At 62.7% G+C, this 56,784-nt stretch carries 50 protein-coding genes and 6 tRNA genes (2 of these 56 only partly in view); 27 read left to right on the top strand and 29 right to left on the bottom strand.

What is annotated here, in order from left to right:
• On the top strand, nucleotides 1-420 hold the 3' portion of the coding sequence (locus tag G8E10_RS06625) for an HAD family hydrolase (protein ID WP_281517431.1). 309 nt of this gene lie to the left of the window's left edge; only the last 420 of its 729 coding nucleotides appear in the window; its start codon lies off the left edge, out of view; the stop codon is at nucleotides 418-420.
• Between the two features lie 61 nt (nucleotides 421-481).
• On the opposite strand, the gene G8E10_RS06620 is transcribed toward G8E10_RS06625, so the two are convergent.
• Nucleotides 482-1,234: a competence/damage-inducible protein A gene (locus G8E10_RS06620; protein ID WP_110730949.1), complete on the bottom strand. Its 753-nt coding sequence runs from the start codon at nucleotides 1,232-1,234 to the stop codon at nucleotides 482-484.
• A gap of 153 nt (nucleotides 1,235-1,387) precedes the next feature.
• Here G8E10_RS06620 and wrbA point away from each other — a divergent pair, with 153 nt between their 5' ends.
• The 3 genes from wrbA (at nucleotide 1,388) to G8E10_RS06605 (ending at nucleotide 3,060) form a co-directional block, all read left to right on the top strand.
• Nucleotides 1,388-1,987 carry an NAD(P)H:quinone oxidoreductase gene (gene wrbA, locus G8E10_RS06615; protein WP_167127947.1) on the top strand — a complete coding sequence of 200 codons (600 nt, stop codon included), beginning with the start codon at nucleotides 1,388-1,390 and terminating at the stop codon, nucleotides 1,985-1,987.
• A 159-nt stretch (nucleotides 1,988-2,146) separates the two neighbouring features.
• Nucleotides 2,147-2,635: a DMT family transporter gene (locus tag G8E10_RS06610; protein ID WP_167127944.1), complete on the top strand. Its 489-nt coding sequence runs from the start codon at nucleotides 2,147-2,149 to the stop codon at nucleotides 2,633-2,635.
• Complete coding sequence (locus tag G8E10_RS06605) at nucleotides 2,632-3,060, top strand: DMT family transporter (protein ID WP_132663309.1); 429 nt, start codon at nucleotides 2,632-2,634, stop codon at nucleotides 3,058-3,060. The genes G8E10_RS06610 and G8E10_RS06605 overlap by 4 nt, the downstream gene beginning before the upstream one ends.
• A 12-nt stretch (nucleotides 3,061-3,072) precedes the next feature.
• On the opposite strand, the gene G8E10_RS06600 is transcribed toward G8E10_RS06605, so the two are convergent.
• The gene (locus G8E10_RS06600) at nucleotides 3,073-4,128 is read right to left on the bottom strand and encodes a metallophosphoesterase (RefSeq protein WP_281517461.1); all 1,056 of its coding nucleotides are present in this window, start codon (nucleotides 4,126-4,128) and stop codon (nucleotides 3,073-3,075) included.
• 228 nt (nucleotides 4,129-4,356) lie between these two features.
• Here G8E10_RS06600 and G8E10_RS06595 point away from each other — a divergent pair, with 228 nt between their 5' ends.
• From G8E10_RS06595 to G8E10_RS06575, 5 genes are all read left to right on the top strand, one after another.
• Entirely contained in the window at nucleotides 4,357-4,602 is a 246-nt protein-coding gene (locus G8E10_RS06595; RefSeq protein WP_110730947.1) for a DUF2188 domain-containing protein, read from the top strand.
• A 211-nt stretch (nucleotides 4,603-4,813) separates the two neighbouring features.
• Nucleotides 4,814-4,898 (top strand) — tRNA-Leu (locus G8E10_RS06590).
• A 103-nt stretch (nucleotides 4,899-5,001) separates the two neighbouring features.
• Nucleotides 5,002-5,499, top strand: a complete 498-nt coding sequence (gene gpt, locus G8E10_RS06585) for a xanthine phosphoribosyltransferase (RefSeq protein WP_092933679.1) — start codon at nucleotides 5,002-5,004, stop codon at nucleotides 5,497-5,499.
• Nucleotides 5,500-6,152: 653 nt separating this feature from the next.
• Nucleotides 6,153-9,977 (top strand): vitamin B12-dependent ribonucleotide reductase, encoded by a 3,825-nt coding sequence (locus G8E10_RS06580; protein ID WP_167127938.1) that lies wholly within the window; start codon nucleotides 6,153-6,155, stop codon nucleotides 9,975-9,977.
• A gap of 701 nt (nucleotides 9,978-10,678) precedes the next feature.
• Entirely contained in the window at nucleotides 10,679-12,499 is a 1,821-nt protein-coding gene (locus G8E10_RS06575; protein WP_167127935.1) for a methyl-accepting chemotaxis protein, read from the top strand.
• Between the two features lie 7 nt (nucleotides 12,500-12,506).
• On the opposite strand, the gene G8E10_RS06570 is transcribed toward G8E10_RS06575, so the two are convergent.
• Entirely contained in the window at nucleotides 12,507-13,370 is an 864-nt protein-coding gene (locus tag G8E10_RS06570) for a DMT family transporter (RefSeq protein WP_281517430.1), read from the bottom strand.
• Between the two features lie 142 nt (nucleotides 13,371-13,512).
• Between G8E10_RS06570 and G8E10_RS06565 the strand changes: the two genes are divergently transcribed.
• A complete protein-coding gene (locus G8E10_RS06565) occupies nucleotides 13,513-14,940 on the top strand; it encodes an aminotransferase-like domain-containing protein (RefSeq protein WP_281517429.1) in 1,428 nt (475 codons plus the stop codon).
• Between the two features lie 30 nt (nucleotides 14,941-14,970).
• On the opposite strand, the gene G8E10_RS06560 is transcribed toward G8E10_RS06565, so the two are convergent.
• The gene (locus G8E10_RS06560; RefSeq protein WP_167127926.1) at nucleotides 14,971-16,065 is read right to left on the bottom strand and encodes a hypothetical protein; all 1,095 of its coding nucleotides are present in this window, start codon (nucleotides 16,063-16,065) and stop codon (nucleotides 14,971-14,973) included.
• 224 nt (nucleotides 16,066-16,289) lie between these two features.
• Here G8E10_RS06560 and G8E10_RS06555 point away from each other — a divergent pair, with 224 nt between their 5' ends.
• The 5 genes from G8E10_RS06555 (at nucleotide 16,290) to G8E10_RS06535 (ending at nucleotide 18,983) form a co-directional block, all read left to right on the top strand.
• Nucleotides 16,290-17,750: a sensor histidine kinase gene (locus G8E10_RS06555; RefSeq protein ID WP_167127923.1), complete on the top strand. Its 1,461-nt coding sequence runs from the start codon at nucleotides 16,290-16,292 to the stop codon at nucleotides 17,748-17,750.
• Nucleotides 17,750-18,139: a response regulator gene (locus G8E10_RS06550; RefSeq protein WP_167127920.1), complete on the top strand. Its 390-nt coding sequence runs from the start codon at nucleotides 17,750-17,752 to the stop codon at nucleotides 18,137-18,139. The genes G8E10_RS06555 and G8E10_RS06550 overlap by 1 nt, the downstream gene beginning before the upstream one ends.
• Nucleotides 18,140-18,294: 155 nt before the next feature.
• A tRNA-Pro gene (locus tag G8E10_RS06545) sits at nucleotides 18,295-18,371 on the top strand.
• A gap of 198 nt (nucleotides 18,372-18,569) precedes the next feature.
• On the top strand, nucleotides 18,570-18,875 hold the full coding sequence (locus G8E10_RS06540) for an ETC complex I subunit (protein WP_062468020.1): 306 nt from the start codon (nucleotides 18,570-18,572) through the stop codon (nucleotides 18,873-18,875).
• 31 nt (nucleotides 18,876-18,906) lie between these two features.
• Nucleotides 18,907-18,983, top strand: a tRNA-Arg gene (locus G8E10_RS06535).
• A gap of 156 nt (nucleotides 18,984-19,139) precedes the next feature.
• Here G8E10_RS06535 and G8E10_RS06530 read toward each other — a convergent pair.
• Entirely contained in the window at nucleotides 19,140-19,628 is a 489-nt protein-coding gene (locus G8E10_RS06530) for a DUF192 domain-containing protein (RefSeq protein WP_167127917.1), read from the bottom strand.
• Nucleotides 19,629-19,638: 10 nt separating this feature from the next.
• Entirely contained in the window at nucleotides 19,639-20,217 is a 579-nt protein-coding gene (locus tag G8E10_RS06525) for a cold-shock protein (RefSeq protein ID WP_110729730.1), read from the bottom strand.
• 196 nt (nucleotides 20,218-20,413) lie between these two features.
• Between G8E10_RS06525 and G8E10_RS06520 the strand changes: the two genes are divergently transcribed.
• The 4 genes from G8E10_RS06520 (at nucleotide 20,414) to G8E10_RS06505 (ending at nucleotide 22,692) form a co-directional block, all read left to right on the top strand.
• A complete protein-coding gene (locus tag G8E10_RS06520; RefSeq protein WP_167127914.1) occupies nucleotides 20,414-20,854 on the top strand; it encodes a VOC family protein in 441 nt (146 codons plus the stop codon).
• 274 nt (nucleotides 20,855-21,128) lie between these two features.
• Nucleotides 21,129-22,232 (top strand): D-Ala-D-Ala carboxypeptidase family metallohydrolase, encoded by a 1,104-nt coding sequence (locus G8E10_RS06515; protein WP_281517428.1) that lies wholly within the window; start codon nucleotides 21,129-21,131, stop codon nucleotides 22,230-22,232.
• 134 nt (nucleotides 22,233-22,366) lie between these two features.
• Nucleotides 22,367-22,441, top strand: a tRNA-Glu gene (locus G8E10_RS06510).
• A 176-nt stretch (nucleotides 22,442-22,617) separates the two neighbouring features.
• A tRNA-Glu gene (locus G8E10_RS06505) sits at nucleotides 22,618-22,692 on the top strand.
• A 164-nt stretch (nucleotides 22,693-22,856) separates the two neighbouring features.
• Here the strand turns inward: G8E10_RS06505 and recJ are convergent.
• The 4 genes from recJ to G8E10_RS06485 form a co-directional block, all read right to left on the bottom strand.
• Nucleotides 22,857-24,659 (bottom strand): single-stranded-DNA-specific exonuclease RecJ, encoded by a 1,803-nt coding sequence (recJ, locus tag G8E10_RS06500; protein WP_167127911.1) that lies wholly within the window; start codon nucleotides 24,657-24,659, stop codon nucleotides 22,857-22,859.
• A gap of 63 nt (nucleotides 24,660-24,722) precedes the next feature.
• Complete coding sequence (locus G8E10_RS06495) at nucleotides 24,723-26,048, bottom strand: homoserine dehydrogenase (RefSeq protein ID WP_167127908.1); 1,326 nt, start codon at nucleotides 26,046-26,048, stop codon at nucleotides 24,723-24,725.
• 86 nt (nucleotides 26,049-26,134) lie between these two features.
• Nucleotides 26,135-27,352 carry an LL-diaminopimelate aminotransferase gene (locus G8E10_RS06490; protein ID WP_110733286.1) on the bottom strand — a complete coding sequence of 406 codons (1,218 nt, stop codon included), beginning with the start codon at nucleotides 27,350-27,352 and terminating at the stop codon, nucleotides 26,135-26,137.
• Nucleotides 27,353-27,663: 311 nt separating this feature from the next.
• Nucleotides 27,664-28,014 (bottom strand): SHOCT domain-containing protein, encoded by a 351-nt coding sequence (locus tag G8E10_RS06485; protein WP_245507516.1) that lies wholly within the window; start codon nucleotides 28,012-28,014, stop codon nucleotides 27,664-27,666.
• 146 nt (nucleotides 28,015-28,160) lie between these two features.
• On the opposite strand from G8E10_RS06485, the gene G8E10_RS06480 reads away from it, so the two are divergent.
• From G8E10_RS06480 to sthA, 4 genes are all read left to right on the top strand, one after another.
• Nucleotides 28,161-30,011, top strand: a complete 1,851-nt coding sequence (locus tag G8E10_RS06480) for a PHA/PHB synthase family protein (protein WP_343289706.1) — start codon at nucleotides 28,161-28,163, stop codon at nucleotides 30,009-30,011.
• Nucleotides 30,012-30,205: 194 nt separating this feature from the next.
• A complete protein-coding gene (map, locus tag G8E10_RS06475) occupies nucleotides 30,206-31,036 on the top strand; it encodes a type I methionyl aminopeptidase (RefSeq protein WP_110732415.1) in 831 nt (276 codons plus the stop codon).
• Nucleotides 31,036-31,854: a RadC family protein gene (gene radC, locus G8E10_RS06470; protein ID WP_167127905.1), complete on the top strand. Its 819-nt coding sequence runs from the start codon at nucleotides 31,036-31,038 to the stop codon at nucleotides 31,852-31,854. Before map ends, radC begins: the two co-directional genes overlap by 1 nt.
• 165 nt (nucleotides 31,855-32,019) lie before the next feature.
• Nucleotides 32,020-33,429 carry a Si-specific NAD(P)(+) transhydrogenase gene (gene sthA / locus G8E10_RS06465; RefSeq protein WP_167127902.1) on the top strand — a complete coding sequence of 470 codons (1,410 nt, stop codon included), beginning with the start codon at nucleotides 32,020-32,022 and terminating at the stop codon, nucleotides 33,427-33,429.
• Nucleotides 33,430-33,736: 307 nt separating this feature from the next.
• Here sthA and tig read toward each other — a convergent pair whose 3' ends face one another.
• Entirely contained in the window at nucleotides 33,737-35,224 is a 1,488-nt protein-coding gene (gene tig, locus G8E10_RS06460) for a trigger factor (protein ID WP_167127899.1), read from the bottom strand.
• A 152-nt stretch (nucleotides 35,225-35,376) separates the two neighbouring features.
• Nucleotides 35,377-35,461 (bottom strand) — tRNA-Leu (locus G8E10_RS06455).
• A 338-nt stretch (nucleotides 35,462-35,799) separates the two neighbouring features.
• Between G8E10_RS06455 and G8E10_RS06450 the strand changes: the two genes are divergently transcribed.
• From G8E10_RS06450 to trmFO, 3 genes are all read left to right on the top strand, one after another.
• A complete protein-coding gene (locus tag G8E10_RS06450; RefSeq protein ID WP_110729720.1) occupies nucleotides 35,800-35,943 on the top strand; it encodes a DUF1127 domain-containing protein in 144 nt (47 codons plus the stop codon).
• Between the two features lie 299 nt (nucleotides 35,944-36,242).
• Complete coding sequence (locus G8E10_RS06445) at nucleotides 36,243-36,386, top strand: DUF1127 domain-containing protein (protein ID WP_082477357.1); 144 nt, start codon at nucleotides 36,243-36,245, stop codon at nucleotides 36,384-36,386.
• Nucleotides 36,387-36,522: 136 nt separating this feature from the next.
• Nucleotides 36,523-37,956, top strand: coding sequence for a methylenetetrahydrofolate--tRNA-(uracil(54)-C(5))-methyltransferase (FADH(2)-oxidizing) TrmFO (trmFO, locus tag G8E10_RS06440; protein ID WP_167127896.1), 1,434 nt, complete (start codon nucleotides 36,523-36,525; stop codon nucleotides 37,954-37,956).
• Nucleotides 37,957-37,976: 20 nt separating this feature from the next.
• Here trmFO and G8E10_RS06435 read toward each other — a convergent pair whose 3' ends face one another.
• From G8E10_RS06435 to yajC, 5 genes are all read right to left on the bottom strand, one after another.
• Nucleotides 37,977-38,387 carry a hypothetical protein gene (locus tag G8E10_RS06435; RefSeq protein WP_422038052.1) on the bottom strand — a complete coding sequence of 137 codons (411 nt, stop codon included), beginning with the start codon at nucleotides 38,385-38,387 and terminating at the stop codon, nucleotides 37,977-37,979.
• 144 nt (nucleotides 38,388-38,531) lie between these two features.
• A complete protein-coding gene (locus tag G8E10_RS06430; RefSeq protein WP_167128089.1) occupies nucleotides 38,532-39,374 on the bottom strand; it encodes a phytoene/squalene synthase family protein in 843 nt (280 codons plus the stop codon).
• 50 nt (nucleotides 39,375-39,424) lie between these two features.
• Complete coding sequence (locus tag G8E10_RS06425; RefSeq protein ID WP_167127893.1) at nucleotides 39,425-39,811, bottom strand: Mth938-like domain-containing protein; 387 nt, start codon at nucleotides 39,809-39,811, stop codon at nucleotides 39,425-39,427.
• Nucleotides 39,811-42,339 carry a protein translocase subunit SecD gene (gene secD / locus G8E10_RS06420; RefSeq protein ID WP_167127890.1) on the bottom strand — a complete coding sequence of 843 codons (2,529 nt, stop codon included), beginning with the start codon at nucleotides 42,337-42,339 and terminating at the stop codon, nucleotides 39,811-39,813. The genes G8E10_RS06425 and secD overlap by 1 nt, the downstream gene beginning before the upstream one ends.
• Nucleotides 42,340-42,398: 59 nt before the next feature.
• Nucleotides 42,399-42,734: a preprotein translocase subunit YajC gene (gene yajC / locus G8E10_RS06415; RefSeq protein ID WP_092987599.1), complete on the bottom strand. Its 336-nt coding sequence runs from the start codon at nucleotides 42,732-42,734 to the stop codon at nucleotides 42,399-42,401.
• Between the two features lie 244 nt (nucleotides 42,735-42,978).
• Between yajC and G8E10_RS06410 the strand changes: the two genes are divergently transcribed.
• Nucleotides 42,979-43,872, top strand: coding sequence for an ATP-binding protein (locus tag G8E10_RS06410; RefSeq protein WP_167127887.1), 894 nt, complete (start codon nucleotides 42,979-42,981; stop codon nucleotides 43,870-43,872).
• Between the two features lie 75 nt (nucleotides 43,873-43,947).
• Here the strand turns inward: G8E10_RS06410 and G8E10_RS06405 are convergent, their stop codons facing one another.
• From G8E10_RS06405 to argS, 12 genes are all read right to left on the bottom strand, one after another.
• Entirely contained in the window at nucleotides 43,948-45,510 is a 1,563-nt protein-coding gene (locus tag G8E10_RS06405; RefSeq protein ID WP_167127884.1) for a peptidoglycan DD-metalloendopeptidase family protein, read from the bottom strand.
• A gap of 139 nt (nucleotides 45,511-45,649) precedes the next feature.
• The gene (locus G8E10_RS06400; RefSeq protein WP_281517426.1) at nucleotides 45,650-46,306 is read right to left on the bottom strand and encodes a biotin biosynthesis protein BioC; all 657 of its coding nucleotides are present in this window, start codon (nucleotides 46,304-46,306) and stop codon (nucleotides 45,650-45,652) included.
• A gap of 208 nt (nucleotides 46,307-46,514) precedes the next feature.
• Nucleotides 46,515-47,168: a protein-L-isoaspartate(D-aspartate) O-methyltransferase gene (locus G8E10_RS06395; protein ID WP_167127881.1), complete on the bottom strand. Its 654-nt coding sequence runs from the start codon at nucleotides 47,166-47,168 to the stop codon at nucleotides 46,515-46,517.
• A gap of 61 nt (nucleotides 47,169-47,229) precedes the next feature.
• Nucleotides 47,230-48,513 (bottom strand): serine--tRNA ligase, encoded by a 1,284-nt coding sequence (gene serS, locus G8E10_RS06390; protein WP_167127878.1) that lies wholly within the window; start codon nucleotides 48,511-48,513, stop codon nucleotides 47,230-47,232.
• A 107-nt stretch (nucleotides 48,514-48,620) separates the two neighbouring features.
• Nucleotides 48,621-49,439: a twin-arginine translocase subunit TatC gene (gene tatC / locus G8E10_RS06385; protein WP_110729711.1), complete on the bottom strand. Its 819-nt coding sequence runs from the start codon at nucleotides 49,437-49,439 to the stop codon at nucleotides 48,621-48,623.
• A complete protein-coding gene (gene tatB / locus G8E10_RS06380) occupies nucleotides 49,436-50,206 on the bottom strand; it encodes a Sec-independent protein translocase protein TatB (protein WP_281517425.1) in 771 nt (256 codons plus the stop codon). The genes tatC and tatB overlap by 4 nt, the downstream gene beginning before the upstream one ends.
• Before the next feature lie 63 nt (nucleotides 50,207-50,269).
• Nucleotides 50,270-50,527, bottom strand: coding sequence for a twin-arginine translocase TatA/TatE family subunit (locus tag G8E10_RS06375; protein ID WP_110729710.1), 258 nt, complete (start codon nucleotides 50,525-50,527; stop codon nucleotides 50,270-50,272).
• Between the two features lie 249 nt (nucleotides 50,528-50,776).
• The gene (scpB, locus tag G8E10_RS06370; RefSeq protein ID WP_110807505.1) at nucleotides 50,777-51,481 is read right to left on the bottom strand and encodes an SMC-Scp complex subunit ScpB; all 705 of its coding nucleotides are present in this window, start codon (nucleotides 51,479-51,481) and stop codon (nucleotides 50,777-50,779) included.
• Complete coding sequence (locus tag G8E10_RS06365) at nucleotides 51,474-52,331, bottom strand: segregation and condensation protein A (RefSeq protein WP_167127875.1); 858 nt, start codon at nucleotides 52,329-52,331, stop codon at nucleotides 51,474-51,476. Before G8E10_RS06365 ends, scpB begins: the two co-directional genes overlap by 8 nt.
• A 39-nt stretch (nucleotides 52,332-52,370) precedes the next feature.
• Nucleotides 52,371-53,387, bottom strand: a complete 1,017-nt coding sequence (nagZ, locus tag G8E10_RS06360; protein WP_167127872.1) for a beta-N-acetylhexosaminidase — start codon at nucleotides 53,385-53,387, stop codon at nucleotides 52,371-52,373.
• A gap of 163 nt (nucleotides 53,388-53,550) precedes the next feature.
• A complete protein-coding gene (locus G8E10_RS06355) occupies nucleotides 53,551-55,902 on the bottom strand; it encodes an SPOR domain-containing protein (protein ID WP_425530820.1) in 2,352 nt (783 codons plus the stop codon).
• Nucleotides 55,903-56,029: 127 nt separating this feature from the next.
• Nucleotides 56,030-56,784: the final stretch of an arginine--tRNA ligase gene (gene argS / locus G8E10_RS06350; RefSeq protein WP_167127866.1), read on the bottom strand. Its footprint extends 1,006 nt past the window's final position; 755 of the gene's 1,761 nt are visible here — the last part of the coding sequence; the start codon falls outside the window, past its right edge — the gene reads right to left on this strand; it ends in the stop codon at nucleotides 56,030-56,032.

Raw genomic sequence — 56,784 nt, 5'->3', positions numbered from 1 at the left:
GAGATGCTGCGCCACCCGGTGGACCTGCTGCCATCGGCGCGCGAGACGCTGGATGCGCTCTCCGGCCGGTACAGGCTGGTCCTGATCACGAAGGGCGACCTGTTTGATCAGGAACGCAAGCTGGCTGCATCCGGCCTCGGGCCGTTCTTCGACGGCATAGAAATCGTCAGCCACAAGACGGAAGGCATCTACAGAGGCATCTTCGCCCGGCACGGCATGGAGCCGGGCCGCTGCGTCATGATCGGAAACTCGCTGAAATCCGATATCCTGCCGGTTCTCGGCGCGGGCGCATCCGCCATCTTCATTCCGCACGACCTAACATGGATCCACGAACATGCAGAGACGCCGGAAGGCGATTCGCGATTCTTCCAGGCAGCGGATCTCTCCGCCGTGCCCGGAATTCTCGCGACGATGGGCTAGGCATTTCCAGGCGAAGCGTCCTCGCTTCGCCGTCGGGACAATACTGTCGTAAAGGAAAGCTCTACGTCCGCCGGCTCGCGGCGATGCCGTCCAGCATGGCCCTCACATCGGCTTCCGCTGCGACCAGAATAGCCGCGTCTCGGGCGCGGATGACGAGTTCCGTCGAGAAGGACGTTCCGTCGAACTTCGGATAGGAGCCGATACTCGTTTCCGGATGCGCCTTCTGGACCTCGCCGAGCGGACCGCCGATATCGCCCTCGCCGAACGGCGACTGGACGGAGCGGGAGAGCACTGTGGCACCCGTCTTCAGGGTTGGCAGGACGGCTTCGAGCATCGCCTGGAACACCTGCGGCACCCCAGCCATGACATGGACATTGCCGATGACGAAGCCCGGAGCCGTGGAGACGGCATTCGGGATGTGGGTTGAGCCGTTCGGCATCCGCGCCATGCGACGGCGCGCTTCGGTGAACTCCATGTTGCGGCGAGCATACATGTCGCCGAGCAACGTCATAGCTTCGGGATCGTGGATGCACTCGACGCCGAAGGCGCGAGACACGGCATCGGCCGTGATATCGTCGTGGGTCGGGCCGATGCCGCCGGATGTGAAGACGTAATCGTAATGGCCGCGAAGGCCGTTCAGCGCGGCAACGATCGCCTCCTCGTCATCGGCGACGATTCGCACCTCCTTCAGGTCTATGCCGGAGATTGTCAGAAGGTCGGCGAGATGGCCGATGTTCTTGTCCTTGGTCCGGCCGGAAAGAAGCTCGTCGCCGATGGCCAGCATGGCGGCCGTTACGATCGTGTCCGTGGTCATCGTGCATGTCCTTGTCAAAACGCGCATCGTTCATCCCGAACGATGCATTGTCAATATTAGTGAACAGTCTGTTATCCCAAGCATTTCTGACAGCGCCCGCTCGACGTGGTAAAGCGGCGCTAAGCAATGACGCCCATCCTTGAGGAGATCACGATGGCAAAAGTTCTGGTTCTCTACTACTCGGCCTATGGTCACATCGAAGCCATGGCCTATGCGGTCGCGGAAGGCGCGAAGGCAGAAGGCGCCGACGTCGTCGTAAAGCGCGTGCCGGAGCTCGTTCCCGATGATGTCGCCAAGGCATCGCACTACAAGATGGATCAGGCCGCACCGATTGCAACGGCGGCGGAACTGGCCGATTACGACGCGATCATCTTCGGATGCGGCACCCGCTACGGCGGCTTCGCCTCGCAGATGCGCAACTTCATCGATCAGACCGGCAGCCTGTGGTTCTCCGGCGCACTGGTCGGCAAGATCGGCTCGGCCTTCACCTCCTCCGCCACCCAGCATGGCGGCCAGGAATCGACGCTTCTCTCCTTCATCCCCACCCTTCTGCATCATGGCATGGTCGTCGTCGGCCTGCCCTATGCCTTCCAAGGCCAGATGGGCCTTGAGGAAATCAAGGGCGGCACGCCTTACGGCGCGTCCACGATCACCGGCGGCGACGGCTCGCGCATGCCCTCCGAGGTCGAACTCGAAGGTGCGCGCTTCCAAGGCGCTCACGTCGCCAAGATCGCGGCCAAGCTGACCTCCTGATCGAAAACAGCCTCCCAAGGCCATGCGAAGGCCGTCCGCAGTGTCCTGCGGACGGCCTTTTGTGTTTTCGTCCGAAACCGGAATAGCGATGATCGGGCTTGCGCGACTCTGAGGGATCGCAGACGTATGGCGCATCCGCATCGCCTTTCCGGGACCGTCATGACCTCCACCGCGCCCATCGACAATCCGCGTCCTCTCGTCTTCCTTGCCGCCTTTGCGACCGGCGGATTGTTGACGTTGATGGTGCATTTCAACGGCGAACTCGCCCGCTACGGCAACCCGCTCTTTTCCTCTTGGACGGCGCACGGCACCGGCACGGTCGCCGCCCTCGTCTTTCTCGGCCTTCTCTACCGGCGCGACCGCGTGAAACCGGTGGGGCAGCCTCCAGCGCCGCTCTGGGCCTATCTCGGCGGCATCTCCGGTGCTGCAACGGTCATGCTGACCTCCACCGCCGTGAACTCGCCGCTGGCCCTTGCCGGTACGCTGGCGCTCGGCCTGTCGGGACAGGCGATCTTCAGCCTCGCGGCGGATCACTGGGGTCTGTTCGGGATGGCGAAGCGGCGGTTGACGATCCGCAATCTTGGCGCCCTCGCGCTTATTCTGGCCGGAAGCGCGCTCATCATCCTCCAAGGACGGAGTGCCGCATGATCGTCGCGATCCTTCTTGCCTGCTCGGCCGGCGTCCTCATCGGCATCAGCCGCCAGATCAACGGGCGGCTGAGCCTGTCGACCTCTCCGCTGATCGCTTCCTTTTGGAACCACATCGTCGGCTTCGCCTTCCTGACGGTTCTCGGCCTCATCCTCGGCGACCTGCTGCCGGCCGGTGCCGCACAGGTGCCGTGGTACGACTATCTCGGCGGGCCGATCGGCGTTGTCTTCGTCGCTGCGGGAAGCTGGGTCATCGCCCGGATCGGCGCTGTCAACACGGCGCTGATGATGATCGGCGGGCAGATGGTGTCGGGCGTCGTCCTCGACCTCGCTCTGTCGGTCCCGACGGCTCTCGGGCCGACGGCGCTCGGCGTCGTCCTGGTGCTGGCCGGTATCGCGCTGTCGCAGGGCAAGCGACGGGCGTGAGAGGTGCGCCTGCTACTTATCCGCAAGGCTTTTCGAGAAGGCGGTCGTGAACGTTACCCCGCCCTGATCGTCTGAAGCTTCCCCGAGGACCACGTCCATGGCCGTATCGGTCACTCGGACGACTGCGAAGCCGCCCTTGAAGGCTGCTTTCGGCTTGAAAACGTCGATGCCGCCAGCCTTGTAGGCCATCGGCGTATCGTGCTCGTGCCCGTGGAAGATGCCGATGACGTTGTATCCCTTGAGCGTTTCCAGAAGTACGGCACGTTCGGCCTCGCTCCACCAGTGCGGGTCGCCCGTTCCCTGATCGTCGAAGGTCTCGTGACCGGCATCCCAGCGCTCGATGGAAAACGTGTCCCATCCGTAATGCTGGAACAGCACCACGGGGCGGCCGTCCGCCGCGGCTGTCGCCAGATCCTTCTTCAGCCAGTCCAGCCCGCTGACGGCCCCCTTCCGGTCGTCGCCGCCGAAGCGCTGGAGCTGCACGAGATGCAACCGGCCCCAGTTCCAAGAGTAGTTGTCCGAATCCACATCGTAGTTGTCGGCGGGAATGGACGGCGTGAAGAAGACGCTCGGGCGATGGTTGACCTCGACGTAGTCGCGAAGCTCCCGCCGGTACCAGTCCGGATGGCTCGGCGGGCCATCCTGATCGAGATCGTGATTTCCGAGCCCCACATAGACCGGCATATGCACATGCTGCGCGTCCGTACCCTGCGCATAGCGCTGGCTGAACTGGCGCAGCTGCCACCCCTCGCCCGGCACCGCGACCTGCCCGCCGCCATCGTCGGTAATGTCGCCGCCCATGACGAGACCGGCGGGTTCGCCGAGCAGCCGGCCAGCGCCGACAAGCCCGCTCGACGTTCCCGCGACCGTCGCAGGCCAGACCTGCATGGGAAGAGCGTTCAACGCCCGGATATGCCGCAGCAGAGCCGCATCCGTCTTGCCCTCTTGCTCGCAATCCGGCGACAGGCCTTCCGCCATGCGGCAAGCATGGACATCGGTGGCGAAGACGAAGGTCACATCCGTGGGTGCCTGCTGCGCCAGCGCCGGAGAGGAAACCAGCAGGATCATCACCAAGGTGATACAAGGCAAACTGACTTGTCCGCCAAAACCATCTCCGCCGGAATACCGCATCGTCATCTCCTCCCCTGCCTTTCGCCACGCGTTGTGGAGCCACTGCTAGCACGAACCTTTGCCGGCGCAAAAGCTGGAGGTCTCGCCTCACGGGAACGATCGCCGCCCGTTGCCCGTTACCCCGGCAGGCAAGAACCGCCTCAACAGCAAGTTAGGGAGACAAGCATGGTTAAGGTCGTTTACGAGATCGTCGAGCACGACGGCGGATGGGCCTACAAGGTCGGAGACGTCTTCTCGGAAAGTTTTCCGACGCATGAGCATGCCTTGCGCGCTGCAAAGGCTGCGGCTGCCGAGCAGCAGGTCGGCGGATCGGATGAAGAGATCAGCTTTCAGGACGCCTCTGGCCAGTGGCATGATGAACATGCCAGCGGAGGAGATCGCCCGGAAGCCGTCGTCGAGGACAAAGGATAAAGGTCGAAAGGAATGGCGCCTCTCTCTTTGAGGGAGAGAGGCTAAAGGACTGGGTCATGAAAATCGTCGATATGCGGATCGACAGTCTCTCTATCGCCCCCGGGTTGCGTTCTTGCAACGAGAAGCTGTTATTAAGCTTTACGGGAACGGTTAATCCCGGTCCGCTCCGGCTTGACGAACTCTTCCGGTTATCGGAAAGACTGTAGCCATTGCGGACGTGGCGAAATTGGTAGACGCAAGAGACTTAAAATCTCTCGAGGAGACTTGTACGGGTTCGACCCCCGTCGTCCGCACCAGTCTTTGCCGTGGGTGAACGTTATCCCCTTCTTGAAAATGTCCGGGCTTTGCCGCAAAACCACTTTTTGCGTCAGATACGCCCAGACACGCTCGGAGCCCGCCATGTCCCTTCCTGAAAAAGCCTTTCCCGTTTCCTGGGACCAGTTCCACCGCGATGCGCGTGCGCTTGCCTGGCGTCTGGCGGATCAGGGGGTGGAATGGAAGGCGATCGTCTGCATCACGCGCGGCGGACTGGTGCCGGCAGCGATCATTTCGCGGGAACTGAACATCCGGATGATCGAGACGGTCTGCGTCGCGTCCTATCATGACTATTCGTCTCAGGGTCAGATGGAGGTCATCAAGGCGATCTCCGAGGAGATCCGTGCCGATGGCGGCGAGCGCGTGCTGATCGTCGACGATCTCACGGACACCGGCAAGACCGCCGCGATCGTGCGGGCCATGCTGCCGAAGGCGCATTTTGCAGCCGTCTATGCCAAGCCGAAGGGTCGTCCGCAGGTCGATACGTTCGTGACCGAGGTCAGCCAGGATACATGGATCTATTTTCCTTGGGACATGGGCTTTTCCTATCAGGAGCCGATCGCCAAGGGATCGCGCGGGTAAACCGACGCCGGTAACAGGCTGTGAAGCTTGCGCGTATCGACGGGGCTCGGGGGCGGTGCGTCCACCCTCGACGCCCCGTTCTTCGTAAACGCTGCGCCCGGCAATGCGTGGCTTTTATGACACCACGTTGACCGAGACGGATGATCTCAACAAGTTTTTGTCCACAAGTTTTCATGGAACGAACGGCCCAATCGGTAAGTGCCGACCACAAGTGACTGATTTCCTTAGGTCACTCAGTTTCTTCCTATTTCCACAAGATATAGTCGGCAGTGGACGACAAAACGCAAGCCCTTGACGGTGCCACCGGACTCGCGGTTAATCATAATCGAGACTGGCATGAGGCCAGACGACGGCCCAGGCGGCGGCTTGCCCCGGACTGCGCCATCATCCTGAACTTGTTGGAGATCCTGCCTTCACGGCGGGAACGCGTGTTGAAAAATGAGCTGTCAGAATAAAATCACGCTTGCGGGACCAGCAAACAGCTCGATAATTTTATCTACATCTGGTAGATTGAGAGCTTAGAGAACACCATATATCGGATTCCATGATTGGCATCCATCGAAACGCACCACCGACCGGCAATGTCGCGGCTCGGAAGGACTTTTTGCGTGCCTGAGAAGCGCATGCCACGGACAGAATAAGGATCGGGACAGATGCAGATCGAACGTCGCTTTACCAAGGCGGGCCAATCGGCCTATGCAGACATCGCATTCCGCAAGGCGGTGAGCGAGATCAAGAACCCGGACGGTTCCATCGTCTTCCGGCTTGCCGATATCGACGTGCCCACCCAGTTCAGCCAGGTCGCAGCCGACATTCTGGCTCAGAAGTATTTCCGCAAGGCCGGCGTTCCCGCGCGCCTGAAGAAGGTCGAGGAGAACTCGGTTCCCTCGTGGCTGTGGCGTTCGGTCGCCGACGAGGCTGCCCTGAAGGACCTCCCGAAGGACGAGCAATACGGCTCTGAAACCGATGCCCGGCAGGTCTTCGATCGCCTTGCCGGAACCTGGACCTATTGGGGCTGGAAGGGCAACTACTTCGCCTCCGAAGACGCTGCCCTCGCCTTCCGCGACGAGCTTGCCTACATGCTGGCGACCCAGCGCGTGGCACCGAACTCGCCACAGTGGTTCAACACCGGCCTGCATTGGGCCTATGGCATCGACGGCCCCGGCCAGGGTCATTTCTACGTCGATCCCTTCACGGGCAAGCTCGTCAAGTCGAAGTCGTCCTACGAGCATCCGCAGCCGCATGCCTGCTTCATCCAGTCGGTCGGTGACGATCTCGTCAACGAAGGCGGCATCATGGACCTGTGGGTGCGCGAAGCGCGCCTCTTCAAGTACGGTTCCGGCACCGGCTCCAACTTCTCCTACCTGCGCGGCGAAGGCGAAAAGCTTTCGGGCGGCGGCAAGTCCTCCGGCCTGATGAGCTTCCTCAAGATCGGTGACCGCGCGGCCGGCGCCATCAAGTCGGGCGGCACCACGCGCCGCGCCGCCAAGATGGTCGTCGTCGACATCGACCATCCCGATATCGAAGACTACATCAACTGGAAGGTGAAGGAGGAGCAGAAGGTCGCGGCGCTCGTCACCGGCTCCAAGATCGTCGCTCAGCACCTCAAGGCCATCATGAAGGCCTGCGTGAATTGCGAAGGTCCGGATGGCGCCTGCTACGACCCGAACGAGAACCCTGCCCTGAAGCGCGAGATCAAGGCTGCCAAGAAGAACCAGGTTCCCGAAAACTACATCCAGCGCGTCATCCAGTTCGCCCGTCAGGGCTATAAGGATATCGACTTCAAGACCTATGACACGGACTGGGATTCGGAAGCCTACCTCACGGTCTCCGGCCAGAACTCCAACAACTCCGTTTCGCTGCGCGACGACTTCCTCAAGGCCGTCGAGGCCGACGGCGACTGGAACCTGACCGCCCGCAAGGACGGCCGCGTCATGAAGACGTTGAAGGCGCGCGACCTGTGGGAAAGCATCTCCTACGCCGCCTGGGCATCGGCCGATCCGGGCCTGCACTTCAACACGACCATGAACGACTGGCACACCTGCCCGGCCGCCGGCTCCATCCGTGCATCCAACCCGTGCTCGGAATACATGTTCCTGGACGATACGGCCTGCAACCTTGCCTCGCTGAACCTGTTGCAGTTCAAGGACCAGACCACAAAGAACATCGATATCGCCGATTACGAACATGCCGTCCGCCTCTGGACGGTCGTGCTCGAAATCTCGGTGATGATGGCGCAGTTCCCGTCGAAGGAAATTGCAGAGCGCTCCTACGAATACCGCACGCTCGGGCTCGGCTATGCCAATATCGGCGGCCTGCTGATGTCGTCCGGCATTCCCTATGACAGCAAGGAAGGCCGTGCGATCGCCGGTGCCCTGACCGCCGTCATGACGGGCGTTTCCTATGCGACCTCGGCCGAAATCGCCGCCAAGCTCGGTCCGTTCCCCGGCTTCAAGCCGAACCGCGACAACATGCTGCGCGTCATCCGCAACCATGCCCGCGCCGCCCGTGGCGAAGCGAACGGCTATGAAGGCCTCTCGGTCGCGCCCGTGCCGCTCGTCCATTCCGAGTGCCCGGACCAGACGCTGATCACGCATGCCGTTGCCGCATGGGAGAAGGCTCTGTCGCTCGGCGAGCAGCATGGCTACCGCAATGCCCAGGTTTCCGTCATCGCCCCGACCGGCACGATCGGTCTCGTTATGGATTGCGACACAACCGGTATCGAGCCCGACTTCGCGCTGGTGAAGTTCAAGAAGCTCGCCGGCGGCGGCTACTTCAAGATCATCAACCGTGCCGTTCCCGAGGCCCTGCGCACGCTCGGCTATTCGGAAAGCCAGATCGCCGAGATCGAGGCCTATGCCGTCGGTCATGGCAACATCAACCAGGCGCCGGCCGTCAACCCCGGCTCGCTGCGGGCCAAGGGCTTCACGGACGACAAGATCGAGGCAATCAACGGCGCGACGAAGGCAGCCTTCGACATCAAGTTCGTCTTCAACCAGTGGACGCTCGGCGTCGATTTCCTGAAGAACACGCTGAAGGTCAGCGACGAGCAGCTCGCCGACATCAGCTTCAACCTGCTGGAGCACATCGGCTTCTCCCGCAAGGAGATCGAAGCGGCCAACGTGCATGTCTGCGGCGCGATGACGCTGGAAGGCGCGCCGTTCCTGAAGGACGAGCACCTGCCGGTGTTCGACTGCGCCAACCCCTGCGGCAAGATCGGCAAGCGCTACCTCTCGGTCGATAGCCACATCCGCATGATGGCGGCCGCCCAGCCGTTCATCTCCGGTGCAATCTCCAAGACGATCAACATGCCGAACGAGGCGACCGTCGAGGACTGCAAGAACGCCTACATGCTGTCCTGGAAGCTCGCGCTGAAGGCCAACGCTCTCTATCGCGACGGCTCCAAGCTCTCGCAGCCGCTGAACGCCTCGCTGATCGAGGACGAAGAGGACGAGGATGCTCTGGAAACGCTGATCCAGCAGCCGGTGGCCGCTCAGGCCGTGACGGTCACGGAAAAGATCGTCGAGCGTGTGATCGAGCGGATCACCCGCGAGCGCGAAAAGCTGCCGAACCGCCGTCAGGGTTATACCCAGAAGGCGATTGTCGGCGGACACAAGGTCTATCTGCGCACCGGCGAATTCGGCGATGGCCGGATCGGCGAGATCTTCATCGACATGCACAAGGAAGGTGCGGCCTTCCGTGCGATGATGAACAACTTCGCCATCTCCATCTCGTTGGGTCTCCAGTACGGTGTGCCGCTCGAAGAGTTCGTGGAGGCCTTCACCTTCACGAAGTTCGAGCCGGCCGGCATGGTGCAGGGCAACGACGCGATCAAGAACGCGACGTCGATCCTCGACTACGTGTTCCGCGAACTTGCCGTCTCCTATCTCGGCCGTCACGACCTTGCGCATGTCGATACGTCCGACTTCGGCAACACGGCACTCGGCAAGGGCATTCAGGAAGGCAAGACCAACCTGCTCTCGACCGGCTGGACCCGCGGCCACAAGCCGACGCTCGTCTCCGGTACGACGACCGGTGCCGGCATCGACCGGGCAAACAGCGAGCCCAAGGGATCGGCAACGACGGCCCCTGCCCGCAGCGCGTCGCCAAGTGGCACAGTGACCCCGTTTGCAGGCTCCGCTGCCCGCAAGCTGGAGCCGGCAACGTCGATCTCCACGTCGGAAGTCGTCGCCTTCAAGCGCGACTACGAGGAACGGATCGCCGAAATCGTCGAGCAGGTCACAACCGAAGTTGCCGAGCCACCACGCGACGTCACCGCTCTCTTCTCCGACAAGGCCGCTGCGGAAGCTGCCGCTGCAAAGTCGGATGCCAAGAAGCGCGAAACCGAACGCCGCATGCGCTCGATCGCACAGGGCTACACCGGCAACATGTGCTCGGAATGCCAGAACTTCACGATGGTCCGCAACGGCACCTGCGAGAAGTGCGACACCTGCGGCGCAACCAGCGGCTGCAGCTGAGCAGACCGGGGCCGTTAGACGGCCCGGTCCGGTGAACACCGCGAAACAGGTAACCCGCCGATGGCAGCATCGGCGGGTTTTTTCGTTGCTGCGGTTGGCTGTTTCCAAGCGACCGTCACGGGAACAGGCGAGGCCGGAGAGGGTTTCATCATGACCGAACGACGGAGCGACCCTTGGCCACTTCCTATCCTCATACGCCGGATGGTCGATACCTCGTGGTCCGGGGCCGTCTGTGGCGGACGAGCAATCCCGATCTTGCCGAGGACGATCGCGCCAAGTTGGTGTCGGAGCTCATGTCCGCGCGAAGGGCGGTTCGCGATGCGGGCGAGGATCGCGCAAGAATTGCTGAGGCGCGGCGTCGGGTCGAGGCGGCGAAGGTGGCGCTGGGTGAACGGGGGCCCGCTTGGTAGACGGATGGCGCGCCTGACTATAATCGCCATCTCGTCAAAAACACGCCTTACGCCGACTGGTTCTCTGACTTGAAATAAAAGCGAAGTACACCCTTAGGCAGCACTATCGGACGGTTCTGGGGCGCCGCCTGTTTCCAGCGGAAAGCCCTAGGGTGCAATCGCGCAAGAAACCCTAGAATTGGTGTTTTTACCTCTGAACGTTCACGAAGTTTTAGAGCGCGCGGCTCATCACTGATCCAAAGCATGGATCGCGGCGGCTGGCGTCTGCGCATGCGCAGTCGTGGAGCCCACATGTCGAGCCTGACAATTTCTCGCTTGCTGGTAGTGTTCGGAGTCGTCGTCACGGGCGGTCTCGTTGCCTCTATCGGATTGCAGACGATGACCCTGCAGGAACTCAAGGTCGGTGGACCCGTCTATACCGGGATCGCCAATGGCAAGGATCTCGTGGCCGACATTCTCCCGCCGCCGCTCTACGCTCTGGAAGCCTACATGCTGGCGAACGAGACCATGGCGCATCCTGAACGCGCCGGTTCCAACCTCGAAAAGATGAAGGCGCTCCGCGCTGATTTCGACGCGCGCAAGGCCTTCTGGGTGTCGGCGGACCTCGACAAGACGCTTCGGGCCGGCCTAGCCGATCAGGTCGTTGCCAGTGGCGAGGCGTTCTGGGCGATGGCCACAGTTTTCGAAGAGGCCAAAGTCCGCGGGGAAGCGGCGGACCTTCAACCCGTCATGGACGCCTTCTATGTTCATGACGCAAAGGTTCGTGACCTGGCAAAGATGGCGACCGCGACGCTGGAGACGGCCGTGGCGAAGGCCGACAGTGCCGGAACCGAATATACGATGATCGGCGCGCTCAGCAGTGCTGCATCCGTTCTTCTCTTTCTCGCCGGCCTCTGGTTCGTCCGGCGTCGGGCCATCACGCCGCTCGTCGAGATCGGCAGCGCGATGAGTGTGCTTTCCGGCGGCGACTACACGGCAGAGGTTCCGTTTGCCAAGCGCACGGACGAGATCGGCGCCATGGCGCGCGCCCTCACCGTCTTCCGTGCGGGCGCGATCGAGCGCCAGCAAATGCGTGCGGCCGCCGAACAGGATCGGTCCCTGTCGGAAGCCCAGCGTCTCGAACAGCAGCGCCATCGCGAGCGGGAAGCCGAAGAACTGCGCACCGTCGTGGAAACGCTGGGTGCCGGTCTCGGACGGCTTGCCGATTGCAATATTCGCAGCCCGCTCGACCAGCCTTTCGCTGACCGCTTCGAGCCGCTTCGCCTTGATTTCAATCAGTCGCTCGCAACCTTCCAGCTGACGCTCGAGCAGGTTCTCGGCAAGACATCCGAGCTCTCCGGCAATGCGAGCGAGATGTACCAGGCGGCAGACGAGCTTTCCAAGCGTACCGAGCAGCAGGCGGCAGCGCTGGAACAGACATCCGCGGCCCTCGACGAAGTCACCGCCACCGTCAAATCCTCGGCCGACCGTGCTGCGGAAACGCGCAGCCTCGTCGGCGCGGCCAACCAAAGCGCAACATCCTCGGGCCAGATCGTGCGGGATGCGGTCGAGGCGATGCGGCGCATCGATGCGTCGTCGAACCAGATCGGACAGATCATTCATGTGATCGACGAGATCGCTTTCCAAACCAACTTGCTTGCCCTTAACGCAGGGGTCGAGGCGGCGCGTGCGGGGGATGCCGGTCGCGGATTTGCCGTCGTCGCACAGGAGGTTCGCGAACTCGCACAACGTTCGGCCGCTGCCGCCAAGGATATCAATGCGCTGATCCGAACATCCTCGGGCGATGTGTCCGACGGCGTGCGGCTAGTCGACCAGACGGGTCGCGCGCTCGCAGAGATCGCACAATATGTGATGGAGATCGACTCCAAGGTCGAAGCGATCACGACAGGCTCGAAAGAGCAGTCCGTGGGACTGCTGGAGATCAGCACAGCCGTGAACGCGATCGACCAGATGACCCAGAAGAACGCGGCCATGGTGGAGGAGACCACGGCCATCAGCAGCAACCTCGCCTCGGATGCGACGGCGCTGTCGGCGATCGTCAACCGGTTCCAGCTCAATCCCGGCAGGCAGGGCACTGCACCGGCGGTCGCCACGCGGCATAGGGCCGCGTAGGGCGCCTTCAGCGCCCGAAGCGACGGGCGCCGACGACACAGAGGATAACGCAGACGGTGATGCCGAGCATGCCCGCCGTTACCGGCTCGTGCAGAAGGGTCGCGGCCAGTGCCAGCGCGAAAAAGGGTTGCAGCAATTGCAACTGGCCGACGGCGGCGATGCCGCCTTGGGACAGCCCTCGATACCAGAAGATGAACCCGATCAGCATGCTGAACAGCGAGACATAGGCAAGCCCGAAAATGGCCGGCGGCTCGATGCCGGCGAAGCTTGCGGGCATGGTGAACAAGGCCAGGCAGAGCATCGGCGGGAGCGAGAGAACGAGTGCCCAGGAAATGACCTGCCAGCCGCCAAGCGTTTGCGACAACTTTCCCCCTTCGGCATAGCCGAGGCCGCAGACGATGACCGCCACAAGCATCAGGAGGTCGCCGAGCGGGGACGCGCTCAGCCCCTGCGCCAGTGCATAGCCGGCAACAAGCGTGCTTCCCAGGAGAGAGAAGATCCAGAAGGCAGGCTTCGGCCGTTCGCCACCGCGGATGACGCCGAAAATAGCGGTCGCCAGCGGCAGCAACCCGATGAAGACGATCGAGTGCGCGGATGTGACGTGCTGTAGCGCCAGCGCGGTCAAGAGGGGGAAGCCGACGACGACGCCCAGCGCGACGATCACCAGGGAGGCGATTTCACGCGGTGTCGGCCATTTCTGGCGCAGCAGCAGAAGAAGCCCGAGCGCCAGCAGGCCCGCGATTGCCGCACGGGCGACCGTGAGGAAGACGGGATCGAACTGCATCACGGCGAGGCGTGTGGCGGGCAGCGATCCGCTGAAGATCAACACGCCGATCATTCCATTCAGCCAGCCGGCCGTTCCCCGATCCATCACGCACTCCTTCGACAAGCCTGTCCTGTTCGACACACCCGTCCCGTTCGAAAAGACGATCGTTGTTGACCGGCTTGCCCGGCAGTGCCAGAAACGGTTCCGTACAGTTCGTCAAAACTGTTATGGTGAAAGAGCATTACAGATGGATCACATTGCACCTTCTCCGAGCCGCACGACGATGGTGATGGAGACGATCCGTCTGCGGATCGCCAGCCGTGCGCTGTTGCCGGGCGCGAAGCTGCCGTCAATCCGCAAGCTTGCGGCAGCGCTGAAGGTCTCCACATCCACCGTGGTGGAGGCCTATGAGCGACTGGTCGGTGATGGCACGATCCAGTCGCGACCGGGCTCAGGCTTCTATGTGACGCATCATGCGGGCGCGACCACGATTCCTTTTTCGGTTGCCGATGCCGGGCCGAAGCGTGATCGGGCCATCGATCCCTTCTGGGTGTCCCGCCAATCGCTAGAGGCCAATGCGGAGGATGCAAAGCCCGGATGCGGCTGGCTGCCGCCGAGCTGGTTGCCGGAGGACGGGGTGCGGCGCGCGCTGCGCACCTTGTCGCGCGCCAAAAGCCCTGTGCTTTCCGAGTACGGCTCTCCCCTTGGCCTCGCCCCCCTTCGTCAGCTGATCGGCCGGCGCATGGGCGAACGCGGCATCGAGGCCTCCCCGGACCAGATCCTGCTGGCGGAATCCGGCACGCAGGCGATCGACCTTCTCTGCCGCCTGCTGCTGGAGCCCGGGGATACCGTGCTGGTGGACGATCCCTGCTACTTCAATTTTCACGCCTTGCTGCGCGCGCATCGCGCACAGATCGTCGGCGTTCCCTACACACCGACCGGCCCGGATATCGACGCCTTCACGAAAGCGGTCGCGGACCACCGGCCCCGACTCTACATCACCAACTCCGCCATCCACAATCCGACCGGCGCGATCCTTTCGCCGGTTACCGCACATCGGGTCCTGAAGATCGCCGAGCAAGGCAATGTCGTCGTCATAGAGGATGACATCTTCGCCGATTTCGAGCGCAGCCCCGCCCCGCGGCTGGCAGCCTTCGACGGGCTTGATCGTGTCATTCACATCGGCAGCTTTTCGAAGACGCTGTCCGCCTCGGGACGCTGCGGCTTCATCGCCGCAAAGCCCGAATGGATCGACAGCCTGACCGATTTGAAGATCGCGACGACCTTCGGTGGCGGTCGCATGACGGCCGAGCTTGTCTACGGCGTCCTCAGCGACGGCAGCTACCGCAAGCACCTGGAGACGCTGCGCCAGCGGCTGGCAACCGCGATGCAGACCGTCTCGACCCGGCTTCAAAACCTCGGTGTCACTCCGTGGCTCGAGCCGCAGGCGGGCATGTTCCTCTGGTGCCGGCTTCCGGAGGACAGGGACGCCGCCGACGTCGCGCGCAGCGCCTTGCAGCGCGGTCTCGTCCTTGCACCCGGCAACGCCTTCAGCCTTTCGCAGAGCGCGACGACCTTCATGCGCTTCAACGTTTCGCAAATGCAGGCGCCGCAGGTCTTCGACGTCCTGCGAGATGTTCTGAAAGCGCCGCAAGGCCGGAGTAATCGCCTCTGAGCCATCATCTCCGGGGTGTCGCGCCCGGAATCACTTCCAGCTCGTGTAATCGCCGGCCGTGCATCCGAACGGTGCGCGCTGATCGCCAAAGCGCTTCTTTAGCTGGTCGCAGCCCCATTCGTTGATCGGTGCCGGCATCATATTGTTGATGTCCATGCCCGGCGACTGGAACTGCGTGTCAGAGGCAAGGACGTACCAGAGCCAGAAACCGACGACGCCGACCACGATGAGAAGCAGTACGCCGAAGACCATCTGCAGCCGCTTCCAGATCGACACCGTCTTTCGCGGCGCTTCCACGAGTAGCGGCCGACCGTCGTGCTCGTCGGCCGCTCTCTCGAATGGCAAAAGGGCCTCTGCGCGCTCCGCATCGGTCAGCTCGATCCGCATCAGGCGCTCGTCGAGCAGCACGGGGAGAGCCGTGTTTCCGCGCCGGACGGCGAGAGCGACCGGCTTGGTCCCGTTCGCTCCCACGATCAGCGGCTCCTCGCCGTTCCGCATCCGCGTATAGGCCGAGCGCTTGGTCTTGTCGTCCGCGATCGTGTCGTTATAGGTGATCGAGAGGATGTTGCGCTTGCGATCGAACGCGGCGATTTCCACCGGCACCGGAACCAGCATGGCGGGATGCCGCAACTGCCCGCGGACGCGCCAGATCCGCAGGCTGAGGAAGATCATCCCGAGCCCGAGCCCTCCGAGGAAGAGAACGAAGAGCGTCAGCGTGATGATGCGGTTCCAGAGCTTGTCGAGGCCGAGACTCATCGTCGCCAGTTCCGGATGATCGCCCGAAATGACGAGGCCCGTCTCGTAGTCCCCGACATGAAAATCGACGAACATGATCTCGACGTCCGACGCGTAGTCCTTGCCGCCATAGCTGTAGACGAGGCGGGCTTCGCAATCGGTGAAGATGGCCTTGCGGGTCGTGCAGCGCCCGTTTTGGACGTCGCCATCCTCGATGAGCACCGGATTCTGGCTGATGGTGAAATCCCGCAGCACGCCCGGCCCTTCCCAGACAAGCAGAAAGACGCAAAGCGCCAGAATGATCGGCGTCGACCAGTAATAGGCTCGCGGTGTGGAAATGACATCAGGCGCCAGTCTCAACGGACGGCGGGGAAGCGAGAGTTCGGGCAAATCGAGACCTTTCCTTGTGCGTCGCTTTCAGCGTCCATGGCACAGACGAACCGTGCGGGAAAGCCGTCGTTTTTCACTTACGCACACCTGTGTCGCTCTTTGCCGACATTGGTATCCCCTGAGGGATGGATAGATGAGACTGGAAGATTTACCGCCACGGCGCTACATCGCCGAGGATATCGTGCACTTGCTAATGCCGGCGCCTGCTGAATGAAGGACTCTCGATGTTTCCTGCCAATCCCGACTGCGGGAACCTGTTCGATGAGATGGACTGGTCAAAGACACCGCTCGGGGCACGGGAGGACTGGAGCGTTGAGTTGAAAACGTTGACCAATGTCATGCTCGGCTCGCTTCAACCGATGCTGATCGTCTGGGGGCCACAGCAAATCACGCTTTACAATGACGGCTATGCCGCGATGTGCGGGCACCGGCATCCCGCTGCCTTCGGACGGTCGTTCCGCGCGCTGTGGCACGACATCTGGGACGCTGTCGAACCCATCATCACCGCTGCCTATGAAGGGCGTGGCACGTCGATGGACGACATCGAGTTCACCATGCACCGGAACGGCTATCCGGAAGAGACGCACTTCGCCTTTTCCTACACGCCGGTGCGCGACCCCTGGGGCACGGTGCTCGGCATGTTCTGTGCCTGCACGGAAATCACCGCTCAGGTCATGGTGCGCCGTGCGGAGCGGACGCAGCGGGAGCGTTTCCGGCAGGTGTTCGAACTCAGCCCCGGCGGCATCGCGATGCTCGTCGGCCCGAACCATGTCTTCGATTATGCGAACGAGGACTATTACACGATGATCGGCGTCGGCCGGGATATCATCGGAAAGACCGTGGCGGAAGCCGTGACCGAGGTCGTGCGTCAGGGGTTCATCGACATTCTCGACAACGTCTACCGAACCGGCGAAAGCTTTATCGCGCGCGACCTGCCGATCCAGCTCAATCGGGGGCCCGATGGCGAGATGCAGCGCCGGCTGATCGACCTTGTCTACCAGCCGATGCGGCAGGAAGACGGCGCGATCAACGGCATCCTCGTGCAGGCCCGCGACGTGACGGACCTCCGGGCGGAGGAGGCCAGCCGGGAGCTTCTTTCCCACGAACTCGGGCATAGGCTCAAGAACCAGCTCGCCATGGTCCAGGCGATCGCCTCGCAGACCCTTCGCAATGCGCCCGACATCGCCTCGGCACGCCAGCGGCTCTCCGAGCGGCTTGCCGTGCTCAGCGCCGCGCATGATACGATTCTCGAAGGCGGGCGCGGGACATCGACGGTGCGCCAGCTCGTCCAGCAGATGACGGATCTGCACGACGACCCCGCCGCGCCGCGCTTTGCGACGTCGGGCCCCAACCTCAAGATCGGCTCCCGCCCTTCGCTCTCTCTGTCGCTCATCCTGCATGAACTCGCGACAAATGCCGTGAAGCATGGTGCGCTCTCGGTACCGACAGGCAGCGTCGATCTGCGCTGGCGCGTGGTGCTGCCGGAGGCCGACCGCTTCGAGATGATCTGGACGGAACGGGGCGGCCCGACCGTCGCGGAGCCGCTTGTCAAAGGCTCCGGCTCCCGACTGATTTCAGCGGGCTTGAACGGCACATCCGATGGGCATGTGGACATGATCTACGCACCGGACGGCCTGCGCTGCATCGTGACCGCCGACCTCGAGAGCTTCCAGAAAGAACATTGATGCCCGATCATCCGCGCTCCTCTCCCGTCCTTGTCGTCGAAGACGACGGCCTGATCCGGATGGATCTTGCCGATCTCCTCTCCGACATGGGTTTGGCCGTCATCGAGGCCGGAAATGCGGATCAGGCGCTGAAGGTCATGGACACCCTGCCCGCGATCTCCGCGCTGCTCACCGACATCGACATGCCCGGCTCCATGAACGGCATCGAGCTGGCGCATCTCACCGCAACCCGCCACCCCACCTGTCCCCTCGTCATCATCTCCGGCCGCTACAACCCGGCCGACGGCACCCTGCCCGATGGCGCAGTCTTCCTGTCGAAGCCGATTTCGGAGCAGATGCTGAAGCGCACGCTGACGGCGATGAAGCTGATGACGGGGGATTCAGAGTAATCTCACGCCGCTTCAACCTGGTCGCGACAGCGTCACTTTTCCTGCAATACCGTATCGCTGGCAGCGAAGCGCGCCATCGTCGTGATAATTCGCAGGCAGTCCGCCTTTCGCCCTTGCGGCCCTGCCATCGAGCGTGTATTGCCCACCCATCGGCACGGAGTGTAGCGCAGCCTGGTAGCGCATCTGGTTTGGGACCAGAGGGTCGGGAGTTCGAATCTCTCCACTCCGACCATTTTCCCCCTTCTAAAATTTCATCGCCTCGAATGTGAGGACCTCTTCGTCCACAGCACAGCTGCGAGCCGATTTGGATCTCTTTACGAACGGAAAATTCGGTCGAGCTTGCATCAAGGTCATTCCGTTTTCAGCATTTGTGCGTTATGCCACAGGAAAGCCGGCTGAGCCGGCAATTGCCATGCTTGGAGTTTGAGGAATGTCCGCCAAGATTTATCGTCCCGCCAAGACCGCGATGCAGTCGGGCAAGGCCAAGACCAATCTTTGGGTGCTCGAATTCGATCAGGAGACGCCCCGCACGATCGATCCGATGATGGGCTATACCAGCTCGGCCGATACCCGCCAGCAGGTCAAGCTCACCTTCGAAAGCGCAGAGGCCGCCGTTGCCTATGCCGAGCGCAACGGCATCGAATATCGCGTCATCGCGCCAAAGGACCCGACGCGGAAGAATGTCTCCTACAGCGACAACTTCCGCTACAGCCGCATGCAGCCCTGGACGCACTGATACTACCCGCGCCGCTTACAGCAGCGCCAACGGCCCCTTAGCTCAGCTGGATAGAGCACCTGCCTTCTAAGCAGGTTGTCGCAGGTTCGAGCCCTGCAGGGGTCGCCATATTTCCAAAGAAAATTTTAAGATCTGATAGGTCACGCATTCTCATATGCTGAGAAAGCACGCGTTACCTGATGAGGTGGGCGCAAGGTCGATCATCAAGCAACGTGGATCGATATCTCTCCGCGTGCCGAGATACCCTTCAGAATCTTACCCGAGTCAATCCGGCTTGGCCGCCGGAAGCTGCGACGGCAGCGCTACGTGGGCACCGGGGGTGATCGATAAGGTCTTTGCCACGCCTGCGTTCAGTTCGACGACATAGGCGACGGGGACGCGGGAGTCGATGATGGATTCGGAGTGCGGGACGGCGTTTTCGTGGATGGTCTCCACCTTGCCGTCTTTCGAAACGAACAGCATGTCCAGTGGAAGGAACGTGTTCTTCATCCACATCATCACCTGACGCGTCTGGCCGAAGTCGAAGAACATGCCGTGATCGGCGGGCATGTCGCGGCGGAACATCAGGCCCTGGGCGCGCTGGTTGCTGTCGAGCGCGAGTTCCACGGTGAAGGCATGCGTCTTGCCGTCGGTTGTGGCGATCGTCAGCTGCGCCTTCTCGAACGTTACGTCCGCGGCATATGAGGGTGCCGCCGCCAGCAGCATACCGGCCATGAGAATGGTGCGGCGTGCGGCCTGGCGCAGGCTTAGCATGTCACGTCTCTCAATGTGCGCGGCCGGCGGGTGCGGGCACGTCGGGATGGATTTCCGCAGCCATCAGACCCTTGTCGCCATCGCCGAAACGCACAAGCACGGTCTGACCGGGGCGCAACTCCGTGAGGCCGAAACGGCGCAGGGTTTCCATGTGGATGAAGATGTCTTCCGTGCCGTCGCCACGCGTCAAGAAGCCGAAGCCTTTGGTGCGGTTGAACCACTTCACGAGCACGCGCTCGAGGCCGCTGGTGGGCGTTACCTGAACGTGGGTCTTGACAGGCGGCAGTTGCGACGGGTGGATCGCGGTCGATTGATCCATCGAAAGAATGCGGAAGGCTTGATATCCCCGGTCGCGCTTCTGGATCAGCGCGACGATGCGCGCACCTTCCAGAACCGTCTGGTAGCCATCGCGGCGCAGGCAGGTCACATGCAGAAGAACGTCCTGCATACCGTTGTCCGGAATGATGAATCCGAAGCCCTTGGCGACGTCGAACCACTTGATGACACCGGTGATCTCGATCAGATCGAGCGCGTCACCGCCGAAATCTTCATCTGGTGCGACATCTTTCGCCGAAATCCTGTCCACCATTATATGCCAGCCCCTCGAATACGCATCACGATTGCTGCGGTTAACTGATTCTTGAGCATCAGAATAACATCGTCCCGCCGCTTATGGGCAAGCCCTAAGGACGAAATTTGCCGCTTTCGGTAAGCTATGACTCCAGCCTTGTGTCTGGCTGGCGCAGCGCTAGATAGGACAGGCAACAACAGGAGAGAGGGCTTTCATGCGCTATCTGCACACCATGGTTCGGGTTAAGGACCTTGATCAGGCACTGCATTTTTACGGCACACTGTTCGGACTGCAAGAGGTGCGCCGCACGGAAAATGAAAAAGGGCGCTTTACGCTGGTCTTCCTGGCCGCGCCCGGCGACGTGGATCACGCGGAGTCACGGCTGTCCCCGTGCCTTGAGCTGACCTACAACTGGGACACGGAGGATTATACGGGCGGTCGAAATTTCGGCCATCTCGCCTACGAGGTCGACGATATCTATGCCATTTGCCAGAAACTGATGGATGCCGGCGTGGCCATCAACCGTCCACCCCGCGACGGCAACATGGCCTTCGTCCGCTCCCCGGATGGCATCTCCATCGAGATTCTGCAGAAGGGCGAGCCGCTCGCGCCGCAGGAGCCGTGGTCATCCATGGAAAACACCGGCGCGTGGTGATCGCTTCCGCGTAACCGCTGCATGTTGAAGCCACCCTGCGACGAGGGTCCCTCGCCGCAGGGTCATGGCGCAAGCTCCACGCAACGGGGCTGGCGCATAGCTCTCCCTCGAGATCTGCCCGGACATATGGTTTTCGGGCATCGGCCATGATGGCGCGGCCCTGCCCCTTGCGATGGATCGGGGTCGTCGCTCGGGAGATGCAGCGTTGCGATACGGCCCTTCGTCCAAACCCTTTCTCGCAAGCATCGGCTGTGCGGTCTTCGCTGCAGTACTGTTGACGGGCTGCGTAACGGGCAAGCCGGTTACGGATCAACTGGTCGAAGGCGTCGTTGCACCCGACGTCGGCGAAACGGATGTGCCGGTCGTCGCGTCCGGCCCGGCCTCCGCAACGTCTCCGGCAGCGCAAGCCTCAAGCCGTCCAGCCGCTGCGCAGCAGAGTTCACAGCCACAGGTGCCCACACAGCCGGGTGCCATCGTCATGCAGGGAACAGGACTGCAAGCGACGTCGAGCAGCATCTTCTCCGTCGGCGGCACGGCGGGTGCCTCGCCCGTCTCCGGCGGCGGGTCGTCGCCGGCGAGCCTTTTCCGCGCTGCCCCACAAAGTCAGGCAATGTCACCCTTATCCCCGCAACCGTTGCCGCTTCAGTCCACGGATGCCGGCTATCAGGTTCAGGGCGCAGCAACGCCTGCATCGACAAACGACATGCCGGCCGAAACTGCGCTGGGGAGCCTGAGGCCCGCAGCGGTGCCGCAGGCGGTTGACGCAACGCGGGCATCGTCATCCCTGATCGGGCTGTTCGGCAAGTCCCAAGGTGGCGCCGACATGAGCGCGCCCGGTAAGCCGGCTAACAACAAGGTGCTCCCCGGCATGGCACCGCAGCAGGTGGCGGCGCTCAGCTATACCACCCTGCCCGGCATCCGCGCGCGTTCGATGTTTGCGACAGTGGACGATACGGCCGAGAATCACGACGACAACAGCCCCAAGGTCCAGATGGCCTCGCTCTCCGGTCTCGCCCGGCTGGCACCCAGCGGCCTTCTCCTGCAGACGGAGACGGTGGAAACGGGCTGCTTCAAACCGCAGCTGTTGAACATCCTGAAGTCGGTGGAGCGGCATTTCGGCAAGAAGGTGCTCGTCACGTCCGGCCGGCGAAGCCTCAGCCACAACATCAAGGTGGGCGGTCGGCCGCAGTCGCGGCACCTGACCTGCGAGGCAGCCGATATCCAAGTGGCGGGCGTCAGCAAGTGGGATGTCGCGACCTTCCTGCGCGCGTCCGAAGGGCGCGGCGGCGTGGGCACGTATTGCCACACCCAGTCCGTCCATATCGACATCGGACCACGGCGCGACTGGAACTGGGCCTGCGGCCCGCGGGATGCATAAGCGGCTGATTTGACGCTCTTTTTTGGAACGTTTGCCGTCATCGTCCACAGCCATGATATTTTTACGACAAAATGACATTTGCGGCTTGCGGTCCCCAAAACCGCTGACTATAAGACGCCCACCGCAAAGCGACTGCGCCCTTCGTCTATCGGTTAGGACACCAGATTTTCATTCTGGGAAGAGGGGTTCGACTCCCCTAGGGCGTACCATTTTGCGGTTAAACCCACTCCCTTTTCTTTCTGATATCAAGCTTTAGCTCTACCGGGCATCGCGTTGGTATTGCGTATGAAACACGCTTGAATGCATCATGAGAAATTCGTGGCTTGCTGCGTTTTTCCTCTTGCCTCCGGATGATCCTCAGCCTATAAGCCGGCCACCAGCGAATGCGCCCTTCGTCTATCGGTTAGGACACCAGATTTTCATTCTGGGAAGAGGGGTTCGACTCCCCTAGGGCGTACCACCTGGCTTTCCCCTATTTGTTACGATCCATGCAATGACGGTGCGACGGACGTGTAGAATCCGTTTTCCTGGCATGTCGTCATGCGATATCGCGGCTTCCCGAGAGGCTGGATCGACCACTCCACCTCGACCGTCACCGAGTTCGTCCCAATGTCTATGGTCCGCCTACAAGGCGCGTGCAGCATCGAGAATGCGCAGCTGGACCCGGCGCGTACCCTGCCAGATATCGGCCGAGAGGCTACCGGCGAGATGGATGGTCATTCCCCGTGAGGCGAGAAGAAAGTCGCCGAGAGGCGTCTGGAAGGCGCGGAAGGCGATGGCATCGAGTCGCGCGCCATCCTGCCCCTCCAGGGTCACCTTCACATGGTCCGTTCCGATCTGCCGCACATCCCGCACCCTGTGTGCGGGAATGGCGAAGATCGGCTGCGGATGGCCGGAGCCGTAGGGACCCGCCTGCTCCAGCCGGTCGATCAGCTCGATGGTCGCGCCGGAGGCTGCAAGTGCCCCATCGATCTTCACGGTTTCCGCGGCCACGAGATCGTGAACCGTGCGGGCTGCACGTTCCTCGAGGAAATGGCGCAGGCGCCCAAGATTGGCGCGCTCGACGGTCAGGCCGGCTGCCATGGCGTGGCCGCCACCCTTGACGAGAAGCCCCTCCTCGACGGCTGCACGAACGACCTTGCCGATATCGAAACCGGCAATCGAGCGGCCGGAGCCTGTTCCACGGCCATTGAGGTCGAAGGAAATAGCGAAGGCGGGGCGGCGGAAGCTTTCCTTGAGGCGGGCCGCGAGCAGGCCGACGATGCCGGGATGCCAGTTTTCCCGCGCCGTCACGATCACGGAGGCACCGTCGCCATTGCCGTATTCCGCCAGCGCCTCGGCCTGGGCTTCCATCAGCATTACCTGCTCGATCGCCTGGCGTTCGCGGTTCAGTTCGTCAAGGCGGGCGGCAATGGCGTCAGCCTCGTTGCTGTCATCGAGCGTCAGGAGACGGCTGCCAAGAGCCGCATCGCCAATGCGACCGCCGGCATTGATGCGCGGTCCCACGAGAAACCCGAAATGATACGGCGTGACGGGGCCACTGAGGCCGGCTTTGCGGAAGAGCGCGGCAAGACCGGGGTTCTTCATGTGGCGCGCGGCGATCAGTCCCTTGACGACATAGGCCCGGTTCAGGCCCTTCAGAGGCACCACGTCGCAGACGGTCGCGAGTGCGACGATATCGAGGTGGGACAGGAGATCGAAACTGCCGGCGCGGAGGTCGCCCCGCTCGCGCAGGACACGCAGCAGGTTGACGAGCACCAGCATGACAACGCCGGCCGCGCAGAGATGCCCCTGCCCCGACAGGTCGTCTTCCCGGTTGGGGTTCACCAGCGCGACGGTCGGCGGGAGTTCGCCGGAGACCTGGTGGTGGTCGATGACGACGACATCGATGCCGCGCGTCCGCGCGCGTTGCAGCGATTCGTGGCTGGTCGAGCCGCAATCGACGGTGACGATCAGGACGGCACCGTTGTCGATCAGCTTGTCGATGGCGCCCGGGTTCGGGCCGTAGCCTTCGAAGATCCGGTCCGGAATGTAGATTTCCGCCGTCACGCCGAAATGGGTAAGCAGGCGATAGAGAATGGCGGATGACGCCGCGCCGTCGACATCGTAGTCGCCGAAGATGGCGACCCGTTCTTGCCGGGCGATTGCGTCGGCGATGCGGACCGCCGCCTTCCGGCAATCCGTCAGCTTGTCGGGGTCCGGCATCAGGCTGCGGATGGTGGGATCGAGGAAAGCGATCGCGTCTTCCTGCTGGACGCCACGACCGGCAAGGACGCGCGAAATCAAATCGGGAAGCCCGTGGACCTGGCTGATGGCCAAAGCCCGGTTCTGGCCCGCCTGATCCAGCCGCGACACCCACCTCTGACCCGTGACGGAGGTCTCGACGCCGAGAAAGGCCCGCGGAACCGGGTCGGGAGGCTCGCTCATGCGCGTCCGTCCCCGTCTGAGAAGGGCCGCGCGGCCGACAGTTCGGACGAGGCAGCGCCGATCTCAGTAATCCTTCGGACGCTCGATGCGAATGACCTGCGGTTCGCCGACGAGATAGCCCTCGCCCTTGATCGCCGCAACGGCATCGCGAACCGAATGCTCGGCCGTCGCGTGCGTGACAAGAATGATCGTCTGCGGCTTGCCGGTTTCCTGCGTGTGCTTGGAATGCTGCATGATCGATTCGAGCGAGATACCGTTCTCCGCCATACGGGATGCGACACTGGCAAAGACACCGGCGCGGTCGATGACCTTCAGCCGAATGAAGTAGCCGCCCTCATGGCTCTGGATCTGCGCGCGCGTGTAGGGGATGAGCGCCGCGACCGGGCGACCAAAGGCCGGAACATGCTGGGCGCCGGGGCGGCTCTTGGCGATATCGGCGATATCGCCGAGCACGGCAGAAGCCGTCGCATTGCCGCCGGCACCGGGGCCGACCATCAAAAGCTCGCCGAGGATGTCCGACTCGATCGCCACCGCATTGGTGACGCCATCGACCTGGGCGATGACGGAGTCGAACGGCACCATGGTCGGATGCACCCGCTGCTCGATGCCGCCGCTGTCGGTGCGCTGGGCGACGCCGAGAAGCTTGATCCGGTAACCGAGATCGGACGCCGCCTGGATGTCCTCGATCGAGATATTGGTGATGCCTTCGAGGTAGATATCGTCAGCCGCGATGGCGGTGCCGAAGGCAAGGCTGGTGAGAATCGCCAGCTTATGCGCCGTGTCGTTGCCCTCGATATCGAAGGCCGGGTCGGCTTCGGCGTAGCCGAGGCGCTGCGCTTCCTTGAGGCACGCCTCGAAGCTCAGGCCTTCCTTCTCCATCTTCGTCAGGATGTAATTGCAGGTGCCGTTCATGATGCCGTAGACGCGGGCGATCGTGTTGCCGGTCATCGACTCGCGCAGCGCTTTGATGACTGGGATGCCGCCAGCGACGGCAGCCTCGTAGTTCAGAAGCGCGCCATGCTTTTCGGCAATGCCGGCAAGCTCGATGCCGTGGCTCGCGAGCAGTGCTTTGTTGGCGGTCACGACATGGATGCCGCGGGCGAGCGCGGTCTTGACGGCAGAGTAGGCCGGATCGCCCGCGCCGCCCATGAGCTCGACGAACACGTCCATCTCAGCGTCTGCAGCGAGCGCTCCCGCGTCTGCGAACCAGATATCATCGGCAAGCGCAATGCCGCGGTCCTTGGCACGATCACGTGCCGTGACGGCGACGACCTCGATCGGGCGGCCGCAGGTCGTGGCAAGCGAGTCACGACGTTCGGTGAGAATGCGGACCAGAGAGGCGCCCACGGTGCCCAAGCCCGCAATGCCGATTCTCAGCGCGTCTGCCATACTCATCATCCCTACTGTCTGAAAAATGTCCCGCCGACACTGCGGCGGGAAGATGTGTCTTCGATTGTCGGTCTCGACGCGAACGCCTAGCGGCGGGCGTTGAGCGAAATCACGTTGTGCAGCGTGTCGTCGGCCGTGGACAGGAACTTCTTCAGGTTCCGGGCCGCCTGGCGGATGCGGTGCTCGTTTTCAACCAGCGCGATGCGGACGTAGTCGTCGCCCATTTCACCGAAGCCGATACCGGGGGCGACCGCGATGTCGGCCTTCTCGACGAGCAGCTTGGAGAATTCGAGCGAGCCGAGATGCCGGAATTTTTCCGGAATCTTGGCCCAGGCAAACATCGTCGCTTCCGGCGGCGGAACTTCGAAGCCGGCCTTGCCGAAGCTCTCGACCAGCACGTCGCGGCGGCGCTTGTAGACGGCGCGGACCTCGGAGATATCGGAGCCGTCACCGTTCAACGCGTGCGTGGCCGCCACCTGGATCGGCGTGAAGGCGCCATAGTCGAGATAGGACTTCACACGCGTCAGCGCCGAGATCAGACGCTCGTTGCCGACGGCAAAGCCGATGCGCCAGCCGGGCATCGAGAAGGTCTTCGACATGGAGGTAAACTCGACGGTGCAATCCATCGCGCCGGGAACTTCCAGAACGGACGGCGGCGGCGTGTCGCCGAAGTAGATCTCGGAATAGGCGAGGTCCGACAAGATGACGATGTCGTTGCGCTTGGCGAAGGCGACGACTTCCTTGTAAAAGTCGAGCGTTGCCACATGCGCCGTCGGGTTCGACGGATAGTTGATGATTAGCGCGATGGGCTTGGGGATCGAATGCTTGATCGCCCGTTCCAGCGGCGGGAAGAACGTATCGTCGGGCTCGACCGAGATGGAGCGAATGACGCCGCCGGTCATCAGGAAGCCGAAGGCGTGGATCGGGTAGGTCGGGTTCGGGCAAAGCACGACGTCGCCGGGCGCCGTGATGGCCTGCGCCATATTGGCGAAGCCCTCCTTGGAACCGAGCGTGGCCACAACCTGGGTATCGGGATTGAGCTTCACGCCGAAACGACGTGCGTAATAGGCGGCCTGTGCCCGGCGAAGACCGGGAATGCCCTTGGACGAGGAATAGCGATGGGTGCGCGGATCGCGCACGACCTCGCAGAGCTTGTCGACGATGGCCTGGGGTGTCGGAAGGTCGGGGTTGCCCATACCGAGGTCGATAATGTCGGCGCCGCCCGCTCGCGCGCTAGCCTTCAGGCGATTGACCTGTTCGAAGACGTAGGGCGGCAGACGCCGGACTTTATGAAACTCTTCCATCTCTCTGACCTTGTCCAGAACGCCTGCATCCGGCCGGACGCGCGTGAGGGCGTTCTCTTTGATATAATGTGAACAGCGCATCGGCGAAATGATGACGCGTTCTTCTGCAGTATGTCCGTCGCACCCTTTCCGAAGCTGGCGTTTTTGACCGCACACCGGAAACACTGCGACAGGGGGAGATCTGCAACATGGCAGGACGTGCTCTACGGCCTGCAACGCTGCAACACGACGGGAAACGCCTCATGAAAAGGCCTGATCCACCCCTCGGTCGACGTTCTGGCTTTGCGTCCAAACGGCTCGAAAGGCAAGCCTTAATTGCGAATCTCGTTGAGCGTGTCGGCACCGTGGTGTTCCGCAAGCGCGTTCAGTTCGGCGAGCCGGCGACGGTATTCCGCCTCGGAGATGGCGCCGGATGCGCGGCGGGCCGAGAGTGCACTCAGCCGCGTCGAAACACTCGTGGCCTCCTCGTTCGTCATCTGCGGCGCGGCAGCGGAAAGTTTGCCCTCGATGCGCGGATAGACGTTGGTCGGCACCGGGCGCGCCATCGTGGAGGTGTAGGCCGGCGTACGATCGGCCTGAGGGGTCGTGCAGCCGACGGCAGTGGCGCAGAGCGCGCTGATCGCCGCAGTGCGCAGCATCGAATGTCCCGACAGCAATTTCATGATAGCCCTCTAAAACCCAGATCGTCCGGTGGTCGCCGATGTGCGTGGCGCTTCCCTGCCCCGCATAGCAACATCCGCTGGCACTTGTAGTGATATTCCGGCAGAATGTAAAAAGCCAAAACGAAGAGATATGGCGGGAGGATCTGGTGGGAGACGACAAGACGACCGGCAACGGCGGACGCGCTTTTCCGGGCTTCGATCCGAAAGCCGTCGAAGCTTATCTGATCAAGGATCCCGAGGCCCTGACCGTCAACCTGGCCCGCTCGCTGGAGCATGTCGGCAAGGCGGCTTCAGCCTGGCTTGCGCCGCGCGAAAGCGGCGAGAAGGTCGATACGATCGCCGATCCGATGACGGATCTCGTGAAGACCCTCTCCAAGGTTTCCGAATACTGGATGTCGGATCCGCGCCGGTCGTTCGAGGCGCAGACGCATCTGATGACCAGCATGATGGGCATGTGGACGCGCAGCCTGCAGAAAGTCAGCGGCCTGGATACGCCGCCGAGTGCGACGCCGGCAGCAGAGCCATCACGGGACAAACGCTTCGCCGACCCGGACTGGGTCGCCAACCCCTTCTTCGACATGCTGCGGCAGGCCTATCTCGTCCTCTCCGACTGGGCGGAGAAGATGGTGATGCAGACGGAGGGACTGGACGAGCACACACGCCACAAGGCCGCCTTCTATGTGCGGCAGGTCACGGAGGCCCTCTCCCCGTCCAACTTCATCGCGACCAATCCGCAGCTCTACCGCGAGACGGTCGCCGCCAATGGTGCCAATCTCGTCAACGGCATGCGGATGCTGGCCGAGGACATTCTCTCCGGCAAAGGCGAACTGCGTCTGCGCCAGAGCGACACGAGCAAGTTTGCGATCGGTGAGAACATCGCGCTGACGCCGGGCAAGGTGCTGGCACAAAGCGACGTCTGTCAGGTCATCCAGTACGATGCGACAACGGAAACGGTGCTGAAGCGCCCTCTCCTCATCTGCCCACCCTGGATCAACAAGTTCTACGTTCTCGACCTCAACCCGCAGAAGTCCTTCATCAAATGGGCGGTGGACCAGGGCCACACGGTCTTCGTCATCTCCTGGGTGAACCCCGACGAGCGTCACGCCGACAAGGACTGGGAGTCCTATGCGCGCGAAGGTATTGGCTTCGCGCTCGACACGGTGAAGCAGGCGACGGGGGAAGACGAGGTCAACGCGGTGGGCTATTGCGTTGGTGGTACGCTGCTCGCGGCAACGCTCGCGCTGCATGCGCAGGAAGGCGACCGGCGCATCCGGTCCGCAACCCTCTTCACGACGCAGGTCGATTTCACCCATGCCGGCGATCTCAAGGTGTTCGTCGACGAGGACCAGATCTCGCAGATCGAAAAGCGCATGAGCGAGAAAGGTTATCTCGAAGGGTCGAGCATGGCGCTTGCCTTCAACATGCTGCGCGCTTCCGAACTGATCTGGCCCTATTTCGTCAACAACTACCTGAAGGGCGTCGAGCCCTCGGCCTTCGACCTTCTCTATTGGAACGCCGATTCGACCCGCATGCCGGCGGCGAACCACTCGTTCTATCTGCGCAATTGCTACCTCGAGAACAAGCTCAGCCGCGGCGAGATGGTGCTGGCAGGCAGGACGCTGTCGCTGAAGGACGTGACGATTCCCGTCTACAACCTCGCGACACGGGAAGATCATATCGCGCCGGCGAAATCCGTCTTTCTCGGCAGCAGCTCCTTCGGCGGCGAGGTCACCTATGTCCTGTCCGGCTCCGGCCACATCGCCGGCGTGGTCAATCCGCCGGACAAGCGGAAGTACCAGTTCTGGACGGGCGGCCCGCCGGTCGGCGAGTTGGAAGACTGGATTGCGAGCGCCAAGGAAACGTCGGGCTCTTGGTGGCCGAACTGGTATGACTGGGTGGCCTCGCTCGATGGAGAGCGGGTTCCTGCCCGACGCACGGGCGGCTCGATGAACTCGATCGAGGAAGCTCCGGGCTCCTATGTCCGGGTTCGCGCCTGAGCGAACGGCCGGTGCCTGGAGGCGGGTCAAATATTTCCAGAACTTCGACGGTTTGGGCTGTGGTTTTGCGATCGCCTTCATTGCCGACATCCGTCCTTGCCTCTAGCATAGGCTTGAGGTCGGCCTGACATCCCCCAAGCGGGATCTCCAGAACCGCAGAAGACGCAAGACAGGCAAGCAGGAAGAGTCGGGCTATGGTCAACTACATCGAAGCGGCGGCCGCGCCCACGCGAAACACCGGCGTCATCCGCCTGCACACGGCAGAGGATTTCGAAGGCATGCGACGGGCCTGCCTCATCACCGCGCGCTGTCTCGATGCGCTGGTCGATATCGTCAAGCCGGGCGTCACCACGGATGCGATCGACCGGTTCGTGTTCGACTTCGGCATGGAGAACGGCGTTCTCCCCGCGACGCTGAACTATCGCGGCTACACCAAATCCTCCTGCACCTCGATCAACCATGTCGTCTGCCACGGCATTCCCAACGACAAGCCGCTGCGCGAAGGCGACGTCGTCAATATCGACGTGACCTACGTGGTGGACGGCTGGCATGGCGATTCGAGCCGGATGTATCCGGTCGGCGAGATCAAGCGCGCGGCACAGCGGCTGCTGGAGGTGACGCATGAGTGCCTGATGCGCGGCATCGCCGCGGTGAAGCCCGGCGCCCGCATCGGTGCGATCGGCGAGGCCATACAGACCTTTGCCGAAGCCGAACGCTGCTCCGTGGTGCGGGATTTTTGCGGCCACGGCGTCGGGCGGCTGTTCCATGATGCGCCAAACATTCTGCATTACGGCCGGGCCAGTGATGGGCCGGAGATGCGTGAAGGCATGATCTTCACCATCGAGCCGATGATCAATCTCGGCCGCCCGCATGTGAAGGTGCTGGCGGACGGCTGGACGGCGGTCACGCGCGACCGGTCGTTGTCGGCCCAGTACGAACATGCCGTCGGTGTGACGGCCGATGGCTGCGAGATCTTCACGCTCTCGCCCGCCGGTCTCGACCGCCCCGGCCTGCCGGCGGCGTGATGGGCACAAAACCTCCCTTCGATCTCGACGGCGACGCGCCGGAGCCTGCGGACGAGCGCGGCTTCTTCGCCGACCAGCCGGCGCGCCCCGCGTCACCGTCGAGACAGGGACGGTTTGCGCCGAAGCCGCCTGTGAAAGATGCCGACGAAGCGCATTATCACGGACATCGCGACCGCTTGAGAAGCCGTTACCGCGACAATGGCGACACGGCGCTTGCTGACTACGAACTCCTCGAACTTCTGCTGTTCCGCCTCATCCCGCGCCGCGATACCAAGCCGATCGCCAAGGCGCTTCTCGACCGGTTCGGCACTCTCTCGGGGGTCCTTGGTGCACCGCCAGCGCTGCTGCAGGAGGTGAAGGGCATCGGCGAGGCCGTCGCCCTCGACCTGAAGCTCGTCTCGACCATTGCCCACCGCATGCTGAAGAGCGAGTTGCGGGGCAAGAAGGTGCTCTCATCCTGGTCGCAGGTGATCGAATATTGCCATGCCGCCATGGCCAACGAGACGCGCGAGCAGTTCCGAATCCTGTTCCTGGACAAGCGCAATGCCCTGATTGCCGACGAGGTCCAGCAGACTGGCACCATCGACCATACGCCCGTCTATCCGCGCGAGGTCGTCAAGCGGGCACTGGAGCTTTCGGCGACCGCCGTCATCCTCGTGCACAACCACCCCTCGGGCGATCCGACGCCATCGCGTGCGGATATCGACATGACGAAGACCATCATCGATACGGCAAAGCCGCTCGGCGTCGCGGTCCACGACCACATCATCATCGGCCGCGACGGTCATGCGAGCCTCCGGGGACTGCGCCTTATCTAGGAGCTTTCCTCCGCGCGGCCCCTCAGGCTCGCGCAGGGCTTGCCACCCTGTCGGTTTCTCGCCATTTTGCGTCGTTCATACAGTCTCCATGATTGACCTATAGGGCATTGACGCGCGACATTTGCCGCAACGCACAACGATTCATCCTCCTATCGGAAACATTCCATGATGCAGTATGACCTCATCGTCGTCGGCAGCGGCCCCGCTGGCCGTCGCGCCGCCATCCAGGCCGCCAAGCTCGGCAAGAAAGTGGTGGTGATCGAGCAGGGCAAACGCGTCGGCGGCGTTTCCGTGCACACCGGCACCATTCCCTCGAAGACGATGCGCGAGACCGCGCTGAACCTCTCTGGCTGGCGCGAACGCGGCTTCTACGGGCGCGCCTATCGCGTCAAGGAACAGATCAGCGCCGAGGACCTGCGCCGCCGCCTGATCATCACCCTCGACCACGAGGTCGAGGTTCTGGAGCACCAGTTCGCCCGCAACCGCGTGCAGCATATCCGCGGACGCGCGAGCTTCGTCGACGTCAATACCATGCAGATCGTCAAGGAAGACGGCGAGGTGGTGCAGATCACCGGCACGAGCATCCTGCTTGCCGTCGGCACGAAGCCCTTCCGCCCCGACTACATTCCCTTCGACGGCAAGACCGTGCTGGACAGCGACGAGCTGCTCGACATCGAGGAACTGCCGCGCTCCATGGCCGTCATCGGCGCCGGCGTCATCGGCATCGAATATGCGACGATCTTTAGTGCGCTCGATACGGCCGTTACGATCATCGACCCGAAATCGACCATGCTCGACTTCATCGACAAGGAAATCGTCGAGGATTTCACCTATCAGCTGCGCGACCGAAACATGAAGCTGCATCTCGGCCAGAAGGCCGACAAGGTGGAGCGGCTGCCGGATGGAAAATGCCAGATCACCCTCGACAGCGGGCGTGTGATCATCTGCGAGATGGTGCTGTTTGCAGCCGGGCGCATGGGTGCAACCGAATCGCTCAACCTTGCGGCTGCCGGCCTGCAGGCCGATACGCGCGGACGGCTCAGCGTCAACCCCGAGACATTCCAGACCTCCGTGCCTAACATCTACGCGGCGGGCGACGTCATCGGTTTCCCGAGCCTTGCCTCGACCTCCATGGAACAGGGCCGGATCGCGGCACGCGTGGCCGTCGGCGCCATCGCCAAGGAGCCGCCAAAATTCTTCCCCTACGGCATCTACGCCGTTCCCGAGATCTCGACCTGCGGCCTGACCGAAGAAGAGGTAAAGACGCGCGGCATCCCTTACGAATGCGGCATCGCGCGGTTCCGCGAAACCTCGCGCGGGCACATCATGGGCCTTGATTCGGGCCTCCTGAAACTGATCTTCTCGCTCAAGACCCGCCGCCTTCTCGGCATCCATATCGTCGGCGAAGGTGCGACCGAACTCGTCCATATCGGCCAGGCCGTCCTCAACCTGAAGGGCACGGTCGAATACTTCGTCGAGAACACCTTCAACTACCCGACACTCGCCGAAGCCTACAAGATCGCCGGTCTCGACGCCTGGAACCGCATGGGCGACCTGAAGAGTACGGCGCATTGAGACTGTGTTGAAGCGCTGACCACAGACGAAGAGCCCCTCATCCCGCTGCCGCGACCTTCTCCCCGCGCGCGGGGAGAAGGGACCTCAATGTTAGCATTCGTCGCCTGTAGCTGCCTGCGTTATCTCAGAGAGAAACCGAAAGCCCGACCGCGTCTCCTCGCCCCGCTTGGCGGGGAGAGGGCCAGGGTCAGGGGCAGTTGTACATGAGATGGCCGAATTCAGCGTCGCAAGCCAACGCGTACCCCCACAAACGAAAAACCCCGCCGGCGAAACCGACGGGGTTTTCAATATCCGGACTGCGCGCCGATTACTCGGCGGCGCTGTCGTCCGTGGCCTTCTTCTTGGAAGCGGCCTTCTTCTTCGGTGCAGCGGCTTCGGCGGTTTCCTCGCCTTCGGCAGCATCGGCCTTGGCAGCCGACTTCTTCTTGGCAGACGTCTTGGCCGGCTTGTCGTTGCCGTCCTCGTCATCTGCCATCAGTTCCTCCTTGCTGACCGTCTTGTCGGTCACGCTGACTTCGGAAAGAAGATGATCGACGACCTTTTCTTCGAACAGCGGGGCGCGCAGCGAAGCGGCAGCACCCGGGGTCTTCTGGAAGTAGTCGATGATCTGCTTTTCCTGGCCGGGGAACTGGCGCAGCTGGTCGAACAGCGAACGCTGCATTTCTTCGTCCGTCACGGTGACGCCGGCCTTCTCGCCGATTTCCGAGAGAACGAGGCCGAGACGAACGCGGCGTTCCGCAAGCTTGCGGTATTCGACGCGGGCTTCTTCTTCCGTCGTTTCTTCATCAGCAAATGTCTTGCCGGCCTGTTCCAGATCGGTGTTGATCTGGCGCCAGATGTTTTCGAACTCGGCATCGACGAGGCGCTGCGGGGTATCGAACTGGTACATTTCGTCCAGCTGGTCGAGCATCTGACGCTTGACCTTCTGGCGTGTCATCGAACCGTACTGGCTCTCGATCTGGCCGCGGACGATTTCCTTCAGCTTTTCAGCCGATTCGACGCCAAGCTTGGTGGCCAGTTCGTCGTTGATCTCGACAGCGCCGGGCGCGGCAACCGACTTGACCTTGATGTCGAAGGTGGCGTCCTTGCCGGCGAGGTTCGCAGCCGGATATTCTGCCGGGAACGTGACGTTGATCGTCTTCTCGTCGCCGGTGGAGGCGCCGACCAGCTGCTCTTCGAAGCCGGGGATGAAGCGGTTGGAGCCGAGAACCAGCTCCGCGTCTTCGTCCTTGCCACCGTCGAAGGCTTCGCCATCGACCTTGCCGAGGTAGTCGATCGTGACACGATCGCCATTTTCGGCTGCACCGGTCTTGTCTTCGAAGGTGCGCGCGCTTTCGGCGATGCGCATGATCTGCTCGGTAACTTCGTCTTCGGCGATATCGACCACTTCGCGCGTGATCTTGATGCCGCTGACGTCCTTCAGCTCGATGGCCGGGATGACTTCATAGGCGAGCGTGAATTCGAAATCGGCTTCGGCGCTGAGGATCTTTTCGGCTTCCGCCTCGTCCTCGGTCATCGCCACTTCCGGCTGGGTCGCAGACTTTTCGCCGCGCTCCGACAGGATCTCGGTGGGCTTGTCGCGGACCAGCTCGTTGACGAGCTCAGCCATGATCGACTTGCCGTACATCTTCTTGAGATGTGCAACCGGTACCTTGCCCGGACGGAAGCCGTTGATCTTGACCTTGTCCTTGGCATCGGCGAGGCGCTCGTTCATGCGCGCCTGCATGTCCTTTGCCGGGATGACGACCTTGAGTTCGCGCTTCAGCCCATCCGCGAGCGTTTCGATAACCTGCATGTTCCAACCTTCATTTCACGTTGACAGGGCTCTGCCATTGAATGCTTCAGGCGAGCCGATCCGGGTGCCGGGAGTGGCTTTACGCAAATCGAACGCCATTTTGCAAGCAAAACAGCGCTGCCGCCGGATCTATACCGACCCATTCGTCTATCTGGTGCGGGTAGAGAGACTTGAACTCCCACGCCTTACGGCACCAGAACCTAAATCTGGCGTGTCTACCAATTTCACCATACCCGCGTTCAGAAGCGGCTGCCTGGTCTCTACGGATGGGCGGGAGATATACTATTCCTGCCGCAACCGGGTCCAGGCCTTCCCGAGCGCGGCGTCTCTATAACACCCGTTCCCTAGGGATCAAAGGGAAAATGCGGTTTTTCCGGCGATCGCACGCAGGGATATCACCTTCTCCTTCCGGAGCCCTCGTCGCCACCTCCCGCTCCTTCCCCTTGGCGAGGTTTGCGCGGGCCGCATGGGTGCGATGCAGCAAACACCCTGCCTCTAATCGATTTGATTGGCTATATCAGCGTCATGACAACGCGCCGGTGCGATATGCCGGCATTTCCAAAAGGAAACCGGATATGAACATCACCCGCTCTTTCTCCACATGGCGCAAGTATCGTCAGACCGTTTCGGAACTCGGCCGCATGAGCGATCGCGAACTGAGCGACCTCGGCATCGGCCGCAGCGAGATTCTCAGCGTCGCTCGCAAGGCTGTTCGCTAAGCGACATAAGCCGCAAGGCTTCGAAAATTCAAGCGCCCTTCGGTCCTGCCGGAGGGCGCTTTCGTTTGTGAGATCCAGCGTTTCGACATCGCCTCTCCGCCCTGTTCTGCGTTCCGTCAGTGATCCGCTACAAAATTGGTCAGACCGATTGGATGCGCGCTAAATGTGCAGGCATCTGCACAAATGCATGGCAGATGCATAGTCTTTGCACTCCACCTTCCCAAACCATGGGCGTATAACCAGCGTCAACGAGATGGCTGAAATGCATGCCGCTCACCATGATACCGAAGGATAAGACCATGAACCCCATTCGCATCGCCAAGAGCTGGATCAACTACCGCCGCACCGTTGCCGAACTCGGCAACCTGTCGAACCACGCCCTGTCCGACATCGGCATCACGCGTTTCGACATTCGCAACATCGCATCGCGCTCCTACCGTTAATCGGCGGATTTTCGAGACTGTATGCCAGCGGCGCTCTTCGGGGCGCCGCTTTCGTTTGTGAGGGGCGCGCGCAGAGATGCGGCACCGCGACGTGCCCACCCTTCCGGGCCGATCCGTTTTGCTCTATGAACGCGCCATGACGAAGCACAGCTCCTACTCCCCCATTCATGTCATCGGCGGCGGCCTGGCCGGCAGCGAAGCCGCGTGGCAGATCGCCCAGTCGGGTATTCCCGTCATCCTGCACGAGATGCGCGGCGTGCGCGAAACCGAGGCGCACAAGACGGATCATCTTGCCGAGCTGGTCTGCTCCAACTCCTTCCGCTCCGACGACGCCACCAGCAACGCCGTCGGCGTGCTGCATGCCGAGATGCGGCTGGCGGGCTCGCTGATCATGGCGTGCGCCGACCGCAATCAGGTGCCGGCTGGCGGCGCGCTTGCGGTCGATCGCGAAGGTTTCTCGGCGGCCGTCACGCAGGCGATCAGCGACCATCCGCTGATCGAGCTGACCCGCGAGGAAGTCTCCGCACTTCCGCACGAGGCCTGGGATCTCGCCATCATCGCCACGGGGCCCCTGACCGCACCAGCCCTCGCGGAAGCGATCCAGGCGCAGACGGGTGCGGACGCGCTTGCCTTCTTCGACGCCATTGCGCCGATCATCCATACCGAGACGATCGACATGGATGTCTGCTGGTTCCAGTCACGCTACGACAAGGTCGGCCCCGGCGGCACGGGCAAGGACTACATCAACTGCCCCATGGACGAGGCGCAATACAATGCGTTCGTCGATGCGCTGATCGCCGGCGACCGGATCGGCTTCAAGGAATGGGAGGGAACGCCCTATTTCGACGGCTGCCTACCGATCGAGGTGATGGCGGAGCGCGGACGCGAAACGCTTCGCCACGGCCCGATGAAGCCGATGGGCCTTACCAATGCGCACAATCCGACGGTCAAGGCCTATGCCGTCGTGCAGCTGCGGCAGGACAATGCGCTCGGCACGCTCTACAACATGGTCGGTTTCCAGACGAAGCTGAAATACGGCGCGCAGGCCGATATCATCCGTATGATTCCTGGCTTGGAGCGGGCGGAGTTCGCGCGCCTCGGCGGCCTGCATCGCAACACCTATCTGAACTCGCCCATTCTGCTCGATCACTCCCTGACACTGAAATCGCGTCCCGGCTTGCGTTTTGCCGGTCAGATCACCGGCTGCGAAGGCTATGTGGAGAGCGCCAGCATCGGGCTTCTCGCCGGTCGGTTCGCGGCAGCCGAGCGCAAGGGAGAGGCTCTGCATCTTCCGCCGCCGACCACGGCCTTCGGCGCACTTCTCGGTCACATCACGGGTGGGCATATCGTCTCGGACGAAGAGCCGGGCAAGCGCTCCTTCCAGCCGATGAACGTCAATTTCGGCCTGTTTCCGCCGCTCGATCCCGGCGCCATCGTCAAGCCGGAGGGCGTGAAGCGCTTTCGCGGCAAGGACAAGGCGATCGTCAAGAAGGGCCTCGTCGCGAACAGAGCCCTTGCGGACTGCGCCGCCTGGCTCGGGCAGGAGAAAGGACTGCTTAAGTCCGCCTGAGTCTGGCCTGTCCGTCTGGTTCAGGAACTGAAGCTGCCGAGGATCCAGAGAGAGACCTCGGCGGCTGTTTCGGCATTGGGAAACTCGTAGGTTCCGTCGAAGGTCGCCGTGTCGTTGAACGACAAAGCGAGGCCACGGCCGCTTTGGGCGTGGGTGATCCTTACCTTGCCCGGAACGATCAGGTGGCAGAGATAGTGCCGCCCCTGCGACAGCACGATGCCCGCCTTGCCGTCATGCAGTCTCACGAAGAAAGCATGGCCGTCGGCCGTGGGATGAATGGCCCGGATCGCCTCATCCGGGAAGGCGCGGCCGAAATCGAGAATAGCCTGTCCCTCGTCCGGTTCCGACAGATCCTCGGCTTCCTGCCGCTTCATGCGCTGGTAGATGTAGGCCGCTGCAAACAGCGATGCGACGATGGCAAACCAGGATATCATCGCATCTTTCCATTCTCCGGCCGGGCGTATCACGGACCGGCTTCATCCCGATGTTATCGTTTGCCGCAAATCAGAGGCGATTTCCTGCAATCTGATGGAGGATTCCTGTAGCGCGCGTGGCTTGCGCGAATGTGCCAAGACCTACCAGCGACCACTTTGAGCTGCGCGCCACATCCACCATTGCCTCCGCCATTGCGGTGGAACGATGGAATGGTCGAAAATATCGGCGCCCGTCTTCTCTGCACGCGCGAAAACCTTTTCGGCAAGGGCTACGGTCGCGAAGGCGGGCCGATTCTGCCGCGAGATGGATGGCGATGCCGCCCGCGCCTTGCCCAGGTGCTCCCGCCCGAGCCCGGCCAAAGCGTGCACCGCCCGTGTGACGGCCGCACGATCCGCACCATTCAGGAAAGATGTCCGGTCGAGCCCGGTGGCTGTCAGAAGGTCGGCGGGGAAATAGACTTGGCCGCGCTGTCGGTGAATGGGGCCGAGCATCAGGAGCCCGGCAATCGTCTGGGCGACGCCCGCATGGCCGGCGGCATCGGCCGAGCCGCGCGCGGTTTCCGGATCGAGGATGAGGCAGGCGAGCTGGATTAGGGCCGAGGCGGTTTCGCCGGCATAGCCTTCCAGTGCGCTCCGGCTTTCCATCGGGTCGTCATAAAGATCGAATACGCGAGCGTCGATCATGTCGAGCAGCACGCCGATCGGCAGATGCGCGTCGCGGATGGCGTGCAGCAGCGCTTCGGCGAGCGGATTGCCATCGGCCTTGGAACCGGTCGTATCCTCCAACGCATCGCGCCACCATTGCAGGCGGATTTCGCCGGGAAGCGGCTCACGCACGACATCGCGGACGCGGGCGATCTCGGCATGGAACGCGTAGAGTGCAGCCAAAGGCCCCCGTTTTTCCGAGGGCGCCAACAAACAGGCAAGATAGCGGTCGCGGTCGCTTTCGCGGAGTGCTGCGAGGCTCGCTGAAAAATCGGGCATGCCGGGTGCAGTGTCAGGCGTTGATGTATCGGACATGGGAATCGTTCACGTCACACGGCGATGAGAGCGGCGGCAACGTTGCGCTCTTCGGCCAGCATGATGTTGTAGGTCCGAACTGCGGCACCCGTGCTCATCGGATCCGATGAGATGGATCGACTGCGGAAGGCCGTTTTCACGTCGCCCGCAAGCGGCCGGATGTTGGCGCCGGTTCCGACAAGGATGACTTCGATGTCGCCGGCCTCGGCGATCACGCGATCGAAATCGGCAGCGGTCAGTGGCTCTCCTTCTTGCCTCTCCCAGCCATAGATTCCCGAGGGAAGCAGCAGGAGCGAGCCGCGATGCGACATGCCGGCAAAGCGGAAACCGCCATTGCCGTAGGCGTCGATGGGCGCGCGGCCGGGAAAATGGGCATTGCGAACTTCGATCGGTCGGCGCATCACGCTGCTCCCTGCATGTCGCGCGCCCGGGCGCGGGCACGCTTCAGCCGGAAGAGGATGAGCACCGGCCCAGCGACATAGATGGAGGAGAAGGTCGCCACGGCCACCCCGAACATCAGGACGACGGCAAACGGCCGGATCGTGTCGCTGCCGAAGAGGCTGAGCGCCGCCAGAGCCAGCAGCGTCGTCGCGCCCGTCAGCACGGTGCGCGACAGCGTCTGGTTGATGGCGGTATCGATCAGGATCGGCAGGGGCATGCGCGGGAAGCGATTGAGATTCTCGCGGATGCGATCATAGACGATGACCGTGTCGTTCAGCGAATAGCCGACGATGGTCAGCAGCGCCGCGACGCTGGTGAGGTTGAACTCCATACCGGTGACGACGAAAAGTCCCATCGTCAGGATGACATCGTGCAGCGTTGCAACGATGGCGCCGGCCGCGAACTGCCACTCATATCGCGCCCAGATGTAGAGAAGGATACCGAGCAGGGAGATTGCGACGCCGATGGTGGCGGAGCGGGTCAGGGTTTCTGACACCGTCGGACCGACGACCTCGACACGGCGAAGCTCGTAGGCGCTGTCCAGCTCATCGCGGATCAGGATGACCGCAGTCTGCTCGGCATTCTCCCCGCCATCGCGCGACTGGACGCGAATGACGGCATCGCGGGGCGAACCATAAGGCTCGACCGAGATGTCGCCGAGATTGAGCTGGTCGAGCCGTGCGCGGATATCCCCAATATTGGCGTTGCCCTCGCGGGCCTGGACCTCGATGACCGAACCGCCGGAGAAATCGATACCGAGATTGATACCGAACAGGCCGAACAGCACGACGGTGAGAATAGACAGCGCGGCCGTGACGGAGAAGACGTAGCGGCGCGCTGCCATGAAGCGGAACGAGAGGTGATCGAACATCGCGGTCTTGATGCCCCGCGGCAGGCGCTTGCGCGGGCGCCGACGCTGCCACGCCTCCAGCATCACGCGGGTGAGCGTAAAGGCTGTGAAGAGCGTCGTGACGATACCGATGGCGAGCGTGACGGCGAAGCCGCGAATGGAGCCGCTGCCGAGATAGAGAAGAATGATCGCGGCGATCAGCGTGGTGATATTCGCATCCACGATGGCGCCGAAGGCGCGGGCGAAGCCGAGCTGGATCGCCTGACGGAAATCGCGGCCGGCGGCCGCCTCTTCGCGAAACCGCTCGAAGATCAGCACGTTGGAATCCACTGCCATGCCGATCGTCAGCACGATGCCGGCGAGCCCCGGAAGCGTCAGCGGCAGGCCGGTTGCGGTGAGGACGGCGACGATCATCACGACGTTGAGGACGACGGCAATGCTGGCGACGACGCCGAAGCGTCCGTAGAAGCCGACCATGAAGGCGATGATGATGACCGTGCCGATGGCGCCGGCGATCAGCATGGACTCGATGCTATCGGAACCGCGGCCGGCGCCGATGGTGCGCTCCTCGGCAACGGAGATAGAGGCCGGCAGGGCGCCGGCGCGCAGGACCAGCGCCAGATCCTGAGCGCCCTCCGGCGTCATGTCGGCAACGACCCGCATGCGGCCGTCGGTCACGGCTTCGCGAATGAGAGGGGTGGCAATGACCGAGCCGTCGAGAACGACGGCCATGGTGGTACCGGCAACCGCTTTGGTCGCCTCGGTGAATCGCCGTGCACCGTCTTCGGTAAAGACCAGATCGACCACCGGAGCGCCGTTCTGCGTGTCCGTCGTGGCCGTGGCATCCGCGATATCGGCTGTCGTTACCGCCGGCTGGCGCCGTACGAGCGTGGCAACCGGTGGATCTTCCGCCGAATAGAGAACCTCAGAGCCTGCCGGCGGCGAACCGGTCACGGCCTGCTCGACGGTCGTGGACATATCGACGATGCGGAACGAGAATGCGCCGCCCTGCCCCAGAACGGTCTTCAGCTGCTCGGAATCATAGAGACCGGGAACCTGCACCACGATCCGGTCGGCACCCTGGCGCCCCAACCGCGGCGCAACGACGCCGAGCTCGACGAGGCGTCGCTCGAGAACGCCGATGCTGTCGGCAACCGCGTCGGCGAGACGCGCATCGACGCCTTCCGGCGTCAGGACCAGTTGCGATTGGCCATCGGTGGTGCCGACGAAACGCAACTCGCTGACGGCCTTGCCGCCGCGACCGCGATCGACCACGCCGGTCAACGGCGCCAGGACCTGCGGCAGCGTCGCTGCCTGGGCGGCATCCTGAAGGGAGAAGGTGACCTCCTCGCCGGTGCCCGAAAGATCGGTATAGGCGAGATTGGCATTGCGCAATTGCGCCGCGACGGCGTCCGTCGCGGCCTGCAGCCGGGTCCTGGCCACATCGTCGCGCTCGACCTTGAGCACGATGCGCGAGCCGCCGGAAAGATCGAGCCCGAGCGCAACCTGGCGGGCTGGAACCCAGTCCGGCAGGCTATCGAGAAGCGAACGTGGCAGCACGTTCGGCAGGGCCACGACGAGACTCGCGAGAACGACGAGCCAGACGAGGACAGTTCCCCAGCGTGAGGTTTGCGGCATGACGCTCCCGGCGCTTCGCAGTGGATCGATCGGATCGTCGTCTTTGCCGCAGCGGCCCGTTATTCCTTTACGGGTTCGCCCTTGACGCGGACTTCGGTCACACCACTGCGTACCACACGAATCTTGATGCCGTCAGCAATTTCCACTTCGAGCTCACCGTCGTCGATGACCTTCGTGACCTTGCCGACAATGCCACCGCCGGTGACGACCTGATCGCCGCGGCGGATGTTCTTCAGCAGTTCCTCGCGACGCTTCAGCGCCGTGCGCTGCGGACGGATGATCAGGAAGTACATCACGACGAAGATCAGCAGGAACGGCAGGATGGACATGAGAATGTCCGCGCTGCCGGCGCCGGTTGCACCTGGCGTCTGCGCGAAAGCTTCCGTAATGAACATCGATCACTCCTCAAATAACAACAATTGCGGCCGGATGGGCGGAACGCCCTTTCGCGGAATGGCCGCACTATAAGAATGGCCGCTGCGATTGCAACGCGCCGAACCCTGCCTCTCGCATAGTTTATCCCGGCGCAGAAGGACTTTTCGGCCGCCAAGTGACCTTTCCCCAGATCAAGACGCGTGTTAGCGCAGCCGGATCAGGTGCAAGCGCACCTCAAGGCACAGCGGACCGGAGGAGACCGACATGAGCGAAGCGACACTCGAACGGCTGATGGACGAGGTTCGCCGACTGTCTGCAGCGGTGGAGCGTATTGCGGGCCCTGCCCCTGCGGTCAACGATCTCGACGCCGCGGAATGCTTCGTCTGGGCGCCGGCGCGGGCCCATCTGCAGCCCGTCGCGCGGCCGAACCGGATCGATCTCTCCCTCATCCAGAGCGTCGATCATGTGCGCGATATCCTTCTCGACAACACGCTGCGCTTTGCAGAAGGTTTTCCGGCAAACAACGTGCTTCTCTGGGGTGCGCGCGGCATGGGCAAGTCGTCGCTCGTGAAGTCCGTGCACGCCGCCGTCCTCCAGCGGACGGGCGTTCCGCTCAAGCTGGTCGAGGTGCACCGCGAGGATATCGCTACCCTGCCGCAGCTCATGGAGATCCTAAAGGCGGCATCCGTTCCCTTCATCGTCTTTTGCGACGACCTGTCGTTCGATCATGACGACACCTCGTACAAATCGCTGAAAGCCGTGCTGGACGGCGGCATCGAAGGGCGTCCGGGCAATGTGCTCCTCTACGCAACCTCGAACCGCCGCCACCTCCTGCCCCGCGACATGATGGAAAACGAGCGCTCGACGGCGATCAACCCTTCGGAGGCGGTGGAGGAGAAAGTCTCCCTGTCGGATCGATTCGGTCTGTGGCTCGGCTTCTACAAGTGCAGCCAGGAGGATTATCTCGCGATGATCGACGCCTATGCCCGGCATTTCGCCATCGCGATCTACCGGGAAGAGCTGCATGCGCAGTCACTCGAATGGAGCACGACGCGCGGCGGGCGGTCCGGTCGTGTGGCCTGGCAGTTCATTCAGGATCTCGCGGGCCGGACGCGCACGCGGATTGCGGATACCGACAATGGCAAGCCAGCGCAATAAGCGACACAAATCCTGATATGCAAAATCCCCGGCAAGCCGGGGATTTTTTGTTTTCAGTCCGTGGAAAGAAACGCCCTATTCGAGATAGGTCGCTGGGTTCACAGCCGTCGCGTTCTTGCGGACTTCGAAGTGCACCTGCGGCTGGGTCGCGGTGCCGCTCATGCCGGATGCTGCAAGTGTCTGGCCGCGCTGGATCTTCTGGCCGCGCTGCACCTTCAGCTCGGAAGCGTTGCCATAGACGGTGACCGTGCCGTCGTCGTGACGCACGAGAACTGCGTTCCCGAGTTCCTTCAGGCTGCTGCCGGAGTAGATGACCACGCCGTTTTCGGCTGCCTTGATCGGGGTCCCCTCGGGCACCGAGATGTTGATGCCGTCATTGCGGTTGCCCTCGACATTGGCGCCGTAGCCAGCAACGACCGCACCGCGCACCGGCCAGCGATACTTGCTGATGCCGGTTGCCTTCGGCGCATCGGAACCATCATCCTTGGCGGCGACCTCATTGACCGACTGCTTGGCAACGGCCGGGGTATACTCCGTCGGCTTGGACGCATCGGCTTTGGCCTGTTCGACCTTTGCCGTCTTCGGCTCAACCTTCGGGGCCGCAGCCTTCGGAGCGACGGATGCCGTGGTGACGTCGTCGGTACCGGGCTGGGCCGTATTGCGGGCAACCGAGGTCGTCTTCGGCAGCTTCAGAGCCTGGCCGACACGGATCGCGCCATTCGTCAGGCCGTTTTCAGCGCGCAGCTGATCGACGGAGACACCATTGGCCTTGGCGATGCGATTCAGCGAATCGCCTGCCTTCACCGTGTAGGTCCCTGCCTTGTCGCCTTCGCCGGCCACCGGCTGCTTGCCGGCCGTGGTGCCGTTCGCGGTCGAGCCCTTTTCGCGGCTCTGCGTCTGGGTCGGCAGGATGGCGACGTCGCGGTTTTCCGGCAGGACCGGCTTGTTCTTCTGCTTATCGACATCAAGGGCCGTCGCAGCCTGGGACGCCGATGCCTTGGCAGCGCTGCCGGCCGCACCGTAGGTGGGGATTAGAATGCGCTGACCCGGCTCGGCGTCGGAGCCGCGCTTCAGGCCGTTGGCCTTCAGGATTTCCTTTTCCGGCACGCCGAAGCGGGTTGCCAAAGATGCCGTCGTATCGCCCTGACGCATCAGCACAGCCGGAGCATTAACGGTGGACCAGCCGCTGGACGAACGAACGGTCGCGGTATTCACCGGATCGGGTGTCGCCAGTGCCGGCGCGCCGCGCTGTGCGGAAGACGCTTCAGACGGGAAAGGTTGAGCGCTCGGACGACGGGTCGGCTCAGCAAGGGTCGTCCGCTGAACATTCATTGGCGTCGAGGCAACGCGTGTGCGGGACACCGGCGTCGCATTGACCGGATCCGGGAAAGACTGACTGACCGCCGCCTGGCGGGTGTTCGACATGGGCGGCATGTTGCCGCTGCCGTCGACGTCTCCACGCGGAACCGGCACGGAAGCGCTGGGAATGGAATTTGTCGTCAGGTCGGACGAGCGGGAAAACAACCCTCCGAACCGGGACGAGTCCGAACTGCAGCCACTCGCCGCGCTCGCCAGGAGAACGGCCACTCCCAGACGGATGACCGATTTATGAACAGATGACGATACACTCAAACGCATGACGCTTACCTACTTGGAACACAGCCCCGATGTAGGTTTATTAAAACGTATTAGAGTTACCGGCGGGTTAAGACCCAGTCATCCTTTGTGGTTTTAACCGTGTGCGTGATGATCGCGATCGTCGGAATCCACAGAAAGATCAAAAGCTTTCTCGGTAGAAGCGCTCGATCTCGGAATGTTCGGCGCGGCTTTCGGTGACGTCCTCGTAGGAGACCGAGCCACTGTCCCAACCGAACATGTCGCCCGTGATCATCACGCCCGGCGCATCGCCGGCTTGATCCGATGGCGTGGGCTTCTCTCCGTCCAAAAGCACATCGACCAGCGTCTGGAAACCACCTGCCGCATCGAGGCCCGACTCATCCTCGTACTCCATGGAGCGCAGCCCTGCGACAGCGGCGTCGCGGGTGCCGAAATAGCGAAGGCTGTGCTGATCGTCTGGACGCAGGTTGTCGTAATAGTCGATGAAGCCGCGGTAATAGGCCTTGTAGTCGCCGGTTTCCCCATACTTGCCGAAGGCCTGGTACTCGCGGGCGGCAAGCTGCGGCGAGAGCTTGTTGTTCCATTCGTCGCGCGTCAGCGGCGGATATTTTTCCTGGGCCCGCCGCGTTCGAGAAAGGAAGAGCAAGGTTTCAGCGGAAAGGGAGACGCGGGAGGACGGGTCGTAATTGCCGCCGATGACGACCGCGGGAACCGGGGCGTCACGGCTGTCCACATCCGGCCGAACCTGGACCTGCGGACGCACATTGCGCTGGCCGGTATCATTGGTCGCGGTGATGGTCTTGCCTGCAATCTGCATGGATACGCTCCTTGCGCCTCAACGCCTTGGGAGCCTGCACCTCTGCAAAGCTCTGTGAGGTCTCCCTCTGGGGTAGATCCCAAGGCTTGCGCGAGGCTGGATCAGGTTAATGCTGCGTTAACCCATTGAATTGCCAAAAGACTGTTGAAGACGTTGCGAATGAATGCGGATGACCCGGCCCGTCGTGCAACGGGGAAGCGTCGTGATTCTAGAGAAATGCCGCCATTTTGGGGACGATCGGGAGGTATGGCGCCTCGAACAGATCCTCGCGATCGAAGCGGCTTCCGGTCCGGGTAAGGCGCACCATGCGGCATTCGGTTTCGCTGACCATGATGGGCACGAGCAGGACGCCGCCGGAGACGAGATGGTCGGAGAACACGCGTGGCAGGCTGTCGAAAGCGGTGGTCACAAGGATGCGGTCGAAGGTCCCCTCGCCCACCAAGCCGGCACTGCCATCGGCCTGCCGGACGATGACGTTACGGATGCTGGCCTTGTCGAGGCTCGCCTGTGCATTGATCACCAGCGTCTTGTAGCGCTCATAGCTCAGGACGCGCTCGGCGATCCGCCCCATGACGGCCGCCGTGAAGCCGCTGCCGGTGCCAATCTCGAGAATACGCTGCCCGGGCTTTACGCCAAGGGCATGCAAGGTACGCACAGCAAAGTCGAAGCCTTCCATGAAGGATCCGCAGTCGAGCGGGACGATGCGGGAGGAGAGCGCCTCCTTCTGGTAGGGGGCAGGCGCAAACAGGGTGCGTGGCGTTTCCTCGACGGCGTTCAGCAGGCCTTTGTTGGTAATGCTTTCGGCACGCAGACGCAGGACCAGAGCCGCAAACCCCTCCTGCTCCAGCAATCGTGTCGCCATGCGCCCGTCCTCCCCCTTCATCGGCAACGCGGCGCCCGGTCGGTGGCCGCGTTGCCACGCATCAACGCGCCGCTTCGATCCGGGTCAGCCCGCCCATATAGGGCTGGAGAACGTCGGGCACGGTGACCGAACCATCCTCGTTCAGGTAGTTTTCCATAACGGCGATCAGCGCGCGGCCGACGGCGGTGCCCGAACCATTCAGCGTGTGGACGAACTTCAGCGCCTTTTCGTCCTTCGAGCGGTAGCGCGCATTCATGCGCCGGCCCTGGAAATCGCCGCAGACGGAGCAGGAGGAGACCTCGCGGAAGGTATTCTGGCCAGGCAGCCAGACTTCGAGATCGTAGGTCTTGCGGGCGCCAAAGCCCATGTCGCCGGTGCAGAGCGTGAGGACGCGGTAATGCAGGCCGAGACGCTTCAACACCTCTTCCGCACAAGCGGTCATACGCTCATGCTCATCGATCGACGTCTCGGCGTCCGTGATCGACACGAGCTCGCATTTCCAGAACTGGTGTTGGCGCAGCATACCGCGGGTATCCCGACCGGCGGAACCGGCTTCCGAGCGGAAAGACGGCGTCAGCGCCGTATAGCGCAGCGGCAGTTTTTCGGCCTCGACGATCTCCTCGCGCACCAGGTTGGTCAGCGTCACCTCGGCCGTCGGGATCAGCCAGCGGCCATCGGTCGTGCGAAAGAGCTCCTCCGAGAATTTCGGAAGCTGACCGGTGCCGAACATGGCATCGTCACGCACCATCAGCGGCGAGGACACCTCGGTGTAGCCATGCTCGCCGGTGTGGAGATCGATCATGAACTGGCCGAGCGCGCGTTCCATGCGCGCCAGCGGGCCGGTCAGCACCGTGAAGCGAGAGCCGGACAGCTTGGCCGCACGTTCGAAATCCATGTAGCCGAGCGCTTCGCCGATTTCGAAATGCTCCAGCGCCTTGTGGTTCCAGCCGGGACGCGCACCGATGGTGCGGGTAACGATGTTCGCGTGCTCGTCAGCGCCGACGGGTACATCTTCCAGAGGGATATTGGGGAGGCGGGAGAGGACGTCGAGAAGTTCGGCATCGACCGTGCGCGTCTGGTCCTCAAGCGCCGGCATCGCGGTCTTGAGCTCGGCCACCTCGGCCTTCAGGCGATCGGCAAGCTCGGCGTTCTTCTGCGCCATCGCCGCGCCGATTTCCTTCGATGCGGAATTGCGACGGGACTGCATGTCCTGCAGAGCCTGCACGAGGCCGCGCCGCTTCTCATCCAGCGCTATCAGGCTTGCTGCCTGCGCAGGAGCGCTGCGTTTTGCCAGTGCTGCGTCGAGCGCTTCGGGATTGTCCCGCACCCATTTGATATCGAGCATCGATCAGTCTCCGGACGTGAGAGACCCGACATTCCGCAAAGGACGCGGACGAAGACGCCGAGGACCTTCCGAGCCGCGTGAAGACCACCGGATCTCCTGATAGAGAATCAATCCGTCTTCTCGTCGGCTTCCGCAAGCTCCCGCGACGCCGCATCTTTGGCGCGCTGGCGCTCGATGAGTCGGGCCGTATAGATGGAAATCTCGTAGAGAAGGATCGCGGGGATCGCAAGGCCGATCTGGGAGACGGGATCCGGCGGCGTCAGGATGGCCGCGGCGATGAACGAGATCACGATCGCGTATTTGCGCTTGGCCGCCAGCGTATCGGCCGTGACGAACCCCACACGCGCTAGAAGCGTGGTGATGACCGGCAGCTGAAAGACGAGGCCGAAGGCGAAGATCAGCGACATGATCAGGCTCAGATATTCCGAGACCTTCGGCAGGAGCTGAATCGAGACTTCGCCCTGCCCGCCTTCCTGCTGCATGTTCAGGAAGAACCACATCACCATCGGCGTGAAGAAGAAGTAGACGAGCGCCGCACCGAGCAGGAACAGCAGCGGCGATGCGATCAGGAACGGCAGGAACGCGGCGCGCTCGTTCTTGTAGAGGCCGGGCGCGACGAACTTGTAGAGCTGCGTCGCAATCATCGGGAAAGCGATGACCAAAGCGCCGAACATCGCCACCTTGATCTGCGTGAAGAAGAACTCCTGCGGCGCCGTGTAGATCAGGCCGGCCGCGCGGTGATCCAGCCCTGCCCAGGACACGGCCCATTTGTAGGGCTGCACAAGAATGTTGAAGATCTGTTTGGCGAAGAAGAAGCACACCAGGAAGGCTACGAAGAAGGCGCCGACGGCCCAGATCAGGCGGGTGCGCAGCTCGATGAGGTGATCGAGAAGCGGCTGAGGCTTGTCTTCGATATCGGCGCTCATGCATCGTCTCCGCTCTTCGGCGTCATCGGTGTATTAAGCGGGACGTCGGCTTTCACCGTCTTCTTCCGCTTGGCTAACTTCGCGCCGATCTCCGCAACATCGGCATCGCCGATCGGCGCAGAGGCGCGCTTGCGGGGCTTGGCCGTCGTGGTGTCACCCGGGGCCTTTGCCGACTTCTTCCGCGGCAATGCCACCGCGACGCCATTGACAGCACCGGCTTCCGCGTTCCCAGCTTCTGCCTTTACGGAGCGCTTGCGGGGCTTGGTCTCAACGCGTGTGTCGGTGGCAAGGGGGGAGGACGTAACGGGAGTAACCGGGGCGGAGGCGACGGTATCCGTTGCGCCTGCGGCCGGAGTGACGCCGTTTGTGACAACCGCGGGCTGTTCGGCTGGTATCGCAACCGATGCCGCCATCTCCGGGGCCGGCGGAATGTCCGAAGCGACGGCGGCCGGCTTTTCATCCGGGCGGGTCGCCTTCTGCAGGTCAGCCTTGATGTCGTTGCCCATCTGGCGAAGCGGGTTCATCGCCTCGCGCAGGCTGTTTGCCGGGTTGAGTTTCTGCGCGTCGCTCAGCGTCTTGCGCACATCGTCGAGATCCGCCTCACGCAGAGCCTCGTCGAACTGATGGCGGAAATCGGTGGCCATGCCACGCATCTTCGACATCATCTTGCCGAAGGTCCGGAGCATCGGCGGCAGGTCCTTCGGGCCAACGACGATGATCAGGACGATGGCAATGACAACAAGCTCGGTCCAGCCGACGTCAAGCATACTCAGGAACTCCGCACATCATGATGGGACGCGCGGCGTGTGCTGCGCGTCCAGACTGGCTGATCAGCGGACTTCGTCGGATTTATGTTCGACGGTCCGCGGGTCGATAGGGGCGCCCTTGTCATAAGGGGCCTTGTCGTAGCCGGGCTTGTCGTAACCCGGCTTGTCGGCGGCATCCGTCTCGTCGTCGGTCATGCCCTTCTTGAAGCTCTTGATGCCTTTGGCGACATCGCCCATCAATTCCGGGATCTTGCCGCGACCGAAGAGCAGCAGGACGACGACGAGCACGATGAGCCAGTGCCAGATGCTGAATGAACCCATTCTCTTAAAACTCCCTGCAAATCCGACAAACCCATCCGGGATGGCCTGCCTGCCCTATTCCACTTTATCAAGCTTTCAAGCCAGCATCACCGCCCTGCTCTCAGCCCTCGTCTTTGTCGGCCGATGCGATTCTCCCTGAGGAAACGCAATCCTGCTTTTCGGGCAAAGATCTAAAGGAAACGGTGATGTCACGCAATGCTCACGCTGTTCAATCCCGCGAGAGCATCACACTGCCGATCACGGTGAATATCAGGCAGGCTCGTCGCCGCTCGGCGGGAGAAGGCCGAGCTCCTCCAGATCGAGGGCGGTAATCGGATCTTCGTCATCCGACAGGTCGTCGTTGCCGGATGGCAAGGGGACATGGAAGTTGGGCGGGATGCGGCCGGCAAGCAAGCCTGCGCCCTTCAGCTCCTCCAGTCCGGGCAGGTCGCGCAGTTCCTCAAGACCGAAATGGTCGAGAAAATCGCGTGTCGTCGCAAAGGTTACCGGTCGGCCGGGCGTCCGGCGGCGCCCACGAAATCGCACCCATCCGGCTTCCATCAATACGTCGAGCGTACCCTTGGAGGTCTGCACGCCGCGGATGTCTTCGATTTCGGCGCGCGTAACGGGCTGATGGTAGGCGATGACGGAGAGTATTTCGAGCGCAGCGCGCGAGAGTTTGCGCACCTCCTGCGCATCCGACGACAGGGCGAAGGAGAGATCGGCCGCGGTGCGGAACGCCCAGTGATCCTCGACCTGCAGGAGGTTGACGCCACGCGTCGCGTAGAAGGCCTTCAAGCGCAGCATGATGCTGCGAACATCCGTGCCGCTCGGCAAGCGCTGGGCGAGATAAGTTTCCGAGACGGGCTGGGCTGCGGCGAAAACCAGAGCCTCGGCGATCCGCTCCAGTTCGTCGGCCCGATGCGCGTCGTCTCTCTCGCGAACAAGGGCGTCGTCCCCGTGGACCTCAGCCATTGCGCGCTTCCAGTTCTGCGATCTCGTCCTCGGTCATCGGGTTTTCCCCGAGCCGGACGTAGATGGGCGCGAAGGCTTCGTCCTGCCGGATCTCCAGCCGACCCTCGCGAACCATTTCCAGCGAGGCGGCAAAGGCGCTGGCGATGGCGCTCACGCGCTGGCGGGGATCGCCGACATAGCGCAGGAGATAATCATCGAGCACCGTCCAGTCCGACAGGCCACCCATCAGCCGCGCGAGAATGAGGCGCGCATCGGCGAGCGACCAGACCTGCCGGCGCTCGATCGTCACCTGCATCACCGCCTCACGCTGGCGCAGGCTCGCATAGGCCTGCAGGAGATCGTAAAGCGACGCCTCGAAAGCGGAGGTTCGCTCGACCGGGATGTGCTCCGGTGCGCCGCGCGCAAAGACATCGCGACCCAGCCGGTTGCGGTTGACGAGCCGGGTTGCGGCATCCCGCATGGCCTCCAGCCGTTTAAGCCGGAAGGCCAGTGCTGAGGCCATTTCCTCACCCGACGGCCCATCGTCCTTGTGCGGCTGCGGAATGAGAAGGCGGGACTTCAGGAAGGCGAGCCAGGCGGCCATGACGAGATAATCGGCGGCCAGCTCCAGCCGGATCGAGCGGGCACTCTCGATGAAGGCGATGTACTGCTCGGCGAGCGCCAGCACGGAAATGCGGGACAGATCGACCTTCTGGTTTCGTGCGAGGTGCAGCAAGAGATCGAGCGGACCTTCGAAGCCGGCGATATCCACCACGAGTTCCGCCTCATGCACGGCCCGCTCGTCTGCCTGCCAGTGCGCATCCATCGGCACGTCGCCGCGCGCGCGCTCGCGACCATCGGCCGGGCTCATCCGGCGACATCCAGAACGGTTGCGGCTGACAGGGACGCTTCAGACACTCGGGATCATCTCCAGGAACTCGGCACGCAGCGTCGCCTCGTCGGCATCGTCCGGCTCGCGGAAGCTTGAAGCAGCGATGTCTGCGCGGCGGAGGGAATCGCCCGAGAGGACAGGCACGACACGCGATACGGCCTGCATCTCCTCCATGATCCCGTGGCAGTGGAGGACGAGATCCAGCCCGGCCTCGACGATGCCCCTCGCCCGCGTTTCCATGTCGCCGGCAAGTGCATTCATCGACACGTCGTCCGACATCAGCAGTCCGTCGAAGCCGATATGCCCGCGGATGACCTCGTCCACGACCTTCCGCGATGTCGTCGCAGGGCGATCGGGATCGATCGCCGTGAAGACGATATGGGCGGACATCGCCATGACTTCGGATTTCATGGCGACGAACGGCACGAAGTCGCTGACGGCCAACTCCTCGAAAGTGCGGTCGACAACCGGCAGCTTGTGATGCGAATCGACCAGCGCCCGGCCATGGCCGGGCATGTGCTTCATGATGGGCAACATGCCGCCGGCTTTCAGGCCTTCCGCCGCCGCGGCGCCGAGGGCGGCCACGGCCTGGGGATCGGAGGAATAAGCCCTGTTGCCGATCGCCTCGCTCATGCCGTCAGCCGCCACATCAAGCACCGGCAGGCAGTCGACGTTGATACCGTAGCGCATCAGGTCAAAGGCATGGAGACGCGACATGAGCCACGCCGCCCGCAACCCCTTTTCGGGGTCGGCGTGGAACAGGGCGCCGATGGCGGCCGCATTCGGATAGGCGCCGGCAAGCGGCGAGCGAATGCGCTGCACGCGGCCGCCCTCCTGATCGATCAGCACGGGTGCTTGGCTGTTGCCGATGCTGTCGCGAAGGCTGGCGACGAGATCCGAGATCTGCGCGGCGTCCCCAATGTTGCGGGCGAACAGGATGAAGCCCCAGGGGCGCTCGTCGGCGAAGAAGGCCTTCTCGTCGGCGGTCAGCGAGAGGCCCTTGCAGCCGGAGATGAATGCTTTCGATCCGCTCATGGCGTCACCCTCATGCCTTTTGTTTTCGTTCGTCGCGTTCGGTTTAAGGACGGATCGCGCTGGAGAGCAAGAGGCTTGCGATTCGGCCTTGCTCGTCGCCGCCCCCCAAACGCGCAAGGGCGCAGCCGAAGCCGCGCCCTTTTCTTAAAGCGTGGTGTAACCCTTAACGGGTGACCAGGCAGCTGCCGCCGGCACTTTTCAGGCGCGAGCAGAGAGCGTTCGCTTCATCGCGGCTGCCGGCCGGGATGCGGACGCGGTAGTAGGTGCCCTTGCCGGCGATGTCGGCCTTCTTGATATCGACGCCACGGCCGGCGATGACGCTGCCATACTTGCCGGAGAGGCTCTTGTAGGACTTCTGCGCCTCGGCTTCGGACGGCAGGGATGCGACCTGCACGACATAGCTGCCGGGGGCGATCGACGCCGTCTGGACGGGCGAAGCGTCCGTCGGCACGGCGGTTGTCGCTGTTGCAGGCGTCGCGAAGGTGTCGACCGGCTTGCGTGTCGCCCTCGCCGTCTCGACCGGCTTTGCTTCCGGAAGCGGTTGGGTTTTAGCGATTTCGGCAGACGGCACGGCTGCATTGGCAGCGGCCGCCAGCGCACCGACATCATCCTGCGCAGCGGTGGCGAGCGCTGGGGTGTTCGGCTTCAGTGCGGTGGTCTTGACCGTCTTGATCGCCGGCTCCGCAGCGGCAACGACCGCTGCCTCTTCCGGGGCAAGATCCTCACGGGCAACGAGCGTTCCGTCCGGCCGGACGATCATGGTGCGGACCTTGCGCGGCGCGACGGCGGGTGCTGCATCCTCGTTCGCGGCACTTGCCTGCGTATCTCCATCGTCAGGCATCAGGCGGTCTGCGCCCTCGTCATCGGCCGGCGACATGCCGTCGAGTCCGTTCATCCCTTCGAGGGGCAGGCTTTCCGGCGTCAGCGTGCGCTGGACGACGTCGATCGGCTCTTCGGTGGAGGAAACCAGCGTGCCCTGCTGCGGCGCATCTTCCTGCGCGCCGGCAACACGGTCGTAGACGGCCTTGTCCTGGTTCGGCACGGTTTTTCCGCCCTTTTCGACAGGCACCATCTTGGTCGGCGTCTTGTCGGCGAGAATGATCTGCGGTTCGCCGCTGGTAAAGGACGATCCGACGCCGCCCATCAGGGTATAGGCACCCACGCCGCCGGCGATCAGCACGATGGCAGCCGCACTGGCGAGAAGGAGCAGCTTGCCGCGCGGGCGGGCTTCGTTGTCGTTGCCATAGGTCGGCTCGGCATAGCGGTCGCCCTGCCCGATGACTTCCTGGCGCTGGCTGATCGAGCGGCGGAAGTCCTCTTCCATCGCCCGCTCGAAATCGGCGAACTCTTCGTGCGACGCACGGGCCGGGGCTGCAGCACCAGCGATGCCGGCAGCCGTTGCGGCCTGGACGCTACCATTGCCACGCTCCGACGCCTGACGACCTGCACTGAAGATCTGTGCCATCTCGGCGTCGATATCGAGATCGTAGTCGCCGGGATCGAGCGGATGGTTCTGCTCCTCGATGACGGGCAGCTGCGGTACATCGATCTCGCCGGTCGCAACGACGCCATAATCGGCTTCGGCAATCAGCGAGGGATCGAAGGGAAGTTCCGCTTCCATGAAGGGCTCGACCGGCTCTTCGATCGCGGCAACCTCTTCCGTCGCCATATCCAGTTCAAGTTCGATGTCGGAGAGGTCGATCTCGAAATCGTCGAGGTCGAAGTCCGGCTCGGCTTCTGCGGCTGCAATCGGAGCCGGCTGCGGCACAGGTGGCGCGACCGGCACCGGGGCAACGAATGCCTGGGGAGCGGGAGCCTGCATGACGGGTGCAGCAGCAACGGGCGTCGGCACGACCGCGGCAACAGGCGCCAGCGGCGTTGCGAAGGTGCGCGGAGCACCGCCGTTCAGCGCGACAGGCGTCGCACGGCTGAAATTCGGCGTGAAAGGAAAATTGTTCTTCCGCGCGGCTTCCGCGGAAACGGCAGGGCGAACCGGCGTGCTCGGCACGGCGAAATGCTCGACCGTATCCAGCAACGGATCGGCCCGAGGACGCACAGGCTGCTGAACGGGCGCAACGGCTGCAACCGACACGGGGCGAATAGGCTCGACCGGCATCTGCTGCACGTGAACCGGCTCCGGCGCGGAGCCGAGCGACATTTCGAGTTCATGACCGAGGTCAAGCGACGGATCCGGCTGCGCGTGGAAAACGGGTTCCGGACGCGGATCGAAGGTCGGCTCAACCGGGCGCGGCGCCTGCTGAACGGGTGGCTGCGCCTGAACCGGCTGATGGTGCTGCTGCACGGGAGCAGCGACGACGGGCTCTACAACGGGCTGAGGCTGCGAGACAGGCTCAGGGGCCGCCGGCGTATCGAACGCCTCGAACTCCCGCATCAGCTCTTCTTCCAGATCGACGATCGGATCGTAGCGAACCGCTTCCCGATGACGCTCCAGCTCCTGGAGCTGTTGCAGGGCGGGACGATTGTCGTAGCCGACGATGCGGGCCAGCTCGCTCAACGGATCTTCATCCGGGAACAAGTTCGGGTCCACATCCGTGCTTCGTGCCAACTGTTTGTCTGCCATTCGCTCCACTCACATATACCGGGCCGGTCGTGCCAGTCCAATATGGGGAAATGGTGACATGCTACCGCATCTCGTTCGGGGCGTCCGTCCCTGTGATACCAAGGCCGGACCTCAAAACGGAGGCAACCGCATGCACCAGTCCTAGTCTGGCAAGGCTCAATTCTCTACTTTTATCGTTAATAAAGCGTAAGCCCGGAAAATCTTTGCCCTTGTTCCAATGCCCATGGAACGCGCTGGCCAGATCATAGAGGTAAAATGCGATGCGATGCGGCTCTTGCGCCAGCGCTGCCGACTCGATCACCCGCGGATATTCTGCCAGCTTCGCGACCAACTGCAACTCGCTAGGATCCGCGATATGCGTCCCCAGGGCCTGTGTATAGTCGACGGCATCAAGGTCGAGATCCGGAAACGCTTCCGCAGCCTGCCGGAAGATCGAACGGCAACGCGCGTGGGCATATTGAACGTAGAAGACCGGGTTGTCCTTCGACTGCTCGGTGACCTTGGCGAAATCGAAATCGAGCGGCTCGGAATTCTTCCGGTAGATCATCATGAAGCGCACGGAATCCCGGCCGACCTCGTCCACGACATCGCGCAGCGTAACGAAATCGCCGGACCGCTTCGACATCTTCACCGGCTCGCCATTACGGTACAGCTTGACGAGTTGGCAGAGGAGCACGGTCAGTTTGACCGAGCCGCCGGAGACGGCGCGCGCGAGCGCCTCCAGCCGCTTGACGTAGCCGCCATGGTCCGCGCCCAGCACGTAGATCATCTCCTCGAAGTTACGGTCGAACTTGTCCTTGAAATAGGCGACGTCGG

The organism is Ferranicluibacter rubi, assembly GCF_011603255.1.
Taxonomy (GTDB): domain Bacteria; phylum Pseudomonadota; class Alphaproteobacteria; order Rhizobiales; family Rhizobiaceae; genus Ferranicluibacter; species Ferranicluibacter rubi.
The sequence above is the reverse complement of the archived record's forward strand: the minus strand, read 5'-3'. Positions and strand labels throughout refer to the sequence as shown.

What these genes read in the sequence shown, in the direction of transcription:
- gpt (WP_092933679.1), top strand. Translation starts at nt 5,002, where the DNA reads ATGTCCCTTCCTGAAAAAGCCTTTCCCGTTTCCTGGGACCAGTTCCAC.
- G8E10_RS06405 (WP_167127884.1), bottom strand. Translation starts at nt 45,510, where the DNA reads ATGCGTTTGAGTGTATCGTCATCTGTTCATAAATCGGTCATCCGTCTG.
- tatB (WP_281517425.1), bottom strand. Translation starts at nt 50,206, where the DNA reads ATGCTTGACGTCGGCTGGACCGAGCTTGTTGTCATTGCCATCGTCCTG.
- G8E10_RS06605 (WP_132663309.1), top strand. Translation starts at nt 2,632, where the DNA reads ATGATCGTCGCGATCCTTCTTGCCTGCTCGGCCGGCGTCCTCATCGGC.
- G8E10_RS06555 (WP_167127923.1), top strand. Translation starts at nt 16,290, where the DNA reads ATGTTTCCTGCCAATCCCGACTGCGGGAACCTGTTCGATGAGATGGAC.
- trmFO (WP_167127896.1), top strand. Translation starts at nt 36,523, where the DNA reads ATGACGAAGCACAGCTCCTACTCCCCCATTCATGTCATCGGCGGCGGC.
- G8E10_RS06495 (WP_167127908.1), bottom strand. Translation starts at nt 26,048, where the DNA reads ATGGCAGACGCGCTGAGAATCGGCATTGCGGGCTTGGGCACCGTGGGC.
- G8E10_RS06375 (WP_110729710.1), bottom strand. Translation starts at nt 50,527, where the DNA reads ATGGGTTCATTCAGCATCTGGCACTGGCTCATCGTGCTCGTCGTCGTC.
- yajC (WP_092987599.1), bottom strand. Translation starts at nt 42,734, where the DNA reads ATGTTCATTACGGAAGCTTTCGCGCAGACGCCAGGTGCAACCGGCGCC.
- G8E10_RS06400 (WP_281517426.1), bottom strand. Translation starts at nt 46,306, where the DNA reads ATGCAGATTGCAGGCAAGACCATCACCGCGACCAATGATACCGGCCAG.
- tig (WP_167127899.1), bottom strand. Translation starts at nt 35,224, where the DNA reads ATGCAGGTTATCGAAACGCTCGCGGATGGGCTGAAGCGCGAACTCAAG.
- G8E10_RS06395 (WP_167127881.1), bottom strand. Translation starts at nt 47,168, where the DNA reads ATGGCGACACGATTGCTGGAGCAGGAGGGGTTTGCGGCTCTGGTCCTG.
- secD (WP_167127890.1), bottom strand. Translation starts at nt 42,339, where the DNA reads ATGCCGCAAACCTCACGCTGGGGAACTGTCCTCGTCTGGCTCGTCGTT.
- G8E10_RS06620 (WP_110730949.1), bottom strand. Translation starts at nt 1,234, where the DNA reads ATGACCACGGACACGATCGTAACGGCCGCCATGCTGGCCATCGGCGAC.
- scpB (WP_110807505.1), bottom strand. Translation starts at nt 51,481, where the DNA reads ATGGCTGAGGTCCACGGGGACGACGCCCTTGTTCGCGAGAGAGACGAC.
- wrbA (WP_167127947.1), top strand. Translation starts at nt 1,388, where the DNA reads ATGGCAAAAGTTCTGGTTCTCTACTACTCGGCCTATGGTCACATCGAA.
- G8E10_RS06365 (WP_167127875.1), bottom strand. Translation starts at nt 52,331, where the DNA reads ATGAGCCCGGCCGATGGTCGCGAGCGCGCGCGCGGCGACGTGCCGATG.
- serS (WP_167127878.1), bottom strand. Translation starts at nt 48,513, where the DNA reads ATGCTCGATATCAAATGGGTGCGGGACAATCCCGAAGCGCTCGACGCA.
- G8E10_RS06430 (WP_167128089.1), bottom strand. Translation starts at nt 39,374, where the DNA reads ATGCCCGATTTTTCAGCGAGCCTCGCAGCACTCCGCGAAAGCGACCGC.
- nagZ (WP_167127872.1), bottom strand. Translation starts at nt 53,387, where the DNA reads ATGAGCGGATCGAAAGCATTCATCTCCGGCTGCAAGGGCCTCTCGCTG.
- radC (WP_167127905.1), top strand. Translation starts at nt 31,036, where the DNA reads ATGGGCACAAAACCTCCCTTCGATCTCGACGGCGACGCGCCGGAGCCT.
- G8E10_RS06520 (WP_167127914.1), top strand. Translation starts at nt 20,414, where the DNA reads ATGCGCTATCTGCACACCATGGTTCGGGTTAAGGACCTTGATCAGGCA.
- G8E10_RS06565 (WP_281517429.1), top strand. Translation starts at nt 13,513, where the DNA reads ATGGATCACATTGCACCTTCTCCGAGCCGCACGACGATGGTGATGGAG.
- G8E10_RS06490 (WP_110733286.1), bottom strand. Translation starts at nt 27,352, where the DNA reads ATGGAAGAGTTTCATAAAGTCCGGCGTCTGCCGCCCTACGTCTTCGAA.
- G8E10_RS06530 (WP_167127917.1), bottom strand. Translation starts at nt 19,628, where the DNA reads ATGCTAAGCCTGCGCCAGGCCGCACGCCGCACCATTCTCATGGCCGGT.
- G8E10_RS06525 (WP_110729730.1), bottom strand. Translation starts at nt 20,217, where the DNA reads ATGGTGGACAGGATTTCGGCGAAAGATGTCGCACCAGATGAAGATTTC.
- G8E10_RS06575 (WP_167127935.1), top strand. Translation starts at nt 10,679, where the DNA reads ATGTCGAGCCTGACAATTTCTCGCTTGCTGGTAGTGTTCGGAGTCGTC.
- G8E10_RS06550 (WP_167127920.1), top strand. Translation starts at nt 17,750, where the DNA reads ATGCCCGATCATCCGCGCTCCTCTCCCGTCCTTGTCGTCGAAGACGAC.
- G8E10_RS06595 (WP_110730947.1), top strand. Translation starts at nt 4,357, where the DNA reads ATGGTTAAGGTCGTTTACGAGATCGTCGAGCACGACGGCGGATGGGCC.
- G8E10_RS06600 (WP_281517461.1), bottom strand. Translation starts at nt 4,128, where the DNA reads ATGATCCTGCTGGTTTCCTCTCCGGCGCTGGCGCAGCAGGCACCCACG.
- map (WP_110732415.1), top strand. Translation starts at nt 30,206, where the DNA reads ATGGTCAACTACATCGAAGCGGCGGCCGCGCCCACGCGAAACACCGGC.
- G8E10_RS06580 (WP_167127938.1), top strand. Translation starts at nt 6,153, where the DNA reads ATGCAGATCGAACGTCGCTTTACCAAGGCGGGCCAATCGGCCTATGCA.
- G8E10_RS06570 (WP_281517430.1), bottom strand. Translation starts at nt 13,370, where the DNA reads ATGGATCGGGGAACGGCCGGCTGGCTGAATGGAATGATCGGCGTGTTG.
- G8E10_RS06410 (WP_167127887.1), top strand. Translation starts at nt 42,979, where the DNA reads ATGAGCGAAGCGACACTCGAACGGCTGATGGACGAGGTTCGCCGACTG.
- G8E10_RS06445 (WP_082477357.1), top strand. Translation starts at nt 36,243, where the DNA reads ATGAACCCCATTCGCATCGCCAAGAGCTGGATCAACTACCGCCGCACC.
- G8E10_RS06425 (WP_167127893.1), bottom strand. Translation starts at nt 39,811, where the DNA reads ATGCGCCGACCGATCGAAGTTCGCAATGCCCATTTTCCCGGCCGCGCG.
- tatC (WP_110729711.1), bottom strand. Translation starts at nt 49,439, where the DNA reads ATGAGCGCCGATATCGAAGACAAGCCTCAGCCGCTTCTCGATCACCTC.
- G8E10_RS06450 (WP_110729720.1), top strand. Translation starts at nt 35,800, where the DNA reads ATGAACATCACCCGCTCTTTCTCCACATGGCGCAAGTATCGTCAGACC.
- sthA (WP_167127902.1), top strand. Translation starts at nt 32,020, where the DNA reads ATGATGCAGTATGACCTCATCGTCGTCGGCAGCGGCCCCGCTGGCCGT.
- G8E10_RS06610 (WP_167127944.1), top strand. Translation starts at nt 2,147, where the DNA reads ATGACCTCCACCGCGCCCATCGACAATCCGCGTCCTCTCGTCTTCCTT.
- G8E10_RS06485 (WP_245507516.1), bottom strand. Translation starts at nt 28,014, where the DNA reads ATGAAATTGCTGTCGGGACATTCGATGCTGCGCACTGCGGCGATCAGC.
- G8E10_RS06540 (WP_062468020.1), top strand. Translation starts at nt 18,570, where the DNA reads ATGTCCGCCAAGATTTATCGTCCCGCCAAGACCGCGATGCAGTCGGGC.
- recJ (WP_167127911.1), bottom strand. Translation starts at nt 24,659, where the DNA reads ATGAGCGAGCCTCCCGACCCGGTTCCGCGGGCCTTTCTCGGCGTCGAG.